This window comes from Paenibacillus endophyticus, from assembly GCF_014192395.1.
Classification (GTDB): Bacteria; Bacillota; Bacilli; order Paenibacillales; family Paenibacillaceae; genus Pristimantibacillus; species Pristimantibacillus endophyticus.
In genome coordinates this window covers 173,015-230,685 of record NZ_JACHXW010000001.1, presented here as the reverse complement: position 1 = coordinate 230,685, position 57,671 = coordinate 173,015, and the positions used below count along the sequence as shown (strand labels likewise).

Sequence of the window (57,671 nt, the reverse complement as noted above, 5' to 3'; positions counted from 1 at the left end):
AGATGGGTCCACTAGGCGCAATCAGTTCCATTAGCTCACGTTTGCCGCCGTATGCGCCAACAGGCAAGCCACCGCCGATGACCTTACCGAAGCAAGTCAAATCAGGCTTAATATCATAAAGCCCCTGCGCACAGCTGTAGCCCACGCGGAAACCGGTCATAACCTCATCAAAAATAAGCACGGTGCCGTATTGGTTCGTAACGTCGCGCAGTCCCTGCAGAAAACCTGGCAACGGAGGGACAACGCCCATATTTCCGGCAACGGGTTCTACGATAATGCAGGCAATCTCTTCACCGAATTTTTCAAAAGCCAGCTTTACCGATTCGATATCGTTGTATGGAACGGTAATCGTGTGGGACGCGACATGCTCCGGAACTCCCGGACTGTCAGGCAGCCCAAGAGTCGCAACTCCTGACCCGGCTTTGATTAGCAAGCTGTCCGAATGACCGTGGTAGGAACCTTCGAATTTCAATATTTTGCTGCGCTTCGTGTAGCCCCGAGCAAGTCTAATTGCACTCATCGTTGCTTCCGTGCCGGAGTTAACCATCCGGACGATATCAACGGAAGGAACCCGTTCGCAAACGAGCTCAGCCATAATCGTCTCCAGCTCGGTAGGTGCGCCGAAGCTTGTCCCCTTCTCCGCCGTCCGTTTAATCGCTTCAATGACCTCAGGGTGAGCATGTCCCATAATGAGCGGTCCCCATGATGCTACATAATCAATATAGCTATTGCCGTCGATATCATAAATGCGGCTTCCTTGTCCGCGTTCCATATAGACAGGATTTAAGCCTACCGACTTGAACGCCCGCACGGGACTGTTCACTCCTCCGGGAATGACTTTCTTCGCTCTTGCGAAAGCCTCTACCGAGCGCGAGTCATTTCTTAGGTTCGACTTTTCACTCATTTGCTTATACCTCTCCCTTCAACCAGCGTGCCGCATCCTTTGCATGATACGTAATGATTAGATCCGCACCTGCTCGCTTCATCCCAAGCAGCGTCTCAAGCACGATCGATTTCTCGTCGATCCAGCCATTGGCTGCAGCCGCTTTGACCATTGAATATTCCGCGCTTACGTTATACGCGACAACAGGCAAGTGATATTTATCCTTAAGCTGCCTCACGATGTCCAAATAAGCCAAAGCCGGCTTAACCATGAGCATGTCGGCGCCTTCCGCGATATCGGTCTCCGCTTCACGCAGCGCCTCGCGCCCATTTGCCGGATCCATTTGATACGTTTTTCGGTCTCCGAATTGAGGAGCAGAATGGGCAGCATCACGGAACGGACCATAATACGCAGACGAAAACTTCACGGAATACGACATAATTGGCACATCGCTGAAGCCGGCGTCATCAAGACCAAGGCGAATCGCCAGCACAAAGCCGTCCATCATATTCGATGGCGCAATAATATCGGCGCCTGCATCCGCTTGGGATACTGCTGTCTGTACAAGCAGATCCAAGGAGGAATCATTATCGACTTCCGCTATGCCAGACTCTTCATGCACATGGACGATACCGCAATGGCCATGATCGGTAAATTGGCACAAGCATGTATCCGCAACGACAACAAGTTCCGGCGCCCATTCTTTTACCGCACGGATCGCTTGTTGAACAATCCCGTCTGAAGCATAAGCCGAGCTGCCTAGAGCATCCTTATGCTCCGGCAAGCCAAACAGCAATACCGATTGTATGCCAGTGGCAACGACATCGCGAATTTCATCCTCCAATAGATCCATGGAAAGATGATAAACACCGGGCATGGACGGAATCTCTTCCTTAATGTTCGTGCCGTGCGTTACAAAAATCGGATATATGAAATCATGAACGCTCAATGCCGTTTCTCTAACGAGATTTCTAAGCGCTTGCGATTTGCGCAATCTGCGGTTTCTAACTGTTGGAAAACGTAACATTTATATTTCCTCCCTTGCCTTTTCGGCTAGCTGGCTTTGCTGATAATGGACGATTGCTTGAAGCAAGCCGTCCAGCGTGGCCGCTTCGGGCTCAATTGTAACGACTAAACCAGCTTCCAGCGCGGTTTTGGTCGTGATCGGTCCCATGCTTGCAATTGGAATGCCCGCAAGCAGCGCCACCGGATCAGCAACGCCTTTGCGTTTCAGAAGCTCCAGCAGATTCGTAACGGTCGATGAGCTCGTGAACGTAATCATATGAATCTCCTTCTCCAGAATCCACTCAAGCGCAAGCTCGTCCTGCTGCTCAGCAAGAACCGTCTCGTAAACATCAATTTCTGTCGGAACAAGGCCCATTGCCTTCAGCTCCAGCGGCAGCACTTCGCGAGCGAGATCGCCTCGCGGCAGCAGTACTCGTTCGCCTGCCTTAAGCTGCGGCTTCAGCTGTTCAAGCAGGCCTTCCGCGTAAAACTTCATTGGAAGCACCTCTGCAATAAGCCCATGCTCAGCGAGCGCTGCTGCCGTCTTCGGACCTACCGCTGCGATTTTGGCGCCAAAAAACCTGCGTATGTCAATTCTGAATTTACGAAGCCAGCTTAAAAAATAGTTAACGCCGTTCACGCTTGTAAACATCAACCAATCATATTGCTCTGCAAGCTCCAGCTTATCGCGCAACACCTCAACCGCTTCCGGAGACGAAGGCTCGATTGTCTCAATAACGGGAAACTCACAAGGCTCGCCGCCCAGCGTTTCAATCTGATCCGCAAGTTCGCTTGCCTGCGACCTTGCCCTCGTGACGAGTACTCGCAAGCCAAACAACGGTTTGTTCTCGTACCACTTTAGCTTCTCCCGCTGCAAAACAACTTCGCCGACTACGATTACGGCAGGTGGCTGGAAGTTGGCCGCTTTGACGATCCCCTCGATCGTCTCAAGCGTGCCAACCACCGTTCGCTGCTCCACTCTCGTCCCCCAGCGAACGAGCGCTACCGGCGTTTCAGGGGGCTTGCCGTGCTTTATAAGCTGATCGGCAATATAGCCAATCTTGGCTACGCCCATCAGAAAAATAAGCGTACCGGTTGCATTCGTTACTTTATCCCAATGAATGGAGCGATCAAGCTTGTCCGGACTTTCATGCCCCGTAATGATGGAGAGGGAGGATGCGAAATCCCGATGGGTAACCGGAATGCCCGCATAAGCAGGCACGGCAATCGCAGAGGTGATGCCCGGGATGATTTCAAATTCGATTCCGTTATCGTAAAGCAGCTCTGCTTCTTCTCCGACACGTCCGAATATGGTTGGGTCGCCGCCCTTAAGGCGCGTTACGACCTTGCCCTCCAGCGCCAAGTCCACAAGCAGCTGATTGATTTCCTCTTGCTTCATGGTGTGGCGGTCAGGCAGCTTACCAACGTATATCCGCTCAGAGCCCGGCTTAACGTAGCGCAGCAATCTTGGGCTTGCCAAGCGGTCGTAAACGACCACGTCGCATTCCTTCAAGCATTGCAGTCCGCGCACTGTGATCAGCTTGGGATCTCCCGGTCCCGCACCAACCAAGTAAACCTTCCCCTTATCCAATTCCGTCATCCCCCGATATCAGCTAATATACGATCTGCACCGCGTGCAATGAGTGCGGCAGCGACGTCCTTGCCGAGCTGCTCAGGGTCAGATCCTTGCATTACTTCTTTAAGCAAAACAGCGCCATCAGGCGAGCCAACCATACCGGTCATGATCAAATTATAGGTCCCGGATTGGCCCTCCAGCTCTTCACCCCTCATGCAATATGCGCCAATCGGAACTTGGCAGCCGCCGTTCAATGAGCCCAGAAAGCTGCGTTCCGCCCTGACTGTCAGTTCCGTTTCGTTATCATTGAGCAATGATAGCAGCTCACGAATCTGTGCATCCGTCTCGCGGCATTCAATGCCAAGCGCACCTTGCCCTACTGCCGGTAGGCATACATCTACCGGTATATTCGCCGAAATACGGTCCTGCCAGCCCATGCGTGTCAGCCCAGCGGAAGCAAGAACGACCGCGTCGAAACCTTCCGTCTCCAGCTTGCGAATGCGGGAGTCGATATTGCCGCGAATGGACTCCAATTGCAAATCAGGTCTCGCATGCTTGAGCTGGCATGAGCGGCGCAAGCTGCTCGTCCCTACGCGAGCGCCCAGCGGCAATGCATCCAGACCTCCACCCTCACGCGTTACCAAGCAGTCTCTAGGATCTACTCGCTTGGGAATCGCGCCGTTCATCAAGCCTTCCGGCAGCTCATACGGCATATCCTTCATGCTGTGTACAGCCAAATCAATATCCCCGTCAACGAGTGCTTGTTCAATTTCTTTCACGAATAAGCCTTTACCGCCAACCTTCGATAGCGTTACATCTAGAATCCGGTCACCCTTGGTTACGATCTTCTTCACTTCAAACGTATAATCAAAGCCGTGCTCCTCGCTGATCCGCGCCAGCTCGTCAATGACCTGTCCGGTTTGCGTCAATGCCAGCGCGCTTTGCCTTGTCCCTACAACGATGACACGTTTTCCCTGCTTGCCTGCTTCCATTATGTATGCCTCCTGTCTGTACGATGAAGAAGGCTAATCAGCCATTCATCGATGTTCCTATCGTATCTTTTGTACCTGGCAGCATCTTCAGCCGCAAGCTTCAGTATATTCTGTCTTTTCTGTTCATCCTCGACCTCGCCGACTACTCGTTCCCGCAAGCGCCTCAGCGCGGTGCTTATTTCTTCGTACTCTGCTCCATAATACGCCTCTAGCTCCTGTTTAATATGCTGAGACAAAGCGGGACTTGCCCCTGAGGCCGTAACCGCAAACAGCAAGTCCCCTCTTCGCAGTGTAGACGGAGATATAAACGAGCCTTTGCCCGCCTCATCCGCCGTATTTGCCCATATCCCCATACGTTCGGCTGCAGCGGCAGCTTCCGTATTTAGACGTTTATCATTCGTTGCCGCAAATAGCAGCCTGGTTCCTTCGAGATCTCCTGCTTCATAGGCACGCAAACAGCAATGAATAGTTCCTTCGGCTGCTAGAGCAGCAATTCGCGGCGTTACATCAGGACTAATGATCCAAACATCATCCGCTCCAGCATTTAATAAGCCTAGAAGCTTGCGCTCAGCAATCCTGCCGCCGCCGATTATCAAGCAGCGGCGGCCTTTAAGCTGCAGGAACACCGGATAAAATCCATTCATCGGTGTTAGTCTCCTCCTTAGCCGCTTGATTTTAGGTTCGGTCAGTGGAATGAAGAGAAATAATTGGAGAATAAATTCAACAGCAGCAAGCCGAAAGCAAAAATGTACAAACGGGCCAATTGAAGTCCCGGCCGCTTCAGCATCGCTCTTTGATAAACATAAATGCCATATACGATTAATGTTCCGAAGGAAGAAAGCACCTTCCAATCGAGCAATAGCGCAGCTCGTCCTTCGACGAGCAATGAGGTCACAGCGATAGCAAGCGACATGGCAAGCAAGGGAACGCCAATTATGACTGCACGGTCGCCATAACGCTCCATCAGATCGAGACTGGGCAGCCTGCGCACAAAGTTCGTCCAACGCTTTCTTTTCAATTGGTTATGAAGAAATAAATACATGCCTGCGAATAATGCACCGATCGTCAGAGCAGCATACGCGCACAATACTAAGCTGATATGAATATAGAGAAGCTCTCTCGTTGTTTTCCAAAGCTCAAGCGACCCTCCGCTGCCTGGATTGCTGTAGAGATTCAATGCCAACACAGCAAAACCAACGACGTTGACGAAAAATACGATGAAATCAATTTTAAAAAACCGATTGATCACGATCGACGTCGTAACAAGAAGCCAAGAAAACCCCAGCCAATACTCAAACGCCGTGACCGTTGTCATTTGAAGATGCATGACGACCCTGGATATTAAATAACCTGTCTGTAATACCCAAACAAAAATAAGCAGCCCTGTACCCATCCGTTTCGCTCTCTGACTCGCATTCATAAAGTCGGAGAAGTAAAACAGCAGGCTCAGGGCGTAGATATAAAGTATCGCATCATATAAAAAGTTTTGCGTCACCATAGTTCCTCCACCTTGCAGCCCTCTACCTTGTAATAGGTGCTAATACTGCCGCAGCCGCATGGGGTTGAACCTTTTTCTTTTGTGCTGCAGCGACAGTATCCGTTGCCGCTTCAAGCTCGGCTTGACGCGTTTTTTCAAGCTCATTCTCCAGTGCGAACAATTTGACGAACATGTCCATCGCCTCGTCGGCACGTTTCTCGCCGGCCATTTCCTTGATGCGCAAAATCGGGTCCTGCATCATTTGGTTCACGATGCTCTTCGTAAGCTTACGGATGACCTTCAGCTCATGCTCGCCTAGATCTGGCAGCTTGTTGGTCAGGCTGTTCATCGTTTCCTCGTGAATGCCAGCCGCCTTCGTTTGCAAAGAACGGATTAACGGAACGACGCCTAACGTTTTGTACCATTGCTCGAACAACTCGATTTCCTCTGTTATCATGGCTTCGATCTTCGCCGCCTCCTGACGCCGATGCTCCAGGTTGCTCTCCACGATACCTTCCAGATCATCGATATCATACAGAAAGACGTTCTCTACCGCCGCAATCGAAGGATCCAGGTCGCGCGGAACCGCAATATCGATCATAAAGAGAGGTTTCGACTTCCTGCGCTGCATAGCAGTTGCAACCTGCTGCCGTGTCAGAACGTAACCGTCAGAGCCGGTTGAGCTGATAATAATATCCGCTTCATGCAGCCTCTCTGCGGCTTCCTCCATAGACCAAGCAACGCCGTTGAACTTATCCGCCAGCTGCGTCGCTCTCTCATACGTCCGGTTTACAACGACGACTCGCTCGGCACCGTTCGCGTACAAATGCTTAGCGGTAAGCTCGCCCGTTTCGCCGGCACCGACGACCATAACCGTCTTTTTGTTGAATTGACCGAAAATCCGCTTGCCTAGCTCCACCGCCGCATAGCTGACAGATACCGCCGATTCGCCGATTGACGTTTCCGAATGGGCCCGCTTCGCCATCGTCACCGCTTGCTTAAACAACATATTAAACACGGTTCCCGTCGTCTTCTGCTGCTGCGCAAGCAAGAATGCATTCTTTACTTGTCCCAGAATTTGAGTCTCGCCGATTACCATGGAGTCCAAACCGCTAGTCACACGAAACAGATGGTCGATCGCTTTCTCGTCTTCATACATATATAAATGGTTAGTGAAATGCTCCCTCGGAAGCTTGAACCACTTCTCCATAAAGCTGCGAATGTAATGCCCGCATAGATGATGCCTATCTACTACCGCATAAAGCTCCGTACGGTTGCAGGTCGCTACTATGACACATTCCATTATGCTTTGTGTCTGAATAAGCTGGGATACTGCTTCGGGTAAATCCCGTTCCGCAAATGCAAATTGCTCTCTTACTTCCACGGGAGCTGTTCTGTAATTCAGTCCTACTGCGATAATGTGCATGCGCGGTCTCCTGCCTCCTTCTCTTGTGCGTATAAGCCACTGATGTTATCGCTAATTATAGCATAGTTCGTTATTCAGATAATGTTCATTTATGAATAATATTTGAAAACTACAGACTCATTATTCCCTATTCATACAAAGAAATAACCATGGATATTCTCCATGGTTATCTCGCTATGATTAATAAGTTTTAAAGCTCTTAAACGAGCTCAGTTTGTTTCATTTGTGGCTCTTCCACTTGCAGTTCGCCCATACCGCGCACAAGCTTTTTCGCATAAGTCGCTTTTGGCTTCAATACAGCGAGCATGTAGTCGATCGCAAGCTGAGGATCTACAGTTTCACCGCAGGTATAACAGTCTAATGCAGCAAAGCCTCTCTCTGGATACGTATGAATCGAGAGGTGACTCTCCGACAACAGCACGAGTACAGTTGCGCCTTGAGGATCGAATTGTTTTGCTTGAACCGACAATACAGTAGCACCACATGCTTCAGCAGCCTCTACCATGTGTGATTGCAAAAATTCTGCGCTGTTAAGTAGATCAAAGTCTACACCCCAAGTATCAACAGCAACGTGTCTTCCGAAAGTTGAGTATTCCATCTTCCGGTTCCCCCTTCCTAGGAATAAAATGTTTGAAAAATTTCATCCGCTAGGACCTACGTCATTCACTTCTCGAGGGATTAATCTCTCGCAACATAACTATGTCCTGAGTGAATCCTGGTTCCTATTATTATCTTCAACAATCTTTTCAACGAGAATAAAAATAACATCTATCCGAGATAAATGCAATAGTTTTTTTTCGGGAACCCCCGAAGCGCCACTCTGAGTCTACCCCGTTCTCAATGTATGACGCCTGAACTAGTCCCGCAACGGTATGTGGATTACCCCGCCATATTATTTTTCGTATCCCCTTCGCTATAGACCGAAATATGATCAACCTTGCCGGATGACTTCGTAATGGCGAACTTCAATTGATATTGTTGATTGACCTCATACGTATAGATCGTATCAGAGCCGCTGACCGTCTTCTCTTCTGACGTTCCCAGCGCAACTTCAAGATCCTTCAAGGAGATCTGCTTCAGCTTAGGCGAATAAGACCTTACATCAAACACGACCATGCCTTTGTTATATCCGAACGTAACACCTTTGTCCTTATAGGTCGCATAGATGCCTTTACCCGCTGATTCATTCGAATCAGGCTTGCCCCAAGCCTTCTCGATCTCATCAAATAGAGCATCATGAGCCGCATAATCGCTTCCCTCAACCTTGCCTTCCTTGGCTAGGTCATAGATCGATCCGATCAATTCGCCAACCTCACTGCCGCTTTCGGCCGAATCGCCATGATTATCGCCGGACTGCTCTGGTTCCTTCGAGGGCTCCAAAGAAGGCTCTGCGCTCGGCTCAGGCGTCGCATTGTTGTTAGGCTGCTCGCTTGGCATCTCCGTTGCCGGCGGCGGCGTCGAATTCGTATTGGCATCGCTGCTGCATGCCGTCAATGATAAAGCAATCGCAAACGATATGCCGATTGCGAATTGTTTGAACCGCTTCGTTTGATTCATCGTTGTTCATCTCCTATATGCTGTCTGATTTTGAGGCGTCATTTGTTTTCCCTACCCTGCTACTAACTGAAAATCCAACTAAAAAGTTGCACTTTACGGTAAATAAAATATTAACAAATAAAAAAAGAAGCCGCAGCAGCGACTCCTTCATTTAGCTTTTGTATTCAACTTACGCCTCAAGAATGAACAGCTTGCGCGTCAAATCTGTAAGGCGTTCATCGATCTTGCGAATTTCTCCGGCTTCCTTCGTTTGGTTGCGAAGGTCAAGCAGCTCATTGACAGCGCTGTTTAACAAGCCGATCTCGCGCTCGATAAGTCGACTGCGGAATACTCGCTCCAATTGACCTAACGTATCCTTGAATTCGAATACGACTCGCTCTCCCGTTTTGGAGCTTTCGACAATTTGGTGAACAGAACCATTCTTATAATGATAGATCATCGTATAATGACTATAGATTCGGTTGACGATCGCATTGCCGCGGAAAGCAGACAGTGCCTTTCGCATGGCATTGGTCAGCCTCGGTTGCACAAGACGGCAGGATAGTACGCATACATAATAGTCTTGTTGACGTTCAAAGGTCAGTCGGACTTCTTCCCTCCCTGCTACGTCTTCGAGAACGAGCTCTTGATTCCCATTGTCGAGCACCAGCACCTGAAGGTGAATTTGCTGCTCTTCAAATAATCGGATAAACTCAGCCATCTCTTCATTCGTCAATTGCAGTTTGGCATTTACATACTCTGTGGCTAGCCGCTTAGCCATAAAAATCTCCTCAATTCTTTGAACTTGCACGCTTTGGACTTATAACTCTGGTCTCGTTGCTTAAGTATATTATACGTGATCCCAACATTTTATTCCTGCTGCTCATCCCCGATATTCTCGCATATTCCACAATATAACGGTAGAATTCACGAGTAATGCCGACTTTTTCACTGTATCCTCTGCTTTATATAAGAACTTGCTGCTCTTGCTACCTCATGTAGCAATCGCTTCGTTAATAATATCCCAAAGCTGCTCTCTTCCAATACCCAATTCCGACGAAAATAAAACAACGGAATCGCGCGGATCCACTTCAAGCGTTTTTTTGACCATTTTGATATGCTTGTCCCATTTCGACTTCGGAATCTTGTCCGCTTTCGTCACGACGACACAGGTCGGAATTTCGTAGTGCTTCAGCCATTTGTACATCTGCTGATCCTGCTCCGACGGCTCATGGCGGATATCAATGATCAGAAGCTGCAGCTTAAGCGGCTCCCGGCCTTGAAGATACCGCTCAATCATTTCGCCAAACAGCACGCGCTGCGTCTTTGAAACCTTTGCATAGCCATAACCCGGAAAATCGACCAAATAAACCTGATCATTAACCCGGTAATAGTTAAGCTGCTGCGTTTTCCCCGGCTGCGAGCTCGTTCTTGCTAAGTTTTTGCGTAAAATAAGCTTGTTGATCAATGAAGATTTTCCTACATTCGAACGCCCTGCCAGAGCAATCTCTGGCAAGGCGTCTTCTGGATATTGGTGTGGCTTTACTGCACTAATGACGAACTCTGCTTGTGTAATTTTCATAAAATCGATGTACCTGCCTTCTCCTCCGTTTGAACCGGAAGCAACGCATGCTGCAGCACTTCATCCATATGACTGACAGGAAAAAATTGCATATCATGACGTACGCTGTCGGGAATATCCCTTAGATCCCGTTCATTTTCTTTCGGCAACAGTATCGTGCGAATTCCTGCCCGATGCGCGGCTAGCGATTTCTCTTTCAAGCCGCCGATCGGCAGCACACGGCCTCTGAGCGTTATTTCACCCGTCATCGCTACTTCCTTGTTCACGTAACGGTTCGTTAGTGCTGAAATAAGAGCTGTTGCAATGGTAATGCCCGCAGATGGGCCATCCTTTGGAATAGCGCCCTCTGGAATATGAATATGAATATCGTTTTTCTCATGGAAGGATGGATCAATGCCAAGCTCGATCGCTTTCGAGCGGGTATAGCTGAACGCAGCTTGGGCCGATTCTTTCATGACATCACCTAGTTTACCAGTTAACGTTAGCTTTCCGCTACCAGGCATTACGCTAACTTCAATTACAAGCGTATCTCCGCCAACCTCCGTCCAAGCCAAACCGGTCACCGCGCCGATTTGATTCTCGCTCTCGGCAAGACCATAGCGGAACTTAGATGGCCCAAGCCATTCCTTAAGGAGCTCGCTCGTCAGCTCAAGCGGCTCCAAGATTTCAGTTTGCTCCTGGGAAACGAAATGCTTGGCTGCTTTCCGGCACACGGCTGCGATTTGCTGCTCCAAATTACGGACGCCTGATTCGCGCGTATATTCCCGAACGAGTTGCAGCAGCACCTCTTCTTTAATAACCAAATGCTCTTCCGTCAGCCCATGCTCTTTCTTCTGCTTCGGCAGCAAGTAACGGGTACCGATTTGCAGCTTCTCAAGCTCCGTGTAACCGGGAATATACAGGACCTCCATACGGTCAAGCAGCGGACGCGGAATATTATGAAGCGCATTGGCAGTCGTAACGAACATCACGTTGGATAAATTAAACGGCACTTCAACGTAATGGTCACTGAATGTGTTGTTCTGCTCGGGATCGAGTACCTCCAAGAGCGCAGATGCGGGATCTCCGCGGAAATCCATCGCCATCTTGTCGATCTCGTCAAGCAAAAACACCGGGTTCAACGAGCCAGCGGTTTTCATGCCTTGAATAATGCGGCCAGGCATCGCTCCAACGTAGGTGCGGCGATGTCCGCGGATCTCAGCCTCATCGCGCACGCCGCCGAGCGAAATGCGCACGAACTTACGGCCAAGCGACTTGGCGATCGAGCGAGCAAGCGATGTCTTGCCGACACCCGGAGGACCTACTAGACAAAGGATCGGTCCCTTCAGCTGCTTTACAAGCTGCTGAACAGCCAAATATTCGAGCACCCGTTCCTTTGGCTTCTCTAATCCGTAATGATCATCATTAAGAATCGCTTCGGCCTTGCTCAAGCTTAAATCATCATCCGTTGTCTTGTTCCACGGCAGGGAAAGAAGCCAATCGATATAATTGCGAATGACGCCGCCTTCGGCAGAGGTAGACGGCATTTTCTCGAGACGATCGATTTCCTTCTCGATTTTCTCTTTAACCTGCTCCGGTACCCCTGCTTCCGCGAGCTGTGAGCGCAGCTCCTCTACCTCGCCTGCGCGGCCTTCTTTCTCGCCAAGCTCCTTCTGGATCGCTTTCATCTGTTCACGCAAATAATATTCCTTTTGCGTTTTTTCCATTTGCTTCTTGACGCGTTGGTTGATTTTACGCTCGAGCTCAAGCACCTCGCGCTCGTTATTGAGAATATCTAGCAGCTTCTCTAGACGCTCTCCTACATCAACCGTTTCAAGAATATCCTGCTTATCCTTGATTTTGAGCGACAAATGGCTTGTGATCACATCCGCAAGCCGGCCTGGATCATCAATATCGGATACGGCCGCATAGGTCTCAGGCGTAACCTTTTTCGATAAAGAGATGTAATGCTCGAATTGGTTCAGCACGGAACGCATAAGCGCATCAACCTCGGGATCATCCGTCTCCTGCTCCGGCAATTCTTTCACGGACACTTCATAAAATTCATCATTCGGCAAATAGTCCAAAATCTCAGCGCGCGACACGCCCTCCACCAATACGCGGATCGTGCCGTTCGGCAGCTTCAGCATTTGCCTTACCTTTGCAATGGTGCCGACTTTATAAATATCTTCCTCCGTCGGCTCCTCGATGTTCACTTCAGACTGTGAACAAAGCAATATCATATGATCTTCGACCATCGAGCGCTCAAGCGCCCGCACCGATTTGTCCCTACCCACATCAAGGTGAAGCACCATGCTGGGATAAACGAGTAGCCCTCTCAGCGGAAGCAAGGGCAGCCGACGGCCTTTCGTTTTACTAGGTCCCACACCAGCACCTCCAATTGTTAACGTCTATCCTAGTTTATCATTCTACGGAATCAGCCTGCAAATAAGGAACGGCGGAAGCGATAAAAAGATCGGTTCCAAACGGAGCTTCCACCCGTACAGAGGAATTCTCCGCACCAGGAAATACATACTTGAATACTTCTTCTACCTTTTCGACTGGTATCACCTTAAGACCTTCCAGGTCTGCGAAAATCGCCTGCCAATTTTCTCTTGGAATGATGACCGTATTCGCTCCTGCTTGAAAAGCAGCCTCAACCTTGGCCAGTACGCCGCCGACCGGCTTCACATTGCCGTGAATGCCAACCTCGCCGGTCATAGCCAGCTTATTGTCGATGGGTATCCCTTTTATTGCCGATGTGATGGCCGTCGCCATAGCAATGCCTGCGGAAGGCCCATCGATCGGAGTGCCGCCTGGGAAGTTAATGTGCAGATCGAAATCCTGCGGATTCAGACCTATGCGCCGCAAGACGGTAAGCACATTTTCGACCGATCCCTTCGCCATGCTCTTTCTTCTCAGCGTTCGAGACCCGCCGCCGAGCTCTTCCTCATCCACGACGCCAGTAATTGTGAACTGACCTTTGGAAGCAGCCGCCGGAATTGCGCTCACTTCGATTTCAAGCAATGTCCCCATGTTCGGACCGTACACGGCAAGACCGTTCACGAAGCCAACCTGAGGCGCATCCGGCACTTTGCGGTCGGGGCGCGGAGGAATTTGACTGCTGTTCACTACCCACTCAATATCTCCGGCAGCAATACTGTCCCGTTTCTCAGACAACGCCACGCCAGCGGCCAATTGAATGACGTTAACCGCTTCACGGCCGTTCGTCGCATAACGCTTGACAACATCAATAGCTTCAGGGCAAGGCGCAAAGCCAATTTTTCTTACTGCATTTTCGGCAACAAGCCCAATTTCTTCTGCAAGCAGCGGGCGAAAAAACACCTCCATGCAGCGGGAACGGATAGCTGGCGGAATTTCCTGCGGCGAACGCGTTGTCGCGCCGACAAGCCTGAAATCTGCCGGCAGTCCGTTTTGGAATATATCATGGATGTACACCGGGATGTTGGAATCTTCGGAATTGTAGTAGGCGCTCTCCAGAAAAACCTTGCGGTCCTCCAGCACTTTTAACAATTTATTCATCTGTACCGGATGCAATTCACCTATTTCGTCAATAAACAATATGCCGCCATGCGCTTTCGTCACTGCACCAGGCTTCGGCTGCGGGATACCGGCTACACCCATGGCGCCAGCGCCTTGATAAATCGGATCGTGGACCGAACCGATCAACGGATCAGCAATTCCGCGCTCGTCAAAGCGGGCTGTAGTCGCATCGATTTCCGTAAACTTTGCTTCCGGCAAAAAAGGCGAGGATGGATTCTTTTTCGCTTCCTCCAACACGACGCGCGCAGCAGCGGTTTTACCGACGCCTGGCGGGCCATAGATGATCACATGCTGCGGATTAGCGCTGCATAAAGCTGCCTTGAGCGCACGCAGTCCATCTCGCTGGCCGACGATATCCTGCATGGCCTGCGGTCTTGTTTTCTCCGCAAGCGGCTTCGTTAGGGACACGCTTCTCAGCTTCCGGAGCTTGTCCATTTCTTTCCGCGACTCCCGATCGACCGCAGAGCGGTTCGTCTTCTGATTGCGCAGCAAATTCCAGAAATACAAGCCGATTACAACGGCAAAAAAAACTTGGATCAACATCAACACAACACTTAAACTCATAACATTCCGCTCCTTTCAAGCGTAAACGGTCGTAACCGTGTAATAGTGAAGACTCGTTTCGCGTAGAAATCGAAGGCTCATGGAGGTGCTTTTCCTCCATGCTTCTATTTCATGCGTAAACGGTCGTAACCGTGTAGTTGTGGGTATGTGGCCAGGCCCGCACATATCCGGGAATTTATATGGAAATATTGTTAATTTTTCCATTATTATTTTTCAAACATTTTTTAAGAAGCACCTTCTTCGTTGCCAGATGAGCATGCTTTCCGTATTTTCACTCGTAATGGATAGTATTGCCCCTACGATGTGGTAATAACCGTTAATTTCCGTTAATTTTACAACGAGCGCCCCTCACCCCATCCAGGTCATGATGTTCATGAAACGCTTGAGCGGGGCAATGAATAGCGTGATTGGCGAAATGACTGTAACGGCTGGCCAGTCATACCACTTCGAGCCAAGGAGATAAGCCGTCCATAGCAGCATGACCGAATAGACAATAAAGTTGCGGTACAGTCCTTTTTTTATCAATAGCTTGTACCCTATTCCCATAACAACAGCAAGCATCAAAACAAACCATATGGTTATATAACTCATTGCTCAATCTCCTTATTTTTTGCCCTCTCTTAGTTTGTTGACGTTAATCGGCTGATTGCTGAGTCCTACATTCGTAATCGTAATTTCAGCCGACACCTCGAGTTTAATCGTAGAGAAATAATGATCCCAATCCTTCTTCCATTCTCGCCACTGCTTGCGGTACTTTCTATGCGCCATATCGGCAAAACCCACTGCATCGGTTTGCAAGCGCTGAGCCGCTTTCCATCCCGCATTCGTGAACCTTTGCAAATCTTTCTCCGCCGCGGTTTCCAATTCATCAACTATCTCAGGCTTATACAAATCCATGGACGAGCAGTCGGATTGGGAAAGCACAGCTTTTCCTTTAATGCGGGCTTTCACCGTCATCTTTCCTTCATCCAAAGAAGGCTGAAGCGCCGTTGAAGAATCTGAAATTTGCAAAGTCAAATACTTGTTTTCCTCATTCGGACAAGCAAAAGTCAGCATCGTATTCTTGACGTCATTGCGTAGAAACGCTACGCCAAGCGACTCCTTACGCGAGAGCCAACCAACCATTTTATCCTTTTTAATAACGGCTACTCTGCCTAACTTGATCTTGGCTGGCAGGGTTGTGCTTTCAAAAACTTTAAGCGAGGAGGCATCCGATTTCCCTGCTACGAAAACCTCGGGAAGCAGCGCGCTTCCTGAATCGCTAGCCAGATCCATTGCCAGCTGATACAGCTTAACCTCAGGCAAAACAGACGTGAATTTTGACTCCAAGTGATTGATCTCCCTAATGCCGTCTCCAGAAATTTTGGAGATCTGCATCATTTGCTCTAGGATTCTGCGCGCGCTGCCTGGGGCGATAAGCACATCAACGGTTTCACGCGCGTCTGTGTTTCTCAAATAGACGTCTAATACCGGATTCAGCCCCCGGCGTGCCGTCTCTTCGCTGACGATCAAGACCCGGTTATGTGCAAAATAAAGCTTGCGAGGACTTTCAAAAAAACTTCGCGCATTTGCCTCCCTAATCGTTTTCCCCGTGGTCGAATAAACATTAACTGGCGCCCCTGCTCCTCCCCCCGTTATACCGATGCCCGATGAGATAGAAGACGGGATGACGACTTGAAAGGAAATGAGCCAATCCTCCCCTTTCCTATCAACCGAGGTAGCCGACGTTATGGCAAGCTCGTTGAGCTCGATTCGGTTCCAGCAGCCTGCTAGTAGAAGGGCGCAAAGGAAATATACCGCTGCAACACTCCAAATTCGGACTCTTCTCATAGGCCCTCCACAGACGGCGTCGCCTTATGTTTCGTCAAATGCAGACCGAACCAAACCAGCATGCAAATAGCGTAATTGTTGAGCAAAAAGTAGAGGGTCAGCGTCGTATAGCTGAACTCGGCTACGACCACATTGCTTGGCCAGGCAAACAAGGCAGTAGCAAGAATCAATACGCCTCCTGCTGCATAATGGCTGAAATGGGGCGTGAGCTTAAAGGTTTGTTCCGTGAGCTGAAAAAAACCGAACGTAAAGATGGACACCTGAGCAAACATGGAGGCCGTCCATGCCGAAATAAGTAACACGTCAACCCGTTCAATGAAATGCCCAATTTCTACCGTCCCGATAGCCGCAAAAGCTGGATACGAAATTGCACCTATGATCTTGGTTCCAAACACGGCTATCGTGACCATCGAGACACAAACAAATATCGTACCGGATATAACGGTCCCCCAAATCGCCACTTTAATGCTTGAGGTCGGTGTTTCCAAGTAAGGCACAAGCAGCAGCAATACAGCAATCTCTGAGAGGCAGCCGAGTGGCATCAGCATCGCTTCCATATGGTCTGCTGGGGGACTCTCAAAAATCGGCAGGAATTGATTGAAATCGAACTGTCCCCATATCAAAATAATATTTAAGCCTACAGAAAACATAAAAAATAGAAAAACGACAAAAATGACGCGCGATAATGATTCGATTCCTTGTGATGCGATATATACGGAAACAAGCACAATGATTCCGGCCAGCATGGCCATTGGTGTATTCATAAGCGCTTGCTCGGACATGAAATTGGTGAATTGCCTGACTATAACGGCCGAAGCGACAAAATAATACACGCATAGAATTAACCCTAGCCCCGTGGAAATTAATTTACCAAAACGGCTTTGGAGCCATTCAAGCAGCGGCTTCCGATTCCCTTCCATACATACATGTCCGATCACAACCGCAAGCAGCAGTGAAACAGCCAGAGCTAGCAGTACCGAAATCCAGCCGTCCTGTTTCGCAATTTGAATCACAAAGCTTGGTATGTAGAACAAAGAGCTGGGAACGATTGCGATCACGATAATAACGATCGCCTGCAAGGTCGTTATACGCTGCTTCACTGCTGTTCGCCCTCTTTCTGAGTATGCTCATCATCTGTTTCCGTAAGGCTGCTAGGCGTGCTCTGACGCACGGTTCCCGCCTGATTCTGATAGAGGCTCGGCCGTTTCTTCATCGCCCACCACGGAACCCGTATAAAGACATCCTTTAAGTTGCCAGGCACAAGCGGCGCAATCGGCGCCAGATACGGTACGCCAAACGAACGCAGCGCCGACAAATGGGTCAAAATCATCATAAGCCCCGCCAAAATCCCGAAGACACCAAAAGTGCCCGCAAGAATCATGAGCAGGAAACGGATCAAACGGGCAGCGGTGCCCATGTTGACGGATGGAATAACGAAGCTGGCAATTGCCGTAAATGATACGACGATAACCATCGCTGCCGATACGAGCCCCGCCTGAACAGCTGATTGGCCCAGTACAAGGGCGCCGACGATCGATATCGCGGGTCCAATGATGCGCGGCATTCTTACGCCGGCCTCACGCAAGATTTCGAACGTCACCTCCATGATCATCGCTTCAATTAAAGCGGGGAATGGAACCCCTTCCCTTTGAGCGGCAATACTGATTAACAGCTGGGTTGGCAGCATTTCTTGGTGAAAGGTCGTGATGGCAATATAAATGGATGGCAGCAGCATCGATGCAAAAAAAGAAAAGAAACGAATGATCCGCAAGAAGGTGGAAATATCATAACGCTGATAATAATCCTCGCTCGATTGAAAAAACTTAACGAATGTAACGGGGGCAAGCAGCACGAACGGCGTACCGTCTACCACAATCGCGAATTGCCCCTCAAGCAATCCTGCCGCTACAGCATCAGGGCGTTCGGAGTTCTGCAGCAGCGGAAAAGGTGTAAAGGTTTTGTCTTGAATGAACTCCTCGATATACCCGCTCTCCAAAATGCTGTCCGTATCGATTAAATCCAATCTGCGGCGAACTTCCTCGATGACTTTATCGTCAGCGATTCCTTTCATAAAGACGAGTGCAATCGTAGTACGGGTCTGATGCCCTATTATCTTGTATTCCATACTCAAATTCGTCGATTTAATCTTATTGCGAATCAGCGCCGTATTAATGTGCAGCGTTTCAGTGAAGCCTTCCTTCGGACCGCGAACGACAGTTTGCGTACTCGGCTCCTCGACAGATCGTTTTTCCACTCCGCAGGTGTAAGCCGCAATCGCATCCTTGTATCCATCAAGGAACACAATCGAATTGCCTTCAAGCATCGCATGCAGTACTTCGTTTATGCTATCAAGCTTACGCACGCCCCCTACCGCCAGGGATCGGTACATCACGCAATCGAAAGGGGAATCCTCCTGCTCGGAGCCGCTGCTCAGAGGGGGCTCGGCTATCATGCTCATCACTAGCAGATTAACCGCATTCACATCTGTCATGCCTGCTATGTACAGAAGGGCCGCTTTGCTGCTTTTGAACATATGCAGATGCCTAATGATGATATCAGGCTGGGTTCCTAGCTCGTCGGTAACCATTTTGATATTCTGATCCAATTCGGTCGACAATTGTTTTAGATTTTTATCATTTTTAGAATTGTCGTCCTTTTTTTCATTTTTAACGTTGTCGTCCTTTTTCCCACCTTTAACGTTGACGTCCTTCTCATCCTTAACATTTCCGTCCTTTTTTTCCTCACTCATTTCGCATGCACCTTTTCACTCCGTCTCTTTTTGATGATGGCCAGCACAAGCAACAGTACGGGTATCCATATTTGAAGGATGGGAAAATGATATTTTACGTTATATTGAAATCCGAACCACACTTGCTCCATATAGTTCCTGAACAAAAAAGAACCGAAATAGATGATTGCTCCAATAGTCAGAACGGCAGCAATCTTAGGTGCATTCGTCATCTGTCTCATAGCCAGCACTGCTCCGAAATAATAAGCGGTTAGTTTAAAAAACACGCCCGTAAACAGGAGGAGCGCTACCAGCGGATCAATTCTCTCCAGAAACTGAGCGAAATCGATCAAGTTCGTCATTTGCATTAAGGGAATCGTTACGTTGCCGGCAAGGCTCCCTAAGCCCGCAAGAATAAAGAAATTCGTAAACGTAATAAACAAACCAGAAAACAAAAAACATTTTACGACTAGGCTTACCATATTTCCTCTATGCTCTGTGTACTTCCAAAACATCATAAACAAAATGATCTCTCCGAACGGAAATGAAATTAACTCTGGCACAGCAGCTTCCCATACCGGTTTGAATCCATCGTCAAGCACAGGGGTTACGTTCTCAACATGCAGCAGGCCTGACCACGCGACTAGTAAAAACAAAAAAATATAAATAATGATAACGACGGGGAGAATCGCTTCGGCCATTCTGAAGAAAACATCCAAGCCATGAAACACCGTATACGTAGCCAATAGGCAGACTACGAGTATGAGTACGGGCAACGGGGTTTGCGGAAGCAAATACATAATGATCAAATCACCGAACTCTCTGACGTTCCGGATCGACTTATAACAGAAATACAAAACATAGATGATGGAAACCACATAACCGAGAGGCTTTCCCATTAATTCGAATATGATTTCTATTAGATTTCTATGGGGCATCAAACGGTACAAGGATAAATTAACGCCCCATAATATGAGCAAGCCGCAGAGCATTCCAACGATTACAGCAAGCCAAGCGTCCTTGGAAGCATCACTAGCGAGCAAAAACAACGAGGAGCTGCCGATCAGAAACAATACGATCATGGATCCAAGCTGATTGAGACTAATCCGCTCCAAATTCTCCCCGCCTTTATTTCTGAGATGTAATCAATATTTTTCCTTCAATCCCGTAAATTATGCACCCTTGGCAAAAGTAACTGTGTTCACTGCAAATAAAAAATAGGCTTACCGCATCCAAGTTGGATGCAATAAGCCTATTTTTCATTTATGCTGGCGCATGGTGTTTCCGGCCAGGAATTTCTCCGGTAGCTTCGAACACGCGCACAATCTCGTCGATTTCCTTCTTCAGCTCGGCTAGCAATTCAGCTTCAGGCACCTTGCGAATAAGCTCTCCGTAACGGAACAGCATGCCCTCGCCTCTAGCGCCTGCGATACCGATATCGGCTTCCCGCGCTTCGCCTGGGCCGTTTACCGCACAGCCAAGCACGGATACTTTGATCGGCACCTTGATTTTGGAAATATATTCTTCCACTTCATTGGCAATAGAGAATAAATCGATATCAAGGCGACCACAGGTCGGACAAGATACCAGCGTTGCCGCATTCGTTATAAGCCCAAAAGTTTTGAGCAGCTCCCGAGCTACCTTAACTTCTTCAACCGTATCCGCGCTCAGACTGATTCTCAGCGTGTTGCCGATGCCAAGCGCCAGTAACGCACCAATGCCTGCCGAGCTCTTAATCGTCCCCGTGTGCAGCGTGCCCGCCTCTGTAATGCCAAGATGAAGCGGATATTTGATCACTTTTGCAGCCATAGAGTAAGCTGCGATAGCCATCGGCACATCGGAAGCTTTGAGTGAAACGATAATATCGTGGAAATCTAGCTCTTCCAAAATTCCGATATGGAAAAGCGCACTCTCTACCATCGCTTCCGGCGTAGGATAACCGTATTTCTCAAGGAGATGGTTCTCCAATGAACCGGCATTAACGCCGATTCGGATCGGTATTCCTTTCTCTTTACATGCCTTCACGACTGCTTCCACGCGCTCACGACGGCCGATATTGCCCGGATTGATCCGAACCTTATCTATGCCGTTCTCGATAGCAAGCAATGCCAAACGGTAATCGAAATGAATATCTGCTACAAGAGGAATATGAATGCGTTTTTTGATTTCCTTGATTGCTTCAGCTGCTTCTTTGTTATTGACCGTAACTCGGACAAGCTGACAGCCCGCCTCTTCCAGTCCCAAAATCTCCGCGACAGTCGCTTCGACGTCAGCTGTCTTCGTTGTACACATACTTTGAATAATGACTTCGTTACTGCCGCCAATCGTTAGATTACCGACTTTAACCGCCACTGTATCCTGACGCAAATACATAAGCTAATCTCTCCCATGAACGTCAAAGTCCACCCTTTGACTGGCGGCAATGAAGCCGCACGGCTGGGTGGAAACAATGACGGTAGTCAAGCGTAATCGGCAAAGCCGTCATTGGCGACAAAAGCACGCTACGCAGTTGGACTGCGAGCCAAGCAAATCGCCCAAACTCACAGCCCATCTATTTGAACGCTAGCTTACGCGCTCTCTTCCTTCTTCTTGCTTTTCTTAGCAGTGAGCTCCGGCATAATTTTTTCTTGCACCGTTTGCTCCGTGATCAGACAGGTACTCAGATCATCACGCGAAGGCACTTCATACATGACTTCAAGCATGATGCTCTCGATAATGGCGCGCAAGCCACGAGCTCCGGTGTTGCGTTTGATTGCTTCCTTTGCAATGGCATCAAGCGCAGCAGGTTCGAAATCAAGCTTCACATTATCCATTTCAAGAAGCTTCTGATACTGCTTCACAAGCGCATTCTTTGGTTCGGACAAAATCCGAACAAGTGCAGGCTCATCAAGCGGCTCAAGCGTGGAAATGATCGGCAACCGACCTACAAACTCCGGAATAAGACCGAATTTCAGCAAATCCTCCGGCAATACCATCGTTAAGTATTCGCCCGCCTTCAGATCCTTCTGCAGCTCGCCAGTCGAGCTGAAGCCGATCACTTTCTTACCGATACGACGTTTGATCAATGACTCAAGGCCGTCAAACGCGCCGCCGCAAATGAACAAAATGTTCGTTGTATCGATTTGAATAAATTCTTGATGCGGATGCTTGCGCCCGCCTTGCGGCGGTACAGATGCAACCGTGCCTTCCAAAATTTTGAGGAGAGCTTGCTGTACGCCTTCACCAGATACGTCACGTGTAATCGACGGGTTCTCTGATTTGCGGGCTACTTTATCAATCTCATCGATGTAGATAATGCCGCGTTCCGCTTTCTCCACATCGTAATCCGCAGCCTGAATGAGCTTGAGCAATATATTCTCAACGTCCTCACCGACATAACCTGCTTCTGTAAGCGAGGTTGCGTCCGCAATCGCAAATGGAACATTCAAAATTTTCGCCATTGTTTGCGCAAGCAACGTTTTACCAGAGCCCGTAGGTCCTAACAGCAAAATATTACTTTTTTGCAGCTCGACGTCTTCGATCTTGCTGCCGGAATTAATCCGTTTGTAATGGTTGTAAACCGCTACAGACAACGATTTTTTCGCAAACTCTTGACCGATGACATAAGAGTCCAGGATGGCCCGGATATCTTTCGGTTTCGGAATATCCTTAAGATCAAGCTCTTCCTCATTGCCGAGTTCTTCCTCAACAATTTCAGTGCACAGCTCGATACACTCGTCGCATATATAGACGCCGGGACCGGCAACCAATTTACGTACTTGATCCTGCGATTTGCCGCAGAATGAACATTTCAACTGGCCTTTTTCGTCGTTGAATTTAAACATGTAATCACCCCTTCGATTAAATCGTCGATACCGGTGCTGTAATCACCTTGTCAATCAAACCGTAGGCAAGAGCCTCTTCCGCGCTCATGAAATTGTCACGGTCGGTATCGCGGTCGATTTTCTCATATGGCTGTCCGGTGCGATCTACATAAATTTGGTTTAGCTTCTGCTTCGTTTTCAAAATCCAATCCGCATGAATTTTAATATCCGAAGCCTGGCCGCGTACGCCGCCGAGCGGTTGGTGAATCATTACTTCAGCATTAGGAAGCGCAAAGCGCTTGCCTTTAGCTCCCGCAGTAAGCAGAAGCGACCCCATGCTGGCTGCCATCCCCATACAAATGGTGGACACCTCAGGCTTGATATATTGCATCGTATCAAAAATACCCATTCCCGCAGTCACGGAGCCGCCAGGAGAGTTAATGTACAGATGTATGTCTTTCTCTGGGTCGTCGGCCGCCAGAAACAGCAGCTGTGCAATGATAGAGTTTGCAACATCATCATCGATTGCGCTCCCAAGGAAAATAATGCGGTCCTTCAGTAGGCGGGAGTAAATATCGTAAGAACGCTCCCCGCGATTCGTTTGTTCGACTACGATCGGTACCAGATTCATGCGACCAACCTCTTTTCGTTTATGACTTAGGTTACTTACTTATTGTAACACGTAGTCGTAATGATGTCATTTTTCCACTTATACATTATACGACGACGTCCGTTCGATATGTACGGAGATTAACCTCCAGAGCAAGCACAATTTCATATGTAGGGTCAAAATAAGGCACGTACCAATGACGTGCCTTATCCTGAGTGAAGCTTTTTATTCAGTTATGCGTATGTGGCTTATTAAACAGCTTTGCTGTTTTCAAGCAAGAACTTGATTGTTTTGCGAAGCGCAATATCTTCTTGAAGGCTGTTAAGGTTGCCGTTTTTCGAGAAGATTTCACGAAGCTCTTCAGAAGGACGGTTGTACGATTTGGATAGCTTCTCTAGCTCTTCATTCAAATCCTCATCGTTAGCTGCAATACCTTCTGCTTTGGCAATCGCGTCAAGCACAAGATTGTTTAGAACGCGTTTCTCAGCGTCTGAACGCATTTGCTCGCGAAGCACGGATTCATTTTGGCCTGAGAACTGGAAGTACAGATCCATGTTCATGCCTTGCATTTTGAGACGGTTTTCGAAATCCTTGATCATGTAGTCCGTTTCGGAAACGATCATCGGCTCAGGAATTTCAACTTCTGCAGCTGCAGTTGCTTTATCTACAACGGCAACTTCGCGAGCTTGCTCGCCTTCTTGGGTTTTACGCTCTTGAAGCTTGATTACAAGATCCTGCTTGTACTCTTCAAGCGTATCGAATTCGCTGACATCTTTAGCAAACTCATCGTCTAGAGCTGGAAGGCTTTTGCGTTTGATTTCGTGAAGCTTCACTTTGAACACCGCTGGCTTGCCTGCAAGGTGCTCTGCGTGGTATGTCTCAGGGAATGTTACATCAACTTCCTTGAAATCGCCGATTTGCATGCCTACAACTTGCTCTTCGAAGCCTGGGATAAAGGAATTCGAACCCAGCTCAAGCGAATAACGCTCGCCTGCTCCGCCTTCGAATGCTTCGCCGTCTACATAGCCGTCGAAATCGATGACAGTGATATCGCCATTCTGTGCAGCGCCTTCTTCAACGACGGAAAGCTCAGCATGACGTTGTTGAAGACGCTCTAGCTCAGCAGCAATTTCTTCTTCAGTAACTTCAGCAACAGCTGTTTCAACTTCTAGGCCTTTGTATTCGCCAAGTGTAACTTCAGGCTTAACGATAACTTTTGCTTTGAACTTGAACGTTTCGCCTTTAGCGAATTGCTCAACATCAATCTCAGGACGGTCAACCGGCTCAAGATTGTGCTCGCTTACTGCTTCGGAATAAGCGTCAGGCAGCAGGATGTCAATTGCATCCTGGTACAGGCTTTCAATTCCAAAACGGGATTCGAAAATGCCGCGCGGCACTTTACCTTTACGGAATCCAGGTACGTTTACTTTTTGTACGACTTTCTTAAATGCTTGATCAAGAGCGACAGTGACTTTCTCCGCTTCAACCTCCACGTCGATCGACACGATGTTCTTGTCTATTTTTTCCCAAGTTGCTTTCATTTTATGCCTTCCCCTCCGAAAATGCTCATGCATCAGTAGTTATCACGTTTCATAAACCATTCTATTATAAACAAGCTGGGCCAGATTATCAAGACTCTGGTTCTTCATCTCCGGATTGCTGCAGCACAGCAACCTGTCTTAAAGCCTTGCAAGCTTGCTCATAACGGAATCTCAAACCTTCGGTAATGCCGTATGTATCACGAATATCGTCATCGTTCGCCGAGCCGTATACAGTGAGAAGCAGCGTCAAATGCAGCGCAGCAGCGAAATAATCCACCGTATCGTCATCGTCTCTCAGCATCCAATGATATGCAGCCGTACCATACAAAAATTGCAAACTTTCTTTCCACAACTCTCTTGCAAAATGAGGCAAAGTCGGATCATCGACCTCGGCAACCTGCTCAGTTCGCTCCAATATCCGGATGATCGGATTCGGAAACTCGTCCATTGAAAGCGGTATAACCTCCAGGTCAAGCTCAGTTGCCTCCCCGAGCCTCTCCAGCGTAATCGTGCCTGTCGCCCCGCGTTTCCTCAAGCACTGCAGCGCCTTGAACTGCACGACTGGATGAACCTGCTGGGTGACCAGCCAATTTTTGATCGTCTCATCCATGTCCGGCGCCTGAATGTAGGCAGCGCGTTCAAGGGCAAGAATCTGCTGATCGATCATCGGATGATTCTGCATGATGTAGAGCACTTGATTTACATAAGCTTCATCCTGGTCAGGAGGATTGAGAAACTGCTCGCGTATCGTAGCTTCATCCTGTTCCTTTTCCCGTTTGGCTATAATAAATCCCGTACCGTCTTCTGCATTCCCATCCTCAGGGAAAGCCATATCGAGCCATGTCAGAAGACTGTCCCACTCTTCATAATGGCGCGCGTCCTCGCCCTGGCATTGCAGCAAAAAGCGCAGCAACTCCTTGGCCTCCCCGTATTGCTCCGCTTCTAGCATACGGGTTAACTGTACCTGATAATGGTCCAGCATGCTAGGGAACAAATAAACGTTGTCCTTGTTGTCGCTTTGTGCGTCATTGGGAGTTGTAATGATAACACCGCCTTATGGTCACGCCGTTTGTTCATACGTACAATCTTGCATTCGATTATACCATGTACAATCAAAAGAAAAAACAAATGTCGTTTCCCAACGGGTTTTTAAACCGATTTTCATTCAAAAAAGCAAAATTATAAAATAAAGCTTGCAATAAAATATTCTCTTATGATATATTATTGCTTGTGTCCCGGTAGCTCAGCTGGATAGAGCAACGCCCTTCTAAGGCGTCGGTCGGGAGTTCGAATCTCTTCCGGGACGCCATTAAGACCAAACTAGATCATTTTAATGATTTACATAAACCCGCAAAGCCCTTGTTACATAAGGGCTTTGCGGGTTTTTCTTATTCAATTCGAATTCCTAGAATGCGTTTGAATAAGATAGGTTTTGAATTTTTTTTACACATTTTTTACACAAGTGAAACATTACATCCAACCACAACCACACTTTGAAATTCAAATTTAAATAAAAAAAGCCCCTCTGAAATTGAGGGAACTGACTGATTACAAGTTTCTTCTATTAGCTGTTTCCCGATCGGCAGCCTCGTTGAGCTAACTGTCAAATTAATTGAAGAAGTCATATTTTCAATCTATTTTATCCCCAAACTTCTTCCCGAAATGTTCCATTAAATCAATAATGGGGATTAGTTCCTCTCCTTTCGATGTTAATGAATATTCTACACGCGGTGGTACCTCTGCATAAATTTTGCGATTAATTAAGCCATCCGCTTCCAATTCTCGAAGTTGTTTTGTTAGGGATCCTTGTGAAATTCCCCCTAAACGAGTCTTAATTTCATTATATCGATGCGGATTAAACTTTAAAAACCAAAGAATTAGATGCTTCCAACGTCCCGAAAGTATGTTTTGAGTATAGGCGATGCCATATAACTCTCTATGATCTTTCTTACATTCCACACTAAATTCATCCTCATTTATTCTAGAAACCTTAATCACTCATTTCTGCTGTTAGGTACGAAAAAGTGTACTATGTCAATTTTTATTGCCTTCTTCAAATATCCGAGCAACGTATATATATTAGTACATGTATACAGAATGCTCAATCAAGGGACCATGAAAAAGGATATTGGAGGAATGGAAATGAGATTTGGAATTATAGGTGCAGGACCAATTGGATCTAATATTGCGAAAAAATTGGTTGAAAATGGTCATGATGTCAAGATTGCAGACGCTCGTGGGATTGAACACTTGGAAGGAAAAAATCTTACAGGAACACCTGTGATCATAGAAGATGTCATTAAAAATATCGATGTTCTTATAACATCGATCCCTTTCTATGCATTGCCAAGCATTCGCAACATTATAGATAAAGTTGGAGAGGAAGTCGTCGTTGTAGACACTTCAAATTATTATCCTCAAATCAGCGGTAAAATCGAAGACGTGGAGAACGGAATGGTTGAAAGTGTTTGGGTGTCCCATCGTTTGGGAAGACCCATCATTAAAGCGTTCAACAATTTCTTAGCATATACGCTAGAGCATCATGGAACTCCCGAAGGGACGGATGGACGCATTGCTATAGCGGTTGCTGGAGATGACCTATCCCATAAACAAATCATCAGGGGTGTAGCAAACGATCTAGGCTTCGATGTCGTAGATAGCGGTTCTTTAAGCGATTCGTGGAGACAACAGCCAGGAACCCCAGCGTACTGCACCGAACTTACAAAAGAGGAACTAGCTATAGCCTTAACGAAAGCGAACAAAGAAAAAGCGCCACTTCTGCGCGAAAAGGTCATGGAAAAGCTGATAGCTTCAGGTGGAACATTTTCCATTCATGATGTTGTTAAAGCAAATAGAGAAGTATTCAATTCATAAATTACAAATCCCTGTACCTTCAACTAACAGGAGATGTTAATTCGAACATTCAAGCTGTAGAAAAAAGTTTTATTTTCACTTCATGATCTTCAACTATTTCAATGCATGAAGCAGATTTTACACTCATGAAATATGCTGTTTCCATGCAAGGATATACATCGCAATGCCGATGGGCCAATATCATTACACCACAAACACCCAAACACTGACCGCCATCTTCGCATAATCTACACTGTACTCAAGTTGCTGGGAGGTGGATGTTTAATGGGTGGTTATGTCGGTGGTGCTAACAGTATCGGTTTTATCCTTGTATTGTTCATTTTGCTGGTAATTATCTCTCGCGGTACTGGCTTTGGTTTCGGCGGTTACTAATATCTATGAATAGTCATAACGTAACCTCCATGCGTTCGGACTGCTTCATTTCTTAGAATTATATTGCATAGGGCCAATCCACGGACCCTATGCATTGCTGTATCTACAGCGTATTCGAAGTCTAAGCACGTCTGGCAAACTACAATAAATAGGGGTGTTCCTGAAGGAAAATATCCTTTGGAACACCCCGGCGTTTAGATCGGTATCAACAGGCATCTATGCAGTCAACGTTGCTTTCTTCTCGCTAATGAATTGGTATAATTGCTCTGATTTCTCTTCCGTCAGCTCGCCGCTATTGTCGAAAACAAATATGGAAGAATTCGGGATATCCCAGTTAATCTGCGGTACGAATTCAATGCGCTTCTCAAAGTCGCCCCAGTTGTCCAGCTTCCACTGGTCGCGCTCCGTCTGCCGCCCGATAATTCGGTTCTTCTGCAGCTCCATATCCTGAAGCGTCACAACAACAACCTTTATGTCTATCATTTGGTGTGACAAGCCTGCCGATTCAACGACCTCTTCAATCCACTGCTTATTTTTGAGCTCCGCCGTAAACGGGGAGATCATAAACACGTTTTGCCCCGCAGCGAGATTCTCGATGCATACATCCTTCGCCGTGTCATATTCCAAATCGCGCAAATGCTTCTTGTAATACTCCGAATCACGGTCCCGTTTGTCTAGGCCATTAAGCTCAAGTATTGCTTCGACAAATCTGCCCCCGATCGTATCACGATCCAGAAATGCCGCAGGGATGCGATCTGCCAGCTTCCTCGCTACCGTTGTCTTGCCTGTGCCTGCTACTCCCACGAAAAAAACCAACTTTTGCAAAGCGATAAACCTCCACTATTTTTGTAGAAGTATATCATTTTTTGTTCGGTTTTAATAGAACGGGATCATGCTTCATCGATGTAAAGGCTTCAATTTAAATACATTCAAAAAGTCCGACTGCCTCTCGCCAGCGGCCGGACTGCTTGTACCCGCCTATAACAGCTGCATCGATTCAATATGACGCTTCGTCGTTTCGGTTCCATGCTCATGCAGTTTTTGATAAATTTGCTGAATAAGGTCGTCATAACCCCCATTAATCTCGCCGTCGCTCGCTGATCCGAAGGGCGAGTGGGAGAAATGGAACATCTCGGCCTCGTCCATGCTGGATAGCTCGTCAAACAGCTCCCTTAGTTTGATATGCTCCTCCTCGCTCAGGCTGACTTCAAGCTCGTATGCCGCCGCTTGCGGATCCTCTAATATTTGTCCCGCCTGAACGGATACATAATAGCGCTTGCGTTCCACTCCGCCTGCTTCCATATCAACCACAATTCACACGCTCCTTTTTCGCAACTATGCTTTATACAGACACTCCTAGCATCCCCCATCGGACAGACATTTTATCCCTTTTTCCGCATATAACTGATATTATCGCTACTTTGAGACCAGCAAAAGAGAGGAATGAGATCGATGTGTGGAATTACGGGCTGGATCGATTGGAACCGTGATCTGACTAAGCAAAGCGAAAGCTTAGAGAAGATGACCGACACCCTCGCACCGCGCGGTCCCGACGCTTCCGGTACGTGGATATCGGCGCATTGCGCTTTAGGCCACCGCCGATTATCCGTCATTGACCCGGAGAACGGCGCTCAGCCAATGATACGCCATACCGGCGATGACAAATATGTCGTTGTCTATAACGGGGAATTGTACAATGCGCCTGAACTTCGCAAGGAGCTTGAGAGCAGAGGCAGAGCTTTTACGACAAATTGCGATACAGAAGTGCTGCTGGTTGCCTTTATGGAATGGGGCAAAGCGTGCGTGGAGCGTTTCAATGGGATCTTCGCATTTGCGATATGGAATGTTGCCGAACAGGAATTGTTCCTCGCGCGTGACCGGCTTGGCGTAAAGCCGTTGTTCTACAGCATTCAGGATGGTTTGTTCATATTCGGCTCGGAGCAAAAGTGCATATTGGCGCATCCTGCTGTGAAGCCTGAGGTCGGCGCGGAAGGACTTGCCGAAATATTCATTCTCGGCCCTGCGCGAACCCCCGGCCACGGCGTATATAAACAAATTAGCGAGCTTAGGCCTGGCCGCTGCATGACCGTCAATCACTCGGGCGTCAAGACCATTACGTATTGGCAGCTTGAGAGCTCTCCACATACGCAGAGCATCGAGGAAACAGCAGAGCAAGTCAGGGAACTGTTAAAGGATACCGTTGAGCGCCAGCTCGTATCAGACGTGCCTGTATGCACACTTTTGTCCGGGGGTCTCGATTCAAGCGCATTAACGACTCTAGCCGTCCAATACTACAACGAAAACGGGCAAGGAAACGTGCATACCTATTCTGTCGATTACACGGATAATGACAAGCATTTCAAGGCGCATGCCTTCCAACCAAATAGTGATGCGCCATGGATCGAGAGAATGACAACACATCTCGGAACTATCCATCATCCGATTCAATTCGACACGCCGGAGCTGGTCAATGCCTTGAAAGCAGCTACGCTCGCACGGGATCTGCCTGGGATGGCAGATGTCGATGCCTCGCTGCTGCTCTTCTGCCATGAGATTAAAAAGGATGCGACGGTCGCGATATCCGGGGAAGCAGCAGACGAAATTTTCGGAGGGTATCCGTGGTTTCATCGCGAGGAGGCGCTGAATGCAAACACGTTCCCTTGGTCGCTTGCCTCAGTCATGCGCGCAGACCTGCTTGCCCCGGACGTCGCAGCCTGGATCAAGCCAATCGACTATATCGGAGACCGATACGCGCAAGCAATCGGGGAAGTGCCCCATCTTGACGGAGAAAATGAGCAGCTGCGCAAAATGCGCCAAATGTCTTACTTGAATATTACCCGCTTCATGCCAACGCTTCTCGATCGCAAGGATCGCATGAGCATGGCGGCAGGACTTGAGGTGCGGGTGCCTTTCTGCGATCATCGGCTCGTCGAATATGTATGGAACATCCCTTGGGAAATCAAGACATCGGGCGACCGGGAAAAAGGTATTTTACGGAAGGCGCTGCGCGGTATTCTTCCCGACGACGTATTGACCCGTAAAAAAAGCCCTTACCCCAAAACGCATAACCCCAATTATTTGGCGGCGGTCAAAGGACTGTTGCTGGACGTACTGAATGATCCGACTTCTCCACTGCTTCCCCTCATTAATGTCGCAAAGGTTAGGGAGCTTGCCGAATCGGATTCTGCCAAGTCGAATATCCCATGGTTCGGTCAGCTTATGTCCGGCCCGCAGCTGTTCGCCTACTTGTACCAAGTGAACCTCTGGCTGAAGCAATATAAAGTAGTCATAGGTTAACCGTACGCTCTGTTTCCATAGCAAACAAAATCAAACACCCCCAGCTGCCGGGATGCCCGTTCGATGGCATTCTAGCTGCTGGGGGTGTTTCATTGTTCAAGTCTTACGCCTGCTCCAATTGGGGAAGCAGAACTCTCAGCGCTTCGCCGCGGTGGCTGATTTGCTGTTTTTCTTCTTTCGTCAGCTCGGCCATTCCGCGGTTTAAGCGAGGCACCCAAAACAAAGGATCATAGCCAAACCCGCCATCGCCGTGCGGTTTGTCCGTTATCACGCCGTCTACCGTTCCTTCTGCTTCAATAAACAGCCCAGTCGCGGGATCATACAGCGCTAATGCGCAAACGAATTGAGCCTCGCTAAGCAGCTGTGAGCCGTCATCAAGACTGCCCAGTTCCGGCAGGCTGCCTTGCTCATGCAAACGTTTAAGCTCGCGAATAAGCTTCTCGTTATTATCTCCGTCTGACGCGTGCTCTCCCGCAAAACGCGCAGAATATACGCCGGGAGCGCCATTAAGCGCTGTTACGCGAAGGCCTGAATCATCAGCCAGCACTGGCACGCCAAGCGTGTCGCCGGTCGTCTTGGCTTTGATGCGCGCATTTGCTGCAAATGTGTCGCCATCCTCTACAATATCGGGAATCTGCGGGTAATCATGTAAACTTAGCGTTTCCTTGCCAAGCTTCTGAAGCGCATGTGCGAATTCCCTTACCTTGCCCGCATTTTTGGTAGCCACAACAATCTTCTCATGCTGAAGCAGCTGATGCTTTGACATGATGATTAGCCCCCTATACGTGCAGCCATTGACCCAAGAATCTCGCGCTGCTTGCCAATCAACTCCGCGATGCCCGCTTCACCGAGAGCAAGCAGCTGATTAAGCTCCTCGCGTGAGAACGGAGCATCCTCGCCAGTGCCCTGCACCTCTACAAATTTCCCATTGCCTGTCATGACGACATTCATGTCGACCTTTGCTTTGGAATCCTCTTCGTAATTCAAGTCCAGCATTGCTTTCTCCTGAATGACGCCAACGCTTACCGAAGCCAAGAAATCAGTAATGGGGTACTTGGCGAACTGCACCTTCTCCGAAATCTTGTTGACTGCAATCGTCAGCGCGATGAATGCTCCGGTAATCGAGGTTGTACGCGTGCCTCCATCGGCTTGTATAACATCGCAATCCAGCGTAATCGTACGTTCGCCGAGCGCTTGCAAATCAACGACTGAACGCAGCGCGCGTCCGATCAGACGCTGTATTTCCATTGTCCGTCCCGTCAGCTTTCCTTTGGCTGCCTCACGGATGTTTCGTGAATGCGTTGCCCGCGGCAGCATGGCATACTCAGCATTAATCCAGCCTTTGCCCTGCCCCTTCATAAAAGGCGGAACCCGGTCCTCCACGCTGGCCGTACAAATAACCTTCGTTTCTCCGACCTCGATAAGCACGGAACCCTCTGCATATTTGTTGACGCCTGTCGTTATGGTTACCGGCCGAAGCTGGTTCGGTTGCCGACCGTCGTTTCTCATTGTTATTTCCTCCTGAGTCATGCGTAATATTGTTTAGATAATCCTTGGATTCCATCGTACAATCTTTCCTATTCTAACAAAGTAACCTTTGAATTGCATCTGCGCCTGCGAAAAAGATATCCAAGTGCTGCCGTTGGCCTACGAGCCTAATTAAAATACAAAAAGGGTCTGTCCCATAAGTCAGTTGTTTGACGATGTAATATTTTTGTTGTTCAGGTTAAACGGCAAACTGCACATAAACTGCACATTTAAATATTCTTCCGATCGCCATTGCTCAGGGATCCCTTTGAATCAACGAGGAAAGGTTGGAATGAATCTCTTCACAAAAACGAACGCTGACGCTTCTCCAGAATCATTTAAATGCTCCGTTTACTATCATTTGCTAAAGAAATCAGCAAGAGACCAAAATCAAAAACAAGCGTTGCAGAATCGCCCTCTGCAACGCTTGTTAATGCGAATTTTTTCTTATTTTCGATTGCGTGAGCTGCTTCTTCAGGGAGCGACCCCCTTTTGAGTCAGCCTCTTCAGCCGAAATAAGTTTTTAAGCTAATTATGACTTAATGGCGTTAACGTGATGCGGACGGCTTACCGGCTCGCTGTAGGATTGGTCCTTCATGTCCACGATGTTCGCTTCCCCGTTCACTTTAATCTGAACGGCAGCTGCACCAGTGCTTTCAGTAACCGAGAGCACGAGTGCTTGCAGCATCTCAGTCGGCAGCTTCTGTCCTTCTTGATACGCCTCGTCCTTCAAGTCGACAGTCACCGTGTTCCCTTCCCGAACGATGTCGTTCACGAGTACGTCAGGAAGAATAACACTGGTCAGCTCTTTTTTGTTAAGCGGGCCGGAGATCAACTGCTCGAGCGCTGCCTTGGCAGGATCCGAAGAACGCGCGACTAGCCGTGTGACCGGTACATAATATTGCTCATCGTTCAAGGTTTGTGCGGAGAAATAAAGTGTGACCGGCGTCGACTGTCCATAATTGACGCCTTCGGCCGCTTCGATATTAATGCCTACCGCGCGTGTAAGCTTCTCATCAAGTGGATAGCCGTCTACCGGCATTTCCGGCAGCTTGGCGCCTTCATACCAGATTTCTACGCCCTCAATGCCTGTCATAGCCGTCAGTGTCCATGTAATGGCTTCTACGATCGTGCGCTCGTCCTGTGCGTTGTAATCAGCGAAAGGCTCAGAGAATTCAACCGTTGCCAGCTTTTGCTCTTTGTCATAAGAGTAAGACTTTATTTGTGTGCCCTGCGGGATGACAGCCCGGAAATCCTCTGGAAGCTGACTGGCATACGCGCCGTTCTCGACCATCATCTCAAGCGCCTTCTGACCTGCTTGTTCATTAGCGCCAAGCGTAGTCTGCAGAGAGATCGGTGCCAAGTAGCCGTTCCGATCCTCGAGATAAACCGTCATCTGTGTTTCGCCTTCTACGACTGCCTGTCCGGTTTCAGCATTGTCAACACCTTCTTTAACCTCAATCTGCGGCGGATCGATTGACTGGCTTGTCTCCTGAGAAAACAATCCGCAACCGGATGTAAGAATCGGCAACACGAGAACCCCTGAAAGTACGGCACCCCTAATCCATCTTTTTTGAATCATATTGACCTTTCCTCCCTAATCGAGTTTTGCCTGGCGGCTTTGTACAACTCCTTATTTGTAGTACTATGTATACGAGCCCTTCCCTTTTTTAGACCAGTTTTGTCCATAAAATCCTAAGGGGGAACAAAAACATGTCCAATCCCGAAATTTATAGCCTTAACAGCCGCAAAGTGGCGGAGGCTACAGACGAATGGCTCATCAAGCGCGGTGTAACAAAGATGGCGATCGCCGAACTCGTGCATTTCCTGCAAAAGGATTATTTCCCTGACCTGACGCCTGAGGATTGCATCGTTCATGTCGACGCCGTCCTGTCCAAACGAGAGGTTCAGAATGCCGTATTGACGGGCATCCAGCTCGACATCCTTGCAGAGGAAGGCAAGCTGATGGCTCCGCTTCAAGATATGATCAAGCATGATGAAAGCCTTTATGGATGCGATGAAATATTGGCGCTGTCGATCGTCAACGTTTACGGCAGCATCGGTTTTACGAACTTCGGTTATGTCGACAAGCTCAAACCAGGCATACTGGTTAAGCTGAATGACAAAAGCGACGGGGAAATCCATACATTTCTAGACGACATCGTCGGCGCAATCGCAGCATCAGCTGCCAGCCGAATCGCTCACCGCAGGCAAGCGGAGCGAGAAGGCGTAACACAGCCACCGCTCGATTAAACCGGGCCTTCGAAACCGGGTTTTGCTCCGCAAAACCTAAGTGTATGCTTTCGAAGCCGGATTTTGCTCCGCAAAACCTAAGCGTATGCTTTCGAAGCCGGATTTTGCTCCGCAAAACCTTTAGGAGGTTCCCTACATGAATTACGATATATTCTACAAAGGCGCTTTTGCCATGCTGAAGGTTAAGCTTAATCCGGGGGAAAGCGTAAAGGCTGAGATGGGGGCAATGGTCTCCATGTCGCCGAGCATCGATCTCAAAGGCACGACGGATGGCGGCTTTATGCGCGGACTCGGCAGAATGCTAAGCGGGGAAACGTTCTTCTTTCAGGAAATGACAGCAAACAGAGGACAAGGTGAAGTTCACCTTGCTCCTCCTTCCCTTGGCGATATCGAAGCGATTGAGCTGGATGGCTCATACAAGCTTTATGTACAGAAGGATGGCTTCCTAGCCGGCACAAGCGGCATTGAGGTCAATACCAAAATGCAGAACCTAGGCAGAGGACTTTTATCTGGCGAAGGTTTTTTTATCGTGGAGATCAGCGGGAAAGGCACCGTCTTCCTCTCCTCGTACGGCGCTATTCATGCGCTCAACCTAGCACCTGGGGAAGAAGTCATCATTGATAACGGTCATTTGGTTGCGTGGCCGGGCTACATGAATTACACGATTGAGAAAGCCTCCAAAGGCTGGCTCTCCAGCATTACAAGCGGAGAAGGCCTCGTCTGCCGCTTTCGAGGCGAAGGGGTCGTACTTATTCAGAGCCGCAATCCGGCAAGCTTTGGAAGCTGGCTGAAAAAGTTCATTCCTGGCGGCAGCTAACAAACTGGTGATGAGCCGCATGCGTATCCATAACCAGGACTCATAACTTAAAGCCAGCACGTCTCCCGACATGCTGGCTTTTGTCTATTTTAAGCCTAGTAGCCTTTAGTTGTTAGTGATTGCATGCCAAAAGCTCCTCATCCCCGTGCATATGCAGCAGAATAAGGAGCAGGAAATCACGTTGTTAGCGCTGGAAAACTAAACGTTACTTCTCATCCTTTACTTGCGCTGTTCAGAAATGACTTGTTCGGTAAATAATGAAGCGCGCGAACGAAACGAACGGTTTTGGTCTTCGCCCGCATGACAATGGAATGCGTCTCAGCCCGCTGGTCCGGGAAATACTGAACCCCGCCTAGAAACTCGCCCGGCGTCACGCCCGTTGCCGCAAAATATACGTCTCCCGTACCGATCATATCCTCCATCGTCAGAACGCGGTACGGATCCTCGATCCCCATTTGAACGCAGCGATTGTATTCGTTGCCGTCGGCAGGCATCAAACGCGCTTGCAGTTCGCCTCCCAAGCACTTCAGCGCTGCAGCGGCAATGACTCCCTCAGGGGCACCGCCGGAGCCCACATACAAATCTATTCCCGCCTCAGGAAAAGCTGGGGCCATGGCACCTGCAACATCGCCGTCCGAAAGAAATTTAATGCGCACGCCGACCTTGCGCAGCACCTTTACGATAGATTCATGGCGCGTTCTGTCCAGAATCATGACCGTTAAATCCGAAACCTTTTTATTTAAGCCATCCGCCGCTTTCCGCAGCGTTACATCCATTGGATCGGTAATAGACAATTTGCCGACTAAAGCAGGCCCGAAAGCGAGCTTCTCCATATACATATCCGGTGCGTGGAGCAGTTGGCCTTTCCCTGCCACTGCCAGGACTGACATCGCGTTGTTCAGACCCTTCGCGACTATTTCCGTGCCTTCAAGCGGATCTACAGCGACGTCAACCTCCGGCCCGTTCAAGCTGCCTACTTCCTCGCCGATGTATAGCATCGGCGCTTCATCCATTTCCCCTTCTCCGATGACTACCGTGCCGCGAATGGATACGGAATCAAACATGTATCGCATGGCGGAAGTCGCCGCTCCGTCTGCGCTATTCTTATCGCCTCTTCCCATCCACGGTGCCGATGCGAGTGCCGCAAGCTCCGTTACCCTCACAAGCTCTAATGCTAATTCTCTCTCCATATCATCCAGTCTCCCTCTACTCTCATATGACGGAACCGATCATTAGCGTACATGTTTAAGTCATTTCCGTTATTTAATATGTATCATATATTTATTTATGTCGCAATATATATTTCCAATCTTCATTAAATCATCATTAATAGGCTGACGGATACTTATCATCCATCATCTACAGGTTAGAACGACAAAAGAGCGATCCGACACAGAGCAAGCTCTGCGCGGATACGCTCTTTTATCTAATACATCAAGCAGGCTTGATGATCTTTTATTCATAAATCTCAATTTCATATAGGGATGGGCCATACGGCGGCATGGCTTTATCCGTAATCAAAACGCGCACATATCTGGCTGCAGTGCCGCTCTCAAGCGTTACAGCTTCCGTGTACTCGGCAGCACTCAGGCTTCGGTTCAATGAATGTACGGATTGCCAATCCGCGCTTTCAGCAGACAAATCGCTTCCTGCCGCCGCCACTTGAATATCCAAAGATTTTCCGTATGCTGCTTCCCATACCAATACGATTTTGCTTATGTCAAACGTATGATTCAAATCAATATAAACCCACTCCTGGTTGTACGGCGCAGTTGCATTGTCGCTCCACTTCGCTTCCCACCTGGTGCCCGCGTTCCCGTCCGTTAGCAAATTCGCAGGAAATACATCGTTGAAGCTGGATGCTGCCGCTTGTTTGTTCAGCGCCAGGTTCGTCCCTTGTTCTGGTTCTGGTTCCGGTTCTGGTTCTGGTTCTGGTTCTGGATCGGGATCCGGGTTTGGTTCCGTCTCTCCGCCTGAACCGCCGCTCACCCAAGTCCCGTATACCTCGAACTCCCACAAGGAATAACCGTAAGGTGTCCCGCGTGCGCTGCCCAGCATTCGGATATGTCTCGCCTCTTCCCCCTTCAGCGCAATGGGGTCAACGCCTCCGTTTCCTGCAACTTCAGCAAATACGTCAGTCCAGTCATTCTCGCCTGGAACCGCTGCCGAGGACACTTGAAGCCTATAGGCTTTGCCGAAAGCACCTTCCCAGCTAAGCTGTGCGCTCTCCAGCGAGTAAATGGCACCCAAATCAATGGCTATCCACTGCGGATCGGCAACGGCGGACTCCCATCTTGAATTGCTGTTGCCATCAACAGCATTGGCAGCAGGCTGCGGCCCGGTTGAGGCTCTCGCCGCCTTGTGAAGGGCCACGTTTGCAGCTGCGGTCTTCACCTGCTGCTGTACCTCGCTAATCCCGTAGCCAGCAGCAGCAATGGCAATTGCGTACGTTTTAATTGCGGGAAATAAAGCGGCGTTTAGCTTGATTTTGCCCGCTTCCACCGCATAGCTGCCGCTATCCGCGGCTACGCCGTCAATCGTGAGCTTCGCGATCGCTGCACGCCATGCAGGCGAATCCACGAATCCAAGCTCGATCGGCTGACCAACTTTATTGTCAGACGTGTCCGCACTTAGAACGGGCGGAGCAGCAACCTCGCGAATAACAACATTATCCACATAGATAACATGCTCGCCTTCCGGTGTTGCGAAGGCTCCATTCACGACGTTTCCAAGCAGAAACTTAAGTGATAGATTTACGTCGCTTGCCGGTAGGAGACTTTTTTTGTAAACGGCTTGCGGATCACCGGTGATATTGAAAAGAACCGATTGATTGTTGTTATAGCCGCCTAATTCGAGAGCGATCGGGCGGTCAAACGGACCTGGTGCTGGAAGCTCTGCTTCTGACCATGCCTGAAAGCTTAGCTCGTAGACCTTTCCGGCCGTTAGCTTAATGCCGCTCTGTATGAACTGAGTCGACCAGCCGACCGGCACATTCCATTCAGGGTGCATGCCTCCATTGTAATAAATATCGATGCGGGCAGCCCCATCCTTAACGTCAGCCTTCGAATCTCCACCGTCACCGAACCAATGCTCCCAGCTTGCCATCCCGTTCGACATATTGCCATTCAACACGAGATTGCCATCCGCCGGAAAAATGACTTGATTGACGTCGGTGTCACCATAGCCCTCTGCCTTGATTTTAATCTGATAAGAGAGATCGCTCGTAAAAACCGACTGATCGATAATGATAGCACCAGGCTGAACCGTATATCGGCCTTCGGCTATCACGGCACCATTCACTTCAATCGCAGCAATGGCTGATCGCCATGCTTCATGATCGACATAACGCAATTCCACCGCTTCGCCGACACGATTTGCATCCGAATCCGGAATGAGCGTAGGTGGCCTAAGCACTGGAGCATCCTTAACCTCAAGCACCACGTTATCTATAAAAATATCATGTGGACCCGCTGCGCTCCGAGCCGTTTTGCCAAGCAGAAGTTTCAGAGCGACTTTATCGTCTGCCCCCATTTTGAATGAGAATTCAAAATGCTGCATATCATTCGTCAGCATGAGCGGCCCGCTGTAAAATCGTCGCGTATAACCTGCGTTTTCGAGAGCCGCTTCGATATCGCGCCCAACGGTTGATCTGGCATCAAGGGAGAGCGTATACGTCAGCCCCTTAGTCAAGTTTAACTCTGACTGGTTGAGCATGACGTTCCAAGCTTCGCCGCCAACGTTCGTTACCGCAATTTTGGCCGCGCCATTGTCTTCGGTAAAAACAGCCGCGCCGCCTTGCGTGAACGGTTCCCAGCCGTTCAGCCCATAAGAAAAGTCGCCGTTCTGGAGCGGGAACAAATCGACACCCGTGAAATCCACATTCAGATTTGTCGTGCGAACGAGCTGAATATTATCAATCTGGATGGTACCCGTGCTTCCGCCGAGCAAAAAGACCAGCTGCGCCTCTTCATCTGTCACGCCTTCGGGCATCGTAAACGTAACCTTATAGTTCTTATTGTCTGCTGTTAACGAGATGCCATGAGGACCGCTATAGATCATATCGCCGTCCTTGCTCGCGAGCTGTACGCCAATCGGACGAGCCTCCGAAGATTGAGCATCAAAGGTAAGCTCATACATGTCTTTCTGGAGAAGATTAATCCCCTCCTGAATCAACCGCACGCTGGCTTCGTTTGCCCCGCCGTTCGCAATGACAGTACGGAGCTTGCGTGTCATTGGATCAACGCTGAACGTTGCGACCGCAGAATCTGCAGCAAGCGTATTCCAATAAAGCAGACGGTCCATTGTTCCGAGATCAAAGCCCCCGTTATACACATGGTTGCCGTTGTTGAGCGGCTGCTTAGCGGCGCCAGGCTCGTTCAAGGAATCAATAGCTTCCAGACGAACGTTGCCGATCCACACGTCATTCGTATTTTGACCCAGATTGAATTCTACGCGCGCTTTGGCATTTGTATTTGCCGTCATGAGAAAGCGGTATTCATAATGGCCTGTTTGCGTCTTCAAGGCCGCCTCGAAATTGTCGGAATAAATGCCCCAGCCGCTGTCCGCATCGCCGCCGAGCTTGACGCTCATGCTGCGCGGCGCGGATGCCTTCGCATCGAAGCTGATTTTATAAGCCTGCCCCTTCACTAGCGTTACATATTGAATGAGCTGCAGAGAATATGGCACATTTCCGCCATTCGTAATATCCACCTTTGCAAACGGCGAGCCTGCACTAGCATCGACAGATACGCCTCCCGCTCCTCCAAATTCAGCACCGTGAAGAAAATTCCAATATTGATAATCCAGCTCGGGAGCTGTCGTTGTAATATCCTTCACGCCTTGGCTGTAAGTCGTATCATAAATAAGATTGCCGTCTATTGCTGCTTTGCCGTCTTCAGGAAACGTATCCTTTTCAAGCGTCGACTCGGTCGGCTGCTTGTAAGCTCTCCCCGTCAGCTCATAGGCACGAACATAATCAACCTGCATCTCCGCGGGCAGGAGAGAAGGGTCCGGCTTGCGTCCGCCGTCGTAATTGCCGCCTATGGCGAGATTCAAAATGATATAGAATTCTTTGTCGAATGGAGCTGGAAAAGCATATTTCTCCGGTTGATCGGCTCCCCAGCTATGCCAGTCATTAATCGTCTGAAAAAGATTGCCATCCACGTACCAGCGAAGCTCCCCAGGCTCCCATTCTAATGAATACGTATGGTAGCCCGTAATATCCTGGCCCTCTGGGAAATGGTATTGCGCGCCGGTCGCTTTGTTGTTCGGCGCGTTCTTGCCATAATGGATAGTTCCGTCAACCTCGCCGATCGTACGGCCGCGCGCTTCCATGATATCGATTTCGCCGGAGGAAGCCCAGCCGCCATATTCACTGTCCTTGGGCATCATCCAGAATGCAGGCCAGATGCCCTCGCCTTCCGGCATCTTGATGCGTGCCTCGAATTTTCCGAAGGCTTTGCTGAAGGTCGGACTGGTCCATAGGCGTCCCGAAGTGTAAGTCTTCCCGCCAAAGCTCTCATTCTTGGCTTGGATGACAAGCTCGCCGTTCTCCACTTTAATGTTTTCTTTTCTATAATATTGCTCCTCGTTATTTCCCCAGTTGGCTACTCCGTAATCGATCCCGTTGCCAAGCTGATAGCCCCATTTATCAAGATTGACGCCATTCGTATCCACGTTCGTGCCAGCGCCGTCAAACTCGTCAGACCACACGAGGCTCCACATAATCTCCTCTTGGATGTCCTGCAGCGCATGTGCAAGCTCGTAGCCGGCTGATTTAACGGCTATCGTGTACGCTTTTGCTGCTTGAAATACCGATTTGTCGATAGTCAGCTTGCCAGCGGACAGTGAATAAGCGTCCGCCGGAAGCTTGCTGCCGTCTACGATTACTGCCGAAACGGCATTTCTCCAGGCTGCGTTATCCGCAAACGCAATCTCGATATCAATGCCCTTTGCATTGTCCAAGGCATCCGGCGACAACACGGGAGGCAAAGCGAGCGTAATGTCATTTGTGCTGCGCACCTTTTCCCCTGCTGCTTCCTTGGCGCCTTTAAGCTCCAAGCGGACGTTATCGACATACACCTCATGAGCAGCACCTGGTGCTCCCGGTTGGTTGCCCATCAGCAGCTTGAAGCCTGTCAACTCATCCTTATCCAACGTGAATTCGTAGCTGTATGTTTGCGTCACGTCATCCACTTGCACCTTCTCGTTCAAATAGCGGACATACGTGCCGTTCTCTACAACGGCTTCAATGGCGCGCGGTATGGTCGATCTTGCCGCAAAGGTTACGATGTAGGTCTTTCCTTTGGCTAGAGCAAGCGAGCCCTGCTGCAAAATAATGTCCCATGCATTCGCGCCGGTATTCGCAATGGCTGCCTTGGCGGCACCGTTATCCGCCGTGATAGCTGCGCTTGAAGCACCGTCGTATACTCCCTGTACATGACTGGTCCAGTCCTGCATCCCTTCATCGAAATAACCATTTTGGAGCAAAAAGGCTTTGGATCTTGCATCTTTAAGCTCAATCCGGATATTGTCAACATACACGTCATGCTCACCGATCGCACTCGCCCCTTCCAGCTTGCCAAGCAGCAGCTTAAAGGATGGCGTAATGTCGTTTACTGCCTGCAGCTCATAGCTGAACGTTTGCTTCGTTTCCGTGAGTTGTACCTTTTCTGATAAATAACGCGTATTATTGCTGTCGATCACAATTTCCATTTCGCGGTTTTTGGATGCTCTTGCATCTATCGAAACGGTATAAGTATTGCCTTTAAAAAGATCAAAGTCGGTCTGCATCAGCATGACATCCCACGGATTGTTGCCTTCGCTTGCAATCGCCATCTTCAGCTCGCCATCCTGCGCTGCAAATACGGCACTCGAGCCCCAGCCGTCATACCGGCCTTGCACATGTTCCGCCCAGCCCGCCTTGCCACTCGAGAAGTCGCCGTTTTTAACCGGGAACTGATCGTTCAGCGCTAGCTCGCCGATATTGTAGTTGGTCAGACGGACCATCGCTACGTCATCGATAAATACATTTCCCTGCTCGCCGCCGAGCAGAAAGGACAATTGGCCATACAAGTCTGTAGGCTGCTCCATCGTGAACAACAGCGTATGCTCCGTCATCTCCGAGGTTAACGAGAACGTCTCGGGGCTGGCATAGGCGCTGCCATCTTTTTTGCCGATGCCTGCTTGAATCGTTCTCTCGGAAGCGGCTCTCGCTTTGAACGTGACTTTATAGTCATTGCCTTCCACTAGATTCATGCCGGATTGCGTGAGCGTAACAGCATCCCGCTCCGCACCAGCGTCCGTAATCGAAACCTGAAGCTCGCGATCCGCCGCATCTACTGCTGCAGAAGCGCTGCCGCCAAGCGCAGCGAAGTTCCAATAAGTCAGCCGGTCCATCCGTCCGATATCAAAGGTTCCGTTATACACGTGATTGCCATTCAGCGGCTCCTTCGGATCGTTGTCATGGAAAGGGTCCGGCGCAGTCGTTTCTTCTACTTTCACATTGCCGAGCCACACCGGATTCGTGCTTAAGCCCAGATTAAACTCCAGCCTTGCCAGCGTATCTGTTTCTGCCCCCATTTGAAAGACCATCTCGTAGGATTGAATGCTGCTCGACAGCCTTGCTTCAAGGCTATCGGAGTAAGTGGTCCAGCCTCTGTTCTCTCCGCCGCCAAACTTCACCGCCATATTGCGGTTTGCGTTGGATTTGGCATCAAATGAAAGCTTATACCATCTGCCTTTGCCAAGCGTTACGTTCTGGATCAATTGAACGGCGTGGGCGGCATTCCCGCCTGCCGTAATGTCCGCATTCGCGAAAGGCACGCCGTTCAGCTGTTCCACCGCGATGGAACCATTGCCTAGGAAGGTACTGACATGGGCAAAATTCCAAAATTTCGTATCCAGCGCCTGATCCGGCTCCGCGATCGTAGTGAACGGTTCAGCATAGCTGCTGTCATGAACAAAATTGCCAGCGATCGGCTGCTTGTATACGGCTGGATAAGGCTCTTTTTCAAAAGAAGGCTCTACCGGCGTTTTATAAGGCCTGTTCGCAATGTCATAGACCCGCACATAATCCACTTCCATCTTGCTCGGAATGTCCGACGCAGCGGGCAGTCTGCCGCCATCGTAATTGCCCCCAACCGCTAAATTCAGAATCATATAGAACGGCTTGTCAAACGGTGCCGGAAATGCATATTTGGCAGGCTGGTCCGCTCCCCAGCTGTCCCAATTGGTAAGTTTTTGGAATAATACGCCATCGACGTACCAACGGATTTCGCCTGGCTCCCACTCCACGCCGTACGTATGATAATCGGTTATGTCCGTATCCGCGCCGAACTCATATTCCGCGCCAGTCGATTTATTGTTAGGCCAGTTTCTTCCATAATGAATCGTTCCTCCGACCTCATTCGGCAAGCGTCCGCGCGCTTCCATAATATCGAGCTCGCCTGAAGCTGCCCATACCCCATACTCGCTGTCCTTCGGCATCATCCAGAATGCCGGCCATATTCCCTCTCCTACCGGAAGCTTCATGCGGGCCTCGAACTTTCCGAACGTTTTGTTAAAGGTCGGCTCCGTATACAGCCTGCCCGACGTATAAGCTTTGCCGCCGTAGCCGTCATCATCAGCCGTAATCGTCAGCTTGCCGTCCGCAACCGATATGTTCTCGGCGCGGTAATATTGCTCCTCGTTATTTCCCCAGCCGTCCAAGCCGTATTGTGAACCTGTGCCGAGCTGATATGCCCATTTGTCCAGATTGACGCCGTTCGTGTCTACGTTGTCTCCGCTTCCGTCGAATTCGTCATTCCATACAAGCTCCCACTCGTCCGCAGGCGCCGTAGTCGGTGTCGTTGTTGGTTCTGTTGTTGGTTCTGTTGTTGGTTCTGTTGTTGGTTCTGTTGTTGGTTCTGTTGTTGGTTCTGTTGTTGGTTCTGTTGTTGGTTCTGTTGTTGGTCCCGTTGTTGGTTCTGTTGTTGGCGCAGGAGTCGGGGTCGCTCCAGTGCCTCCGCCACCTTGCCCAGGCGTTGCTTGCTGCCCGCTAATCAAGACGCCATTCTGAATAACGGCCTTATCGCCTAACCCAAGTTTCTTGTCATTCACAACGATGTCTGCGCCTTCATTAATAATCTGCTTCACATTCCCTTTTGCGTTCACGTTCGTTCCTACAGCCGTCTCTTCAATCTGCAGCAGCGAGAGACGCGCAGCAGCATCCAGCTCCAGCTGCGCTGTCGATTCAATGGTAAGCTGCTCCGCATCCGTCTTATTGGAGAATAAAACCCTTACCTTGCCAGTCGCTTTGTTAATATTCAGCTTATTCAGCTTGGAATTGATGAAATGAATGCTGTTGACGCCGCCTCCTTGAATATAAACCGTTCCTTTAACCTCCAAATCCGTTAGAAAAACATCGCCCTCTCCAATGCCTTGCGTCAGAAAAAGATTACCGTCTATAACCGCATCGTTGAGTCTAACGCCAGCCGCATTTATCACTGCGTTCCCTGAGATGCGCACTTTGTCATAGCTGCCTGCTTTATTAACAACTTCCACAGCCAAACGGTCCAATAAGGCGATTGCTTCCGCTCTTGTGATTGGCTTAGCAGGCCTCAGCGTTTGATCGGGATAACCATTTATGTATCCGCCTGCCAGCAGCTGCTCAAGCGAAGACTTCGCATAAGCCTGTACCTGATCTCTATCCTTAAAAGAAGCAAGCTTGTCGCCTTGCGCGACTTCAAGCTTGAACAATCCCGAAGCGATCTTTGCAGCCTCTTGCCTCGAAATAGATGCGCCTGGCTTAAAACTGCCATCCGGATATCCTTCAATGAAACCAGCTTCCTTTACTGCAGCGATATCCTGGCTGTACCAAGCGTCTGCCACAACATCTGTAAATGAACTTGCTTCGCTCTTGTTCAAACGGAACACCGCGTTAACAAGCTTCGTGAATTCCGCTCTCGTCACTTGACGATCCGGCTGTATGCTGCCGTCTGGGTATCCGCCGAGCATGCCTTTGTCTATCCACTTCACAAGCGACTTCTCGCCCCAATGGGCTGTGCTGTCATCCGCTGCACTCTCCGCGTTTACGATAGGCAGGATGCTTGCCAGCATCATGAATACGAGCATAATTGAAATAAACCTTTTATTCATTCCCAATCTACTTCCTTTCCATTTAAATTGCCTCTTTGCAAACGCTTACCTAAGTGTTCAGAACAACAGCCTGCATCTTACAGCTCAATAATGAAACTGCAACGTGACAGGCTGTTCGCTCGGTCGATTCAATTATGCTTCCTAGGCAAGAAGCAAGTACTTCTGCAACTGGTTATTTAACGCTGTTATACCAGTCATTAACTTCCTTCGTAATTTGTTCGCCGCCGGATTTTTTCCAGTTGTCAACCATCGTATCGAATGAATCGACAGGCTGCTGGCCATAGACGATTTTGTTGAACGTTTCGTTGAGCAGTTTATTCAGCAGCTCGTTTTTGCTTTGCATCGTTTCAGTCAAAGGACCCATGTAGTAATTTTTCATGCGAATCGCGTTTTGATCCATAACGACCTTCATGGCATCCGTATTTTCTTTCAAACGCGTGTTGAACTCTTGCTTCTCGTAAGGCGTAACCGCTTCAGCGCCGCCTGCGAGCTTCACATGCGTTTCTGCATACAATGTCGGAATACGAGCGCCCTCAAACGTCAGCGTGTAGAATAGCGGCGGTGCCGTTTGGTCCTTCAAGCCAGGGAATAGATCCGGATATTTCGCAATATCAGCCGTGATGGAGCCGTCAGGAAGCGTTGCGTAGTCATAACCCTCTGCAAAGCCCTTCTCGAACTCGCTGCCTGGCTGCGGATTAGCCATATTATCGAAGAACCAGTTATAGTAATGAATGATCGCTTCCGGATTTTTAGCTTTTTTGTTTACGAATACATAACCGTTAGCCGGCGGGTTGCCGCCTGCGGAACCGATTTTGCCGTCAGGACCAGCCGGAATCGGATACGCTTTGTATTTCGCCGATGGAACGTTGTTCAGAAGGTCAGGGAACGGCCATGCTGGAAGCCAGTTCGGTCCGAACATAATGCCCGCTTCGCCTTTAGTGAAGAGCTCCGAGCCTGTTGTTTCGTCAAGCAGTGCGGAATCCTGTGAAATGTAGCCTTTGTCGAGCCATTCTTTTAAATTGGATAATGCCGCTTTGGCAGCTGGATTAATGGAGCCGTGCTCAAGGGAACCGTCTGCCGCTTGATTCCATTGGCCAGGCATGGTGCCGTGCGCGCCGAAGATGAAGCCGATATCGGTCATCCAGTTCGCAAAACCGTTTTTGAAGCCCGTTGCAAGGCCCAGCGTATTCGCTTTGCTGTCTCCGTCTGGATCACTTTTCACGAATGCTTCCATTACCGCTTCCATCTCGGCTAGTGTGGTAGGCGCTTTCAGATTAAGCTTTGTCAGCCAATCCTCGCGAACCCACATCACATGATCCGCATTGTAAGCGTAATCTAGAATCGGCAATGCCATTTTGTCTGCGCCACGGCTGATCGGCAGCCAAATGGTTGGATCAAGATCTAAACCTGCTTTATAAGTATCGTTGGCATATTTGTCTACCAAGTCGCCTACCGGCATGAACTGTCCGGAGTCGATCAGCATGTTAACCGTTTCCAAGTCACCGCGGTAAGTGACCACATCCGGCATTTCCTCGCCCGACGACAGCATGAGGCGCAGCTTCGTTTTGTAAGCGTCGTTCGTGTTCGTTACGACCCAGTTGTATTTAATGTCAATGCCCAGTCTTTCTTTAACAAGGCGAGTATGAACGTTGTCTTCGATCGTTTCGCCTTCCTTGAAGACCGATCCGTTTTGGTTAAGTCCCCACACTGTCGTTAAGGTGACTGGTGTCGTGTACTTGCCATCGGCAAACCCTTCTGCATTGCCTTCTTCCGTTTGTGCAGGCTCATTGCCTGGCTTGTTGCTTGCCGGTGCGTTCGTGCCTTTGTTTGTGTTGTTGCCACCGGAACATGCCGCAATCGCTAGCATAAATGATAGTACCAATAAGACCGAAAGCCACTTCTTCATGCCTTAACCCCCGTAAGTTATATTTTGTTATTAATTACGATATCTGTTATATCGCTTGTTTCCAATATACAGCTCGCTTTGCTGCTTCGATAGACCAACTTTTTGTTATTGATGCCTTTTTCTTGCGCTATTCCTTCACGGCTCCAAGAATGATTCCTTTTACAAAATAACGCTGCAGGAACGGATACACGAGCAAGATCGGAAGCGTCCCGATAAAGATTTGCGCCGATTTGACCGTGCGCTGCGAGATGTGCTTCAGCTCATTGACATCGGGATTTATTTTATTGAAATCCTGCTGAACAATAATCGTTTGCAAAAAAGTTGATAATGGATATTTTCTATAATCTGTAATATATAACAAACCATCAAACCATGAATTCCAATGTGTAACCATTGTGAATAATGATATCGTTGCAAGTGCGGGCATCGATATCGGTAAAAAGATGCTCCACAATGTCCGGAATTGGCCCGCGCCGTCAATTAGCGATGCTTCCTCAAGCTCTTTCGGAACCGCTCGGAAAAAGTTCATAAGCAGAACCATATTGAATACATTGATGGCTCCGGGAAGTACGAGCGCCCAGATCGAGTTCATCAAATCCAAATTGCGGATTAGCATGTACGAAGGAACAATACCACCACTGAAGAGCATCGTAAAGAGGAAATACCACGTATAGACCGAACGGCTCTTGAATGTCCGTCCATCCTTGGACAAAGCGTAGCCCGCTAGTATCATAAGCGACATGCCCACAACCGTTCCGAGCGCGGTACGTTGCAAGCCTACGAGCAGCGCATTATGGAAGTTATCGTTGTTCAGCGTTTTGGAATACGCTTCAAAGTTGAAGCCGATCGGCCATAGCTTGACGAGGTTCGCGTTCGCCGGCGAGCTGGCGCTTAAGCTGACCGCAAGAATGTGTACGAGCGGAATGATGCAGGAAATGCAAATGACGGCTAGCAAAATGTAGTTGAATACCGAGAATGCTTTATACCCTGATGTTTTGTAATACATGCTCTAACTCCCTCCCCCTTTCTCTAGAAGATGCGATAACCTGCGTATTTGTAAGCCATGCGGTAAGAGAACACGATCATGATCAGGCCAATAATGGATTTGAACAAGCCGACCGCTGTACCGAAGCTGTATTGACCGTTCAAAATGGCCGTACGATATACGAACGTATCGATAATGTCTCCTTTGTCATATACAAGCGCATTGTATAGATTAAAGATTTGATCGAAGCCGCCGTTTAGAATATTGCCAAGCGACAGCGTGCCTACCACAACCGCAATGGGAATCATGGAAGGAACGGTAATATGCAGCGTCTGCTTCCACCTCGTAGCCCCGTCTACCTCCGCCGCCTCATAAAGGGAAGGATTCACGCCTGAGAGAGCCGCTAGAAACACGATCGTATTGAAGCCGAAGTTTTGCCAGATGTCACTGACGACGACCGTGAATCGGAACCAGTTGCCTTCGCCGAGCCAGAATACGGATTCTAACCCGAGTGTGTTGAGAAGCTGGTTAACGATGCCTTTGCTTCCGAGCATGTCCGTTAGGATCGCGCCGAGAATGACCCATGAGATGAAATGCGGCAAGTATACGAGCGTTTGAACGACCCGTTTGAAAAACATTTTGCGCACCTCATTCAGCAGAATCGCGAATGTGAACGGCACCACGAGGCCAAACACGATTTTGAGTCCCGAAATGATCAAGGTGTTCATAATAACCTGCTTGCTGTCTGGATACTCGAACATGAACCGAAAATGCTCCAGGCCGACAAGCTTTGAACGAAATATACCGTCATATGGCTTGAAGTCCTGAAACGCCATAATAAGTCCACTCATTGGCACGTAAGCGAATATGAAGGTAATGATCGCTGCCGGAAGCAGCATGAGATGCAAGGGCCAAGTGCGGCTAAATAATTCTCTCGCTCTTTTTTCCTTCTGTTGTTTTGGTTTCGTTTCTTGCTGCAGCGGTTTGTTTAGCGCGCTTTCCACTGGTCTGCCCCTTTCCAAACAAAATTTGATTGTGTTTTATCATCTCTCCTGTATGATTAATTTTATCAGCAGTCTCTCCTGTTCTATAGACCACGATCTTTGGAAGCATGCCACTTTGTAGACATATGTCATTTTATTTTCATAAAAAGAGAGGTCCCAAGCATGCGTTTACGCGAAAATACGTTTGCCAAAATGATTACCTTGATCATCCTGCTGCTTATCCCGATCATCGTTTTGTATACGCTTTCTATTCAGACAAGCATCGGGGTTATCAATGATGAGATGAAATCGCTGAAGCAGAAGGACATTACGTTTCTCGCCAGCGAAATCGATAAAAGCGTGACCACGCTGTCAACGCTGGGCTTCCTGCTCAGCGAGGATATCCATATCCAGCAGCTGCAAAACCTGCATCTCATCGAGAGCGCTTACCAGCGCAATGACGAGAAGCTGCGCATTCTCGAGCGGCTGCGCCTGCTGAACGTCGCCCAGCGCTGGGATACCCAGTACAGCATCACAGCGCCTGCGAGCAAGCAGCTAGTATCCACCAATACGTATTTGTCCTATGATTTGGATTCCATCAAAAAAATATTTACGCCTAACTGGAAATACAAGGAAATGACGATCCAAAGCATAAAGCAAAACCGCTTTGTTCGTCATATCGTCAAACCGAAGCGCTTGGAGGGGAACTTGGACAAAGCCGGAATAATCGTCGAGATATCGTTTCCCGAGGAGCATCTCATCAAGGATCTGGATACGTTCAAGCTTGCAGGCAAAGGCGATCCTTTCCTGCTGCATGCAGATGGAAGCATGATCAAGAACCGCACGGCCGATAAGGAAATGACAGCGAGCATCCAAGCTTTGATGCAGCAAGCGACGGTCAGCGAGGCTTCCAATCAAATCATTACGATTAGAGGGAATGATTTTCTCGTTACCTCCGCGCATGTCAAAACACTGGATTGGTATTTGATCGATTACGTGCCGCTTGCGGACGTTCTGAAGCCAATCGTCAAGAGCCGGAATTTATTTTACGGCTCGGTCGGCCTGCTGCTCATTATGAGCTTGCTTGCCGGTTACCTGCTTTACCGGAATGTACAGCGGCCAATCGGCTTGCTAATTCGCAGTGTGAAGCGGCTTCAAGAGGGGAACTATGCTACCCGGATTACCGCTAATCCTAAAAATGAGTTCACTTATTTATTCCAGCGGTTTAATGATATGGCCGCCAATACCGAGCAGCTGATACAGAAGGTTTACGTGGAGGAGCTGCGCAGGCGCGAGGCTAACGTCAAGCAGCTGCAATCGCAGATTAATCCTCATTTCTTATACAATTGCTTTGCGCTCATCCGCAGCCTCGCCCGGCTCGGCAAGAAGGAATCCGTCATGAAGCTCGCGATGCATCTCTCCACCTATTACCGCTATACGACAAGGGTAGAGAAGCTTACGGCTACACTCAAAGAGGAGCTGCAGCTCGTCGAAAGCTATTTGGAAATTCAGCAATTCCATATTCAACATCTCTCCTACCACATCCAGGTTCCAGAGACGATGCTGTCCGCCGAGCTGCCGCGGCTGCTCCTGCAGCCGATTGTAGAGAACGCCGTTCTGCACGGCATTGAAAGGTTCGATGGAGACGGGCTCATCACGATTACCGGGGAAAGCGATGACCGCTATCATACCATCATTGTCGCCGATAACGGGATCGGCATGACCGAGGAGCTGCTGCGCAAGCTCGAGAAAAAAATAATGAATCCGCCCGACGACTCAAGCGGCTGCGCGCTATGGAACATCCGCCAGCGCATGCTGTTCCAGTTCGGCCAGGAGGCTTCCATCACCTTCCGGATTCGCGATGAAGGCGGCGTTGCCGTTCACCTGTCTTGGCCGCACGAAAACTATTCCAACTAGATGAATCAATAGGAGCTGTGAAGGATGTATCAACTGTTAATTGTAGATGACCAGCCTGATCTGGTAGAGGACCTCGCAAGCAACTTGCCTTGGGAATCCGTAGGGGTTGAAACTGTATATCAAGCACATTCGGCAGCGGGGGCGCTTGAGATCATGAACGCCACGCCTATCGATATCGTCATTACGGACATTCATATGCCCGGGCAGTCCGGGCTCGATCTAATTGCGCAAATACGATCCTCTTGGAGCAACGTCAAATGCATCCTGCTCTCGGGCTACAATGACTTCGAATATGCGCAGAGAGCACTGCAGCATCAGGCAACGGACTACTTGCTCAAGCCCGCCGAGGATGAGGATCTGCTTCAGGCAGTGAAGAAAGCTGCAGTGCAGCTGGAGGAGCATTGGCAAGCGATCAGCTCGCATCATAGCGCGCTGCATTCGTTAAAGGACAACTTGCCGATTCTGAGAAGCCATCTGCTGCTGTCTCTGCTGCAAGGCGAGGCCTTCACCAGCGAGAAGCTGGCAGATAAGCTGGATATGCTCGATTTTTCCTTTACCATGAATGAGCCATATGGCTTGATGCTTTTGCGTATGGAGGATTATTTCTACGAGCAAACCGAGCGCGACAACGCCCTGCTGGAGTATGCCGTATGCAATATCGCCGAAGAAATCTTCTCCGAGGAGTACAAGCTATGGCATACAAAGGACGGCCATGGCTATTATGTCTTTGTCATCATGAGCAAAGCCGAAGCGCAGCAGGAGCAAACGCAGCTGCTGCACCACATGGAACAAAAGGCGGCACAGCTCCAGCACTACGTCAAGCTGTATTTGAAGGGGACCGTCTCTCTTGTGCTAACGAAACAGGATGCTTTCCCGCATGGCATACACGAAACCTATGATTTCTCGTTGATTAACTTCAGGCAGCGAATCGGAAGCGAACGCGGATTTTTGTTAACCGTTACGGAGGAGGCGAAGCATGGAGAGGCCAATTCCCTCTCTCACCTCTACAATCCGCCGCTCTTCATTCATTTATTCGAAGCGGGTCAATGGGATGCAATCGAAGAGAAGCTGAGGCTCGTTTTCGAAGAGCTTGAGCTTAAATGGGGAGAATCGCACGAGCATATTCTGGAAACGTATTTCATGATCGTAAGCTCGCTTAGCTTCTCGATTCACAAAAACAAGCTATGGATGGCTGACATCATGGGAGCCGAGTTCAATCAACTGCTCAGCGGCCCCCATTTCCACACGATCAAGCAGCTTCGTTCCTGGACAGAAAGCATTCTCGCAGCTTATCGGAACCATATGAGCAGCCGCGTGCAGCATTCCCGGTCCAGTACGGTACAGAAGGTACAGGAATACGTGTCCGGTCATTTGGAGGATGCGTCGCTTCAATCGATAGCTGCTCATGTTTTCTTGAACCCGTCCTACTTGTCCAAAATTTACAAGCTGGAGACTGGCGAGGGCATCAGTGAATATATTTCGCGCTTGAAGATGGAAACGGCCGCTCATATGCTTCGTACCGCACCGGATAAAATTTACGAGATCGCGGCGAAAGTCGGCTATTTGAAAACAAGCTATTTCATCAAAGTATTCAAGGATCGATATGGCATCACGCCTCAGGAATTTCGAGATCGCTAGCGACCGCCGCAGAATAGAAACGGGCGCCCTCGATAACCGAAGAAGCGGCCCTGCCCTTTCTCTCCAAATGAACCAAATGCGCAATTGTCTCCGACATCGCGAAACGCAATTGGTGGGCGTTGCCGTTCAGCCTTTTCCCAAACAGAGCCTCGCACATGCCATAGGCAGTGCGGGGTTCTTTACTGAGCATCGCTGCCATTTTGTCCAGCCTGCTGGCATGATGCTGGAGCAGCTCGTTGATTCGTCCGTGGAAATCGGTAAACGGGTCACGATGTCCTGGATAAGCAAGCGCAACCTCATATTCTTTGAGCACAAGCAAGCTATGGAGAAAATCAGCTAACGGATCGCTGTCTTCCCACGGAACGACGCTTACGTTAGGCGTGATATGAGGCAGGACTTGGTCGCCGCATATCATCCATTTCCGCTCTGGCTGATAGAAGCACAGCTGGCCATTCGCATGCCCAGGCGCATCTATCAACCGCCAGCTTAATCCGCCCAGCTGCAGCTGCTCTCCCGCTTCGAAATAATGTACCTGCGGCTGAGGCGTCACCATGGCTACAAACGTTTCGAGGTTATCGGCTATCGCTTCTCTTTCCTGCAAAGGCATGCCATGCTCTTCATAGAGCGATTGCAATTGATGGGAAAAGCCGCTTTTCTCTCCCCAAAGCCTTATGGCATAATCATGTGCAGACCTCGTTATGTATACGGGCGCCCCGCTTCGCTCCTGTACGTATCCAGCCAGCCCGTAGTGATCCGGATGCTGATGCGTCAGGATGACACGTGAAATGTCGCCCCATTGCAGGCCATTTTGTTGCAATACCGCAGTCCATACGTTTATCGCTTCGTCCGTTCGCAGTCCTGGGTCAATGATCGTATAGCCGGCCTGCTCCGGTATCAGGTAGCTATTAACCCATTTCAGAGAGAATGGAACGGGCACCTTAATCTGCTGCCAGCCATCCTGCCAGGTTGTCGTATAAAAAGAAGTGTCTGCTTCGTTTGTTGTTTGCTTTACTCGGTTCCCATGCGCGTTCATCATCATTTCGTCCTTCCGGTCATGATCATTCGCGGGGAATCGATTGCTTCATATTCGCAGCCGTCGTAGTCGCCATATAATTGCTCCAACACAAGTCCCGCATTGGCTAGATTACGCTCGAACCAAGCAAGAGGAAACAGCCTGACACGTTCTAGGTATTGCCTAGCTTTATCCGGATTCTCCAATTCCGTGACCGTAATTTCCTTCTGAACCCAACCATCTGTAATCGAGCGAAGCTCTTGAATATGGATGCCCGCTTCCTCATCCGTCCGATCCGAACTCGGAATAAGCGTCTTCTCCACGTAAGCCGGATTTAGAAAATCAATCAGAAAGGAACCGTTCTTGCGTAGTACCTTTGCGATTTGCCTCAGCACGTTCACGTTATCCTCCTCCAGCGAAAAATAACCGAAGGACGTAAATAAATTGACGGTGCAATCAAAGCTGCCTGGCTCGAAGGGCAGCTCCCGCATATCGCCCTGCCTCCAATTAACCAGCTCTTTCTCATCATGCTTCCTTGCTTCATCAAGCAAGGTCTGAGATAGATCAATACCCGTTACCGAATAACCAAAACCCGCTAACGCCAGTGCATGCCGTCCCATGCCGCAGCCAATATCAAGCATTTGCGCATTCTTCGGGAGTTTCAGCCATGCGATCATTTTACGGGCTTCTTCATTTGCGTTTTCCCAATCCCTATGTTTGTAGACAAGCATATAATCGGAGCCGAAGCTCTGTTCGTACCATGGTTTCATTATGTAGCTCTCCTTCATTATGAACCTTTCAAACCCAAACGATATGATTGCTTCATTGTACTTGAATTCGTGCATAGTCGCAAAACGGATTATGCTAGGCATATTTTATGGTTTTATGTGCAAACTATGGAAGCTTATCCAGTAGTCATTTCTCAAGCAGCATGTATAGAAAGGGGGTCCTACCTATGAACGAACGTATCCGATTATTGTTCGCGGAAGCCGTAGACATCAAGCTCGAGGTTCTGCACAACAGCGAAATGACGATTGAAATCGCATATATCGCGCCGCTTTGCGAGGAAAATAAAATCAATGATTTCATTATCGTCCCTTTCACCAAGGATTTCTACCCGTTTGAAAGCCAACTGAAAACGAATCCTGATTATCGCAAGGTCGACGATGTCGCGAAATGGCAGGATCTTATGCTAAGAGGAAATGTACTCATAGAAGCCGATGGCATTATCTATTCCTTTGAAGCTTCCCGTATTATCAGCATCGAGAATCCGCAAACACAAGTAGAAAGCGCTATACAGGGCCCGCAGCTTGCGCTAAGCGAAGACTTGAACATCTCGCTGAACCTCATCCGCAGCATGTACCCTTCAGCAGATTTGTCCGTAGAGGAGCATACCATCGGTTCTTTATCCAAAACGCCGGTATTGGCTTTATATGATCAAAGACGCGTTGACCCTACAGTACTCGATAGCGTTCGCACGAAGCTCATGACGATCAACGTAGAAATGCTGCATGCAGCAGGAGAATTGGAAAAACTGCTTGTCGGGAAACGCAAGCATTTGTTCCCGACCATCCTTATTACGGAGCGTCCCGACCGAATTACCAAAGCCCTTTCCAAAGGAAAAATCATTATATTGCTCAAAGGAAATATGTTTGCGATTATTTTACCTGCTACCTTTTTCGATTTCATGCATGCGATGGAGGATGATTACGACGCCTACTGGATGACCCGATTTCTCATCTTCCTTAGGTATACTTCTATCGTATTGACGATTACATTACCAGCGCTCTATATCTCGGTTGTATCCTACAACCCGGAGCTGTTTCGCGTCCAGCTCGCTTTTTCGATTGCGGGAAGCCGCTCCGCGGTCCCTTACCCTTCGTTTATTGAAGTGTTTATTATGCTTTTTATGATCGAAACGCTAATTGAAGCGAGCATTCGCTTGCCGCGCTATATAGGCTCTACAGCTACGACCGTTGGAGGGCTTATTCTCGGTCAAGCAGCCCAGCAGGCGGGTTTGGTAAGCAGCATTATGATCATTGTGACATCCGTTGTGGCAATCTCTAACTTTGTCATTCCCGTCAATTCGCTTTCCTTTGCCATACGCTTCTTGAAATATCCATTAATCGGCATTTCCATATTTTTCGGGATTTCTGGCGTCGCGGTTGGCTTGTTCGTTTACATAGCCTATCTCTGCAATCTGAGAAGCTTCGGAAAACCATATATGCGCATCTTCGGGAAATTAAGACCTCTGGAAGGTGATGTCGGGCAGGTGAAAATTAAATGAACCGCTATGTTTTTTATAATTTTATGCTTGTCAGCTTTATCAATTTGATGCTTTACGTCCCCCACATATTAATTCAATACCGTTATACAGGTGCCGTATCATCTATTGTCATCGGCATTCTAATCGGTACGATTCTGGTTTACCTGTATACTAGCGCAATGGCTCGGTTCCCTGGCAAGGGGCTGCCTGAAATTTTAAAGCTGTATAGTCCAAAATGGCTTGTCTCTATCATGATGTTTTTTCTCGCGATCATGTGGTGGTTTGCGACGACAGTCGTAGTCGTAGCCTATGCGGTGTTAATCAACCGCTTCTTTAATCCCGATGCCAATACGATCGTCATTCTGATTATGCTAGTCCTTGCCTGCGGCTATGCGGCTACCAGGTCGACGTTGTCGGTCATGTTTGTCGTTGAGATTGGGCTGATCATCAATGCGCCAATCATCCTGTTTGTATTGTTCAAAGCTGTGCGCAGCACGCAGCTCAGCTGGGATGCCATCCGTATTGTTGCCAATTACGTAACCGCGATGCCTACCTTATCCTGCATTGCGGCAGCATCGTTTATTTTTACGG

General features: G+C 48.9%; 45 protein-coding genes and 1 tRNA gene (2 of these 46 running past the window's edge). 10 read left to right on the top strand and 36 right to left on the bottom strand.

Features of this window, described 5'->3' with window-relative positions; translation table 11 throughout:
* The 23 genes from hemL to FHS16_RS00885 all read right to left on the bottom strand — a co-directional run.
* Window positions 1-904, bottom strand: the 5' portion of a protein-coding gene (hemL, locus tag FHS16_RS00995) for a glutamate-1-semialdehyde 2,1-aminomutase (RefSeq protein ID WP_183557629.1). The gene continues 398 nt to the left of window position 1, outside the view; only the first 904 of its 1,302 coding nucleotides appear in the window; its start codon is at window positions 902-904; its stop codon lies beyond the left edge, outside the window.
* A gap of 4 nt (window positions 905-908) precedes the next feature.
* Window positions 909-1,910, bottom strand: a complete 1,002-nt coding sequence (gene hemB, locus FHS16_RS00990) for a porphobilinogen synthase (protein ID WP_183557627.1) — start codon at window positions 1,908-1,910, stop codon at window positions 909-911.
* A complete protein-coding gene (gene cobA, locus FHS16_RS00985) occupies window positions 1,911-3,479 on the bottom strand; it encodes a uroporphyrinogen-III C-methyltransferase (RefSeq protein ID WP_246431518.1) in 1,569 nt (522 codons plus the stop codon).
* A gap of 5 nt (window positions 3,480-3,484) precedes the next feature.
* Window positions 3,485-4,456, bottom strand: coding sequence for a hydroxymethylbilane synthase (gene hemC / locus FHS16_RS00980; RefSeq protein WP_183557621.1), 972 nt, complete (start codon window positions 4,454-4,456; stop codon window positions 3,485-3,487).
* Window positions 4,456-5,100 carry a precorrin-2 dehydrogenase/sirohydrochlorin ferrochelatase family protein gene (locus FHS16_RS00975; protein WP_183557618.1) on the bottom strand — a complete coding sequence of 215 codons (645 nt, stop codon included), beginning with the start codon at window positions 5,098-5,100 and terminating at the stop codon, window positions 4,456-4,458. The genes hemC and FHS16_RS00975 overlap by 1 nt, the downstream gene beginning before the upstream one ends.
* A 41-nt stretch (window positions 5,101-5,141) precedes the next feature.
* A complete protein-coding gene (locus FHS16_RS00970; protein WP_183557615.1) occupies window positions 5,142-5,954 on the bottom strand; it encodes a cytochrome C assembly family protein in 813 nt (270 codons plus the stop codon).
* A gap of 22 nt (window positions 5,955-5,976) precedes the next feature.
* The gene (gene hemA, locus FHS16_RS00965) at window positions 5,977-7,359 is read right to left on the bottom strand and encodes a glutamyl-tRNA reductase (protein WP_183557612.1); all 1,383 of its coding nucleotides are present in this window, start codon (window positions 7,357-7,359) and stop codon (window positions 5,977-5,979) included.
* A gap of 199 nt (window positions 7,360-7,558) precedes the next feature.
* On the bottom strand, window positions 7,559-7,957 hold the full coding sequence (gene speD, locus FHS16_RS00960; protein WP_138752416.1) for an adenosylmethionine decarboxylase: 399 nt from the start codon (window positions 7,955-7,957) through the stop codon (window positions 7,559-7,561).
* Window positions 7,958-8,238: 281 nt separating this feature from the next.
* Window positions 8,239-8,916 (bottom strand): DUF4309 domain-containing protein, encoded by a 678-nt coding sequence (locus tag FHS16_RS00955; RefSeq protein WP_183557609.1) that lies wholly within the window; start codon window positions 8,914-8,916, stop codon window positions 8,239-8,241.
* Between the two features lie 169 nt (window positions 8,917-9,085).
* Window positions 9,086-9,676, bottom strand: a complete 591-nt coding sequence (locus tag FHS16_RS00950; protein WP_183557606.1) for a non-ribosomal peptide synthetase module — start codon at window positions 9,674-9,676, stop codon at window positions 9,086-9,088.
* 213 nt (window positions 9,677-9,889) lie between these two features.
* Window positions 9,890-10,477 (bottom strand): ribosome biogenesis GTP-binding protein YihA/YsxC, encoded by a 588-nt coding sequence (gene yihA, locus FHS16_RS00945; RefSeq protein ID WP_183557603.1) that lies wholly within the window; start codon window positions 10,475-10,477, stop codon window positions 9,890-9,892.
* Window positions 10,474-12,843 carry an endopeptidase La gene (gene lon / locus FHS16_RS00940; RefSeq protein WP_183557600.1) on the bottom strand — a complete coding sequence of 790 codons (2,370 nt, stop codon included), beginning with the start codon at window positions 12,841-12,843 and terminating at the stop codon, window positions 10,474-10,476. Before lon ends, yihA begins: the two co-directional genes overlap by 4 nt.
* A gap of 37 nt (window positions 12,844-12,880) precedes the next feature.
* A complete protein-coding gene (lonB, locus tag FHS16_RS00935) occupies window positions 12,881-14,584 on the bottom strand; it encodes an ATP-dependent protease LonB (protein ID WP_183557597.1) in 1,704 nt (567 codons plus the stop codon).
* A 348-nt stretch (window positions 14,585-14,932) separates the two neighbouring features.
* On the bottom strand, window positions 14,933-15,175 hold the full coding sequence (locus tag FHS16_RS00930; protein WP_183557594.1) for a hypothetical protein: 243 nt from the start codon (window positions 15,173-15,175) through the stop codon (window positions 14,933-14,935).
* Between the two features lie 12 nt (window positions 15,176-15,187).
* A complete protein-coding gene (locus tag FHS16_RS00925) occupies window positions 15,188-16,414 on the bottom strand; it encodes a Ger(x)C family spore germination protein (protein WP_183557591.1) in 1,227 nt (408 codons plus the stop codon).
* Window positions 16,411-17,514 carry a GerAB/ArcD/ProY family transporter gene (locus FHS16_RS00920; protein WP_183557588.1) on the bottom strand — a complete coding sequence of 368 codons (1,104 nt, stop codon included), beginning with the start codon at window positions 17,512-17,514 and terminating at the stop codon, window positions 16,411-16,413. The genes FHS16_RS00925 and FHS16_RS00920 overlap by 4 nt, the downstream gene beginning before the upstream one ends.
* Window positions 17,511-19,163, bottom strand: a complete 1,653-nt coding sequence (locus FHS16_RS00915; protein ID WP_246431517.1) for a spore germination protein — start codon at window positions 19,161-19,163, stop codon at window positions 17,511-17,513. Before FHS16_RS00915 ends, FHS16_RS00920 begins: the two co-directional genes overlap by 4 nt.
* Window positions 19,160-20,257, bottom strand: a complete 1,098-nt coding sequence (locus FHS16_RS00910; RefSeq protein ID WP_246431516.1) for a GerAB/ArcD/ProY family transporter — start codon at window positions 20,255-20,257, stop codon at window positions 19,160-19,162. The genes FHS16_RS00915 and FHS16_RS00910 overlap by 4 nt, the downstream gene beginning before the upstream one ends.
* A 148-nt stretch (window positions 20,258-20,405) precedes the next feature.
* On the bottom strand, window positions 20,406-21,515 hold the full coding sequence (ispG, locus tag FHS16_RS00905) for a flavodoxin-dependent (E)-4-hydroxy-3-methylbut-2-enyl-diphosphate synthase (RefSeq protein WP_183557585.1): 1,110 nt from the start codon (window positions 21,513-21,515) through the stop codon (window positions 20,406-20,408).
* A gap of 194 nt (window positions 21,516-21,709) precedes the next feature.
* Window positions 21,710-22,966: an ATP-dependent protease ATP-binding subunit ClpX gene (gene clpX, locus FHS16_RS00900; RefSeq protein WP_076271649.1), complete on the bottom strand. Its 1,257-nt coding sequence runs from the start codon at window positions 22,964-22,966 to the stop codon at window positions 21,710-21,712.
* Between the two features lie 16 nt (window positions 22,967-22,982).
* Complete coding sequence (gene clpP / locus FHS16_RS00895; RefSeq protein ID WP_053374767.1) at window positions 22,983-23,576, bottom strand: ATP-dependent Clp endopeptidase proteolytic subunit ClpP; 594 nt, start codon at window positions 23,574-23,576, stop codon at window positions 22,983-22,985.
* A 230-nt stretch (window positions 23,577-23,806) separates the two neighbouring features.
* Window positions 23,807-25,096 carry a trigger factor gene (gene tig, locus FHS16_RS00890; RefSeq protein WP_183557582.1) on the bottom strand — a complete coding sequence of 430 codons (1,290 nt, stop codon included), beginning with the start codon at window positions 25,094-25,096 and terminating at the stop codon, window positions 23,807-23,809.
* Between the two features lie 88 nt (window positions 25,097-25,184).
* On the bottom strand, window positions 25,185-26,009 hold the full coding sequence (locus FHS16_RS00885; RefSeq protein WP_246431515.1) for a hypothetical protein: 825 nt from the start codon (window positions 26,007-26,009) through the stop codon (window positions 25,185-25,187).
* Window positions 26,010-26,328: 319 nt separating this feature from the next.
* Here FHS16_RS00885 and FHS16_RS00880 point away from each other — a divergent pair.
* Window positions 26,329-26,405: transfer RNA gene (locus FHS16_RS00880), tRNA-Arg, on the top strand.
* 320 nt (window positions 26,406-26,725) lie between these two features.
* Here the strand turns inward: FHS16_RS00880 and FHS16_RS00875 are convergent.
* Entirely contained in the window at window positions 26,726-27,094 is a 369-nt protein-coding gene (locus FHS16_RS00875) for a winged helix-turn-helix transcriptional regulator (protein WP_183557579.1), read from the bottom strand.
* 144 nt (window positions 27,095-27,238) lie between these two features.
* Here FHS16_RS00875 and FHS16_RS00870 point away from each other — a divergent pair, with 144 nt between their 5' ends.
* Both FHS16_RS00870 and FHS16_RS31450 read left to right on the top strand, forming a co-directional pair.
* Window positions 27,239-27,970: an NADPH-dependent F420 reductase gene (locus tag FHS16_RS00870; protein WP_183557576.1), complete on the top strand. Its 732-nt coding sequence runs from the start codon at window positions 27,239-27,241 to the stop codon at window positions 27,968-27,970.
* A gap of 264 nt (window positions 27,971-28,234) precedes the next feature.
* Window positions 28,235-28,342, top strand: a complete 108-nt coding sequence (locus FHS16_RS31450; protein WP_212758534.1) for a dihydroorotate dehydrogenase — start codon at window positions 28,235-28,237, stop codon at window positions 28,340-28,342.
* Between the two features lie 216 nt (window positions 28,343-28,558).
* On the opposite strand, the gene FHS16_RS00865 is transcribed toward FHS16_RS31450, so the two are convergent.
* Both FHS16_RS00865 and FHS16_RS00860 read right to left on the bottom strand, forming a co-directional pair.
* Entirely contained in the window at window positions 28,559-29,167 is a 609-nt protein-coding gene (locus FHS16_RS00865) for a P-loop nucleotide/nucleoside kinase family protein (protein ID WP_183557573.1), read from the bottom strand.
* Between the two features lie 153 nt (window positions 29,168-29,320).
* Window positions 29,321-29,644 (bottom strand): hypothetical protein, encoded by a 324-nt coding sequence (locus FHS16_RS00860; protein ID WP_183558465.1) that lies wholly within the window; start codon window positions 29,642-29,644, stop codon window positions 29,321-29,323.
* Window positions 29,645-29,794: 150 nt separating this feature from the next.
* Here FHS16_RS00860 and asnB point away from each other — a divergent pair, with 150 nt between their 5' ends.
* On the top strand, window positions 29,795-31,639 hold the full coding sequence (gene asnB / locus FHS16_RS00855; RefSeq protein ID WP_183557570.1) for an asparagine synthase (glutamine-hydrolyzing): 1,845 nt from the start codon (window positions 29,795-29,797) through the stop codon (window positions 31,637-31,639).
* Window positions 31,640-31,742: 103 nt separating this feature from the next.
* Here asnB and rdgB read toward each other — a convergent pair whose 3' ends face one another.
* The 3 genes from rdgB to FHS16_RS00840 all read right to left on the bottom strand — a co-directional run bounded on the left by rdgB (window position 31,743) and on the right by FHS16_RS00840 (window position 34,748).
* Complete coding sequence (rdgB, locus tag FHS16_RS00850) at window positions 31,743-32,405, bottom strand: RdgB/HAM1 family non-canonical purine NTP pyrophosphatase (RefSeq protein WP_183557567.1); 663 nt, start codon at window positions 32,403-32,405, stop codon at window positions 31,743-31,745.
* Between the two features lie 5 nt (window positions 32,406-32,410).
* Window positions 32,411-33,148, bottom strand: coding sequence for a ribonuclease PH (rph, locus tag FHS16_RS00845; RefSeq protein ID WP_183557564.1), 738 nt, complete (start codon window positions 33,146-33,148; stop codon window positions 32,411-32,413).
* 550 nt (window positions 33,149-33,698) lie between these two features.
* Window positions 33,699-34,748, bottom strand: a complete 1,050-nt coding sequence (locus FHS16_RS00840; protein ID WP_183557561.1) for a GerMN domain-containing protein — start codon at window positions 34,746-34,748, stop codon at window positions 33,699-33,701.
* A gap of 131 nt (window positions 34,749-34,879) precedes the next feature.
* Between FHS16_RS00840 and FHS16_RS00835 the strand changes: the two genes are divergently transcribed.
* The gene (locus FHS16_RS00835; RefSeq protein ID WP_183557559.1) at window positions 34,880-35,419 is read left to right on the top strand and encodes a phosphatidylglycerophosphatase A family protein; all 540 of its coding nucleotides are present in this window, start codon (window positions 34,880-34,882) and stop codon (window positions 35,417-35,419) included.
* A gap of 136 nt (window positions 35,420-35,555) precedes the next feature.
* Window positions 35,556-36,236 (top strand): TIGR00266 family protein, encoded by a 681-nt coding sequence (locus FHS16_RS00830; protein ID WP_183557556.1) that lies wholly within the window; start codon window positions 35,556-35,558, stop codon window positions 36,234-36,236.
* Between the two features lie 212 nt (window positions 36,237-36,448).
* Here FHS16_RS00830 and glpX read toward each other — a convergent pair whose 3' ends face one another.
* The 5 genes from glpX to FHS16_RS00805 all read right to left on the bottom strand — a co-directional run bounded on the left by glpX (window position 36,449) and on the right by FHS16_RS00805 (window position 50,163).
* Window positions 36,449-37,426, bottom strand: coding sequence for a class II fructose-bisphosphatase (gene glpX, locus FHS16_RS00825; protein ID WP_183557553.1), 978 nt, complete (start codon window positions 37,424-37,426; stop codon window positions 36,449-36,451).
* Window positions 37,427-37,691: 265 nt separating this feature from the next.
* Window positions 37,692-46,373, bottom strand: coding sequence for a carbohydrate binding domain-containing protein (locus FHS16_RS00820; protein WP_183557550.1), 8,682 nt, complete (start codon window positions 46,371-46,373; stop codon window positions 37,692-37,694).
* Between the two features lie 172 nt (window positions 46,374-46,545).
* Window positions 46,546-48,279, bottom strand: a complete 1,734-nt coding sequence (locus FHS16_RS00815) for an extracellular solute-binding protein (protein ID WP_183557546.1) — start codon at window positions 48,277-48,279, stop codon at window positions 46,546-46,548.
* A 127-nt stretch (window positions 48,280-48,406) separates the two neighbouring features.
* Window positions 48,407-49,285, bottom strand: a complete 879-nt coding sequence (locus tag FHS16_RS00810; protein WP_183557542.1) for a carbohydrate ABC transporter permease — start codon at window positions 49,283-49,285, stop codon at window positions 48,407-48,409.
* A 23-nt stretch (window positions 49,286-49,308) separates the two neighbouring features.
* A complete protein-coding gene (locus FHS16_RS00805; RefSeq protein WP_183558463.1) occupies window positions 49,309-50,163 on the bottom strand; it encodes an ABC transporter permease in 855 nt (284 codons plus the stop codon).
* A 267-nt stretch (window positions 50,164-50,430) separates the two neighbouring features.
* Between FHS16_RS00805 and FHS16_RS00800 the strand changes: the two genes are divergently transcribed.
* A complete protein-coding gene (locus tag FHS16_RS00800) occupies window positions 50,431-52,164 on the top strand; it encodes a sensor histidine kinase (RefSeq protein ID WP_183557539.1) in 1,734 nt (577 codons plus the stop codon).
* Window positions 52,165-52,188: 24 nt separating this feature from the next.
* Window positions 52,189-53,802, top strand: coding sequence for a response regulator (locus tag FHS16_RS00795; RefSeq protein ID WP_183557536.1), 1,614 nt, complete (start codon window positions 52,189-52,191; stop codon window positions 53,800-53,802).
* On the opposite strand, the gene FHS16_RS00790 is transcribed toward FHS16_RS00795, so the two are convergent.
* Entirely contained in the window at window positions 53,774-54,841 is a 1,068-nt protein-coding gene (locus FHS16_RS00790) for an MBL fold metallo-hydrolase (RefSeq protein ID WP_246431514.1), read from the bottom strand. The two genes, FHS16_RS00795 and FHS16_RS00790, sit on opposite strands and share 29 nt — an antisense overlap.
* Window positions 54,838-55,584: a class I SAM-dependent methyltransferase gene (locus FHS16_RS00785; RefSeq protein WP_183557533.1), complete on the bottom strand. Its 747-nt coding sequence runs from the start codon at window positions 55,582-55,584 to the stop codon at window positions 54,838-54,840. Before FHS16_RS00785 ends, FHS16_RS00790 begins: the two co-directional genes overlap by 4 nt.
* A gap of 185 nt (window positions 55,585-55,769) precedes the next feature.
* Here FHS16_RS00785 and FHS16_RS00780 point away from each other — a divergent pair, with 185 nt between their 5' ends.
* Window positions 55,770-57,101 (top strand): spore germination protein, encoded by a 1,332-nt coding sequence (locus tag FHS16_RS00780; RefSeq protein ID WP_183557530.1) that lies wholly within the window; start codon window positions 55,770-55,772, stop codon window positions 57,099-57,101.
* Window positions 57,098-57,671, top strand: the 5' portion of a protein-coding gene (locus FHS16_RS00775; RefSeq protein WP_183557527.1) for a GerAB/ArcD/ProY family transporter. It continues 527 nt past the right edge of the window; 574 of the gene's 1,101 nt are visible here — the first part of the coding sequence; the start codon lies at window positions 57,098-57,100; its stop codon lies off the right edge, out of view. The genes FHS16_RS00780 and FHS16_RS00775 overlap by 4 nt, the downstream gene beginning before the upstream one ends.

What these genes read in the sequence shown, in the direction of transcription:
- hemB (WP_183557627.1), bottom strand. Translation starts at nt 1,910, where the DNA reads ATGTTACGTTTTCCAACAGTTAGAAACCGCAGATTGCGCAAATCGCAA.
- hemC (WP_183557621.1), bottom strand. Translation starts at nt 4,456, where the DNA reads ATGGAAGCAGGCAAGCAGGGAAAACGTGTCATCGTTGTAGGGACAAGG.
- FHS16_RS00975 (WP_183557618.1), bottom strand. Translation starts at nt 5,100, where the DNA reads ATGAATGGATTTTATCCGGTGTTCCTGCAGCTTAAAGGCCGCCGCTGC.
- FHS16_RS00970 (WP_183557615.1), bottom strand. Translation starts at nt 5,954, where the DNA reads ATGGTGACGCAAAACTTTTTATATGATGCGATACTTTATATCTACGCC.
- hemA (WP_183557612.1), bottom strand. Translation starts at nt 7,359, where the DNA reads ATGCACATTATCGCAGTAGGACTGAATTACAGAACAGCTCCCGTGGAA.
- speD (WP_138752416.1), bottom strand. Translation starts at nt 7,957, where the DNA reads ATGGAATACTCAACTTTCGGAAGACACGTTGCTGTTGATACTTGGGGT.
- FHS16_RS00955 (WP_183557609.1), bottom strand. Translation starts at nt 8,916, where the DNA reads ATGAATCAAACGAAGCGGTTCAAACAATTCGCAATCGGCATATCGTTT.
- FHS16_RS00950 (WP_183557606.1), bottom strand. Translation starts at nt 9,676, where the DNA reads ATGGCTAAGCGGCTAGCCACAGAGTATGTAAATGCCAAACTGCAATTG.
- yihA (WP_183557603.1), bottom strand. Translation starts at nt 10,477, where the DNA reads ATGAAAATTACACAAGCAGAGTTCGTCATTAGTGCAGTAAAGCCACAC.
- lonB (WP_183557597.1), bottom strand. Translation starts at nt 14,584, where the DNA reads ATGAGTTTAAGTGTTGTGTTGATGTTGATCCAAGTTTTTTTTGCCGTT.
- FHS16_RS00930 (WP_183557594.1), bottom strand. Translation starts at nt 15,175, where the DNA reads ATGAGTTATATAACCATATGGTTTGTTTTGATGCTTGCTGTTGTTATG.
- FHS16_RS00925 (WP_183557591.1), bottom strand. Translation starts at nt 16,414, where the DNA reads ATGAGAAGAGTCCGAATTTGGAGTGTTGCAGCGGTATATTTCCTTTGC.
- FHS16_RS00915 (WP_246431517.1), bottom strand. Translation starts at nt 19,163, where the DNA reads ATGAGTGAGGAAAAAAAGGACGGAAATGTTAAGGATGAGAAGGACGTC.
- ispG (WP_183557585.1), bottom strand. Translation starts at nt 21,515, where the DNA reads ATGTATTTGCGTCAGGATACAGTGGCGGTTAAAGTCGGTAATCTAACG.
- clpX (WP_076271649.1), bottom strand. Translation starts at nt 22,966, where the DNA reads ATGTTTAAATTCAACGACGAAAAAGGCCAGTTGAAATGTTCATTCTGC.
- clpP (WP_053374767.1), bottom strand. Translation starts at nt 23,576, where the DNA reads ATGAATCTGGTACCGATCGTAGTCGAACAAACGAATCGCGGGGAGCGT.
- tig (WP_183557582.1), bottom strand. Translation starts at nt 25,096, where the DNA reads ATGAAAGCAACTTGGGAAAAAATAGACAAGAACATCGTGTCGATCGAC.
- FHS16_RS00870 (WP_183557576.1), top strand. Translation starts at nt 27,239, where the DNA reads ATGAGATTTGGAATTATAGGTGCAGGACCAATTGGATCTAATATTGCG.
- FHS16_RS31450 (WP_212758534.1), top strand. Translation starts at nt 28,235, where the DNA reads ATGGGTGGTTATGTCGGTGGTGCTAACAGTATCGGTTTTATCCTTGTA.
- FHS16_RS00860 (WP_183558465.1), bottom strand. Translation starts at nt 29,644, where the DNA reads ATGGAAGCAGGCGGAGTGGAACGCAAGCGCTATTATGTATCCGTTCAG.
- asnB (WP_183557570.1), top strand. Translation starts at nt 29,795, where the DNA reads ATGTGTGGAATTACGGGCTGGATCGATTGGAACCGTGATCTGACTAAG.
- rdgB (WP_183557567.1), bottom strand. Translation starts at nt 32,405, where the DNA reads ATGTCAAAGCATCAGCTGCTTCAGCATGAGAAGATTGTTGTGGCTACC.
- rph (WP_183557564.1), bottom strand. Translation starts at nt 33,148, where the DNA reads ATGAGAAACGACGGTCGGCAACCGAACCAGCTTCGGCCGGTAACCATA.
- FHS16_RS00840 (WP_183557561.1), bottom strand. Translation starts at nt 34,748, where the DNA reads ATGATTCAAAAAAGATGGATTAGGGGTGCCGTACTTTCAGGGGTTCTC.
- FHS16_RS00835 (WP_183557559.1), top strand. Translation starts at nt 34,880, where the DNA reads ATGTCCAATCCCGAAATTTATAGCCTTAACAGCCGCAAAGTGGCGGAG.
- FHS16_RS00830 (WP_183557556.1), top strand. Translation starts at nt 35,556, where the DNA reads ATGAATTACGATATATTCTACAAAGGCGCTTTTGCCATGCTGAAGGTT.
- glpX (WP_183557553.1), bottom strand. Translation starts at nt 37,426, where the DNA reads ATGGAGAGAGAATTAGCATTAGAGCTTGTGAGGGTAACGGAGCTTGCG.
- FHS16_RS00820 (WP_183557550.1), bottom strand. Translation starts at nt 46,373, where the DNA reads ATGAATAAAAGGTTTATTTCAATTATGCTCGTATTCATGATGCTGGCA.
- FHS16_RS00815 (WP_183557546.1), bottom strand. Translation starts at nt 48,279, where the DNA reads ATGAAGAAGTGGCTTTCGGTCTTATTGGTACTATCATTTATGCTAGCG.
- FHS16_RS00810 (WP_183557542.1), bottom strand. Translation starts at nt 49,285, where the DNA reads ATGTATTACAAAACATCAGGGTATAAAGCATTCTCGGTATTCAACTAC.
- FHS16_RS00805 (WP_183558463.1), bottom strand. Translation starts at nt 50,163, where the DNA reads ATGCTGCTTCCGGCAGCGATCATTACCTTCATATTCGCTTACGTGCCA.
- FHS16_RS00800 (WP_183557539.1), top strand. Translation starts at nt 50,431, where the DNA reads ATGCGTTTACGCGAAAATACGTTTGCCAAAATGATTACCTTGATCATC.
- FHS16_RS00795 (WP_183557536.1), top strand. Translation starts at nt 52,189, where the DNA reads ATGTATCAACTGTTAATTGTAGATGACCAGCCTGATCTGGTAGAGGAC.
- FHS16_RS00790 (WP_246431514.1), bottom strand. Translation starts at nt 54,841, where the DNA reads ATGATGATGAACGCGCATGGGAACCGAGTAAAGCAAACAACAAACGAA.
- FHS16_RS00785 (WP_183557533.1), bottom strand. Translation starts at nt 55,584, where the DNA reads ATGAAACCATGGTACGAACAGAGCTTCGGCTCCGATTATATGCTTGTC.
- FHS16_RS00780 (WP_183557530.1), top strand. Translation starts at nt 55,770, where the DNA reads ATGAACGAACGTATCCGATTATTGTTCGCGGAAGCCGTAGACATCAAG.